Raw genomic sequence first — 53815 nt, 5'->3', positions numbered from 1 at the left:
CGTTCCAGGAGCCAGCGGTGGACGCCGGGCTCGTTCTCGTCGGGGTGGCGGATGACGAAGGCGTTCAGGGAGAGGGAGTGGCGGCCTACCCGTAGGGAGACCGTCGTGGAGAGCTTGCGGGTGCCCGGGAGCTTCACCACGTAGGCGCCGGGTGTGGGGCTCTCCCAGTCCAGGTCGGCGTCCTTCAGGGCCGACTCGATGACCTGCGCCGCCTTCTCTGCCTCAGCCATGGTGGGAGCGTACGCGACGCCGGTGCGCCTGCGTCGCGGCCGTGTAGACGTCCGCCGTGGCGGCGGCCGCGGTGTCCCAGCCGAAGGACTGGGCGTGTGCCGCTGCCGCCGCGCCCATACGGGCGGACCGGTGCGGTTCGTCTGCGAAGCCGGCCAGCACGCGCGCGTAGTCGGCGGGGTTGTGGCCCTGGACCAGGAAGCCGGTCCGTCCGTCACGGACCGCGACCGGGAGGCCGCCCACCGAGGCCGCCAGCACCGGCGTACCGGCCGCCTGCGCCTCTATGGCCACCAGGCCGAACGACTCGCTGTACGACGGCATGACCAGTACGGACGCGGCGCGGAACCAGTCCGCCAGCTTTTCCTGGCCGACGGGCGGGCGGAAGCGGACGACGTCCGCGATGCCGAGCCGGGCCGCCAGCTTCTGCAGGCCCTCCGGCTTGGCCAGGCCGCTGCCGCTCGGGCCGCCGACGACCGGGACGACCAAGCGGGAGCGCAGCTCGGGACGCTCGTCCAGCAGCACCGCCACCGCGCGGAGCAGGACGTCCGGGGCCTTCAGGGGCTGGATGCGGCCCGCGAAGACGGGGATCAGGGCGTCCTGCGGGAGGCCGAGGCGGGCGCGGGCCGCCGCGCGGCCGTCGGCGGGCGAGAAGCGGTCGAGGTTCACGCCGGGGTGGACGACGGCGACCTTGTCGGGCTCGGCCGAGTAGTGACGTACGAGTTCGTCGGCCTCCTCGGCCGTGTTGGCGATGAGGCGGTCCGCCGCCGCGACGATCTGGGTCTCGCCGATCACGCGCGCGGCCGGCTCGGGGGTGTCGCCGTCGGCCAGGTTGGCGTTCTTGACCTTGGCCATGGTGTGCATGGCGTGCACCAGGGGGGCGCCCCAGCGCTGGGCGGCGAGCCAGCCGACGTGGCCGGAGAGCCAGTAGTGGGAGTGGACCAGGTCGTAGTAGCCGGGGCGGTGGCCGGCCCAGGCCTGCATCACGCCGTGCGTGAACGCGCACAGCTGGGCCGGGAGCTCCTCCTTGGCGAGGCCCTCGTAGGGGCCCGCGTCCACGTGGCGGACCAGGACGCCCGGTGCCAGTTCGACCGTCGGGGCGACGGCGGCCGTTGTCGCGCGCGTGAAGATCTCGACCTCGATGTTGATCGCGGCAAGGCGCTGCGCGAGTTCCACGATGTAGACGTTCATGCCGCCGGCGTCGCCGGTGCCCGGCTGGTGGAGCGGTGAGGTGTGTACGGAGAGCATGGCGACACGGCGGGGCCTGCGGTGCAGTCGCAGTCGCGAAGGGGCCGCCGCAGAGCGACGCCCGAGCCTGCTGACGTACTGGCTCACGTGGCGGTCCTCCTTGCTGCGGGCATGCCGGACGGAGGGTGTGGGGCGCCCTCCACGGGAATGCAACGCGGAGGCAGGAGTTCCCATTCCGGGCGCGGCGATTTTTGCCGATCCATTGCCACGGGTCGCTCAACTGTTCGGGCGCCGAATGCGTCGCGCCTCACTGGATGCCGTGCAACCTCTGCCGCCGCCACGCGCTCTATATACGCATGCACAAGATCGCGCACGGCTCCGCGGTACTCGTCCGGCAGCTCGCCCACTTCGGGTGGCTGCAGGCGCGCTGCTGCGCGTTCGCGGTCGCGCTGCTGGGGGGTATGGCGGCCTCGACACTGCTACCGACGCTGCCCGTGGCGCGCTACGACCTGCTGCTGGCGTACGGGGTGCTGCTCACCGGCGTGGGCTTCCTGGTGGGGTGGGAGAGCCGGCGAGAGGTCGCGGTCGTGGCCGTCTGCCATCTCCTCGGGCTCGCCTTCGAGGTGGTGAAGGTGCAGGTGGGGTCGTGGAGCTATCCCGAGCCGGGGCTGGCCAAGATCGCCGGGGTGCCGCTGTACGGCGGCTTCATGTACGCCGCCGTCGGCAGCTACGTCTGCCGGTCCTGGCGGCTGCTCGGCCTGTCGGTCACCGGGTACCGCGCCCACGCCACCGCCCTGGTGGCCGTCGGCCTGTACGTCAACTTCCTCAGCCACCACTGGCTCCCGGACCTGCGCTGGCCGCTCGCCGGTCTGCTGCTCGCCGTGACAGTGGGCGCCTGGGTGCACTTCACGATCGGGGAGCACCGGCACCGGATGCCGCTGGCACTGGCCTTCGTCCTGATCGGGTTCTTCCTGTGGCTGGCCGAGAACATCGCCACCTATCTGGGAGCCTGGTCCTACCCGTACCAGCTGCACGGCTGGGAACCGGTCGCGCTGTCCAAGTGGGCGTCCTGGGCCCTGCTGATCAGCGTCACCTTCGTCATCTGCGGCACCCGCCGCGCCGAGCGGGAGCCCGCCGTCCCCCGACGGCTGTCACCATCGCAGGTCCGGGGCCGCCTGCCCTCGTAGGCACGATCGCCTACCCCGCAGGCGCGACCGCCTACCCTCGTAGCCATGACATCCCGCGCCACCCGCCCCGTGGGCACGGTCACGCGCGGGACGACCAACCCCAACCGGCTGCGCCGCATGGACCGCTGGATCGCGGCGACCCACGGTGCCGAACTGCGCCGCGCCGCCGATCCCGTCGCCGTCGACATCGGGTACGGGGCGGCGCCCTGGACAGCAGTGGAGCTGCTCCAGCGGCTGCGCACCGTCGCGCCACGCGCGCGTGTCGTCGGCGTGGAGATCGAACCGGCGCGGGTCGCGGCGGCCGGGCCGTACGAGCGGGACGGGCTGGTCTTCCGGCACGGCGGGTTCGAGATCCCGATCGACCGGCGCCCGCATCTCGTCCGGGCCGCCAACGTGCTGCGGCAGTACGACGAGGGTGAGGTCGCCGCCGTCTGGGCGCGGCTGTGCGCGCGGCTCGCGCCGGCGTCCGGCGCCTCCCGCGGCGGGCTGCTCGTGGAGGGGACCTGTGACGAGATCGGGCGCCGACACGTGTGGGTCGCACTCGGCCCGGAGGGACCGCGCACCGTCACCTTCGCTACCCGGCTGGGCGCCCTGGAGCGCCCCTCGGACCTCGCCGAGCGCCTCCCGAAGGCACTCATCCACCGCAACATCCCCGGCGAGCCCGTGCACGCCTTTCTCCGCGACTTCGACCGCGCCTGGGCGGCCGCCGCGCCCTACGCCTCGTACGGCGCCCGCCAGCGCTGGATCCGCGCGGTACGGGACCTGGCCGACGACTGGCCGGTTACGGACGGTCCGGCGCGGTGGCGGCAGGGTGAAGTGACGGTGGCGTGGGAGGCGTTGGCGCCGCGCGGTTGACCTCCGCGCGCCCCCTGTCTGCGGGGCACGATCGCCGTGAGTCGTTCGTCACAAAGGCGGGGAGATCGTCATGAGGCGTGGGGTGGAGGGGGAGGACTGGTTCGGTCGCCTCGTTCGCGCCTCTGTCGCTTTTTGTACGTCGGCATGGCACGATCCCCTGACGTCCGGAAGTTACTGACGGTTAATCAGTTTGGGGGAAGGGCTATGGGTACGGGCAAGCGCGGTCTGGTCACGGCGGCAATCACCGTGGTGTGCGCGGTCACCGTGCTGGCGGCACCCGGTACGGCGTTCGCGTCCCAGACGAGCCCGACACCTACGCCGACACCGACGCCGAGTGCTTCCCCGGCGCCCGTGTCCACCAAGGACCTCGAGGCCGTCCGCCAGAAGCTCGAGAAGCTCTACCACGCGGCGGCGGTCGCCACCGACGAGTACAACGCGGCCGAGGAGAAGGCGGAGCAGCAGTCCGCCGAGATCGTCGAACTGGCCAAGAAGATCGTCAAGGGCCAGGAGAAACTGGACGAGTTGAAGAAGCGCGCGGGCTCCGCGGCCGCCGCCCAGTACCGCACCGGCGGACTCCCGGACGAGGCCCAGCTGATGCTGAGCGACAACCCGGGGCAGTTCCTCGACGGCGCCGGCCGGGTACTGCAGGGCGAGCGCGCCACCAAGGCCCTGCTCGAGGAAATGACCCGCACCCAGCAGGACTTGAAGCTCTACACCAAGGACGCCTCCGCCCAGTGGAAGAAGCTGGAGGCCAACCGCAAGGCCAAGGCCACCGCGACGAAGGAGATCAAGAAGAAGATCGCGGCGGCCGAAGAGCTCGAGTCCCAGCTGGAGAAGGAGGAGAAGGAGCGCCTCGCCGAGCTGGAGGCCGAGGCCGCCCGCAAGGCGCAGACCGCGTGGCTCGACTCCGGGATACTCGAGGACATCAGCGGCCAGGCGTCCGAACAGGGCAAGAAGGCGGTCGAGTACGCCACGGCACAGATGGGCAAACCGTACGAATGGGGCGCCGAGGGCCCGGACACGTACGACTGCTCCGGACTGACCTCACAGGCCTGGATCTCCGCCGACCAGCCCATTCCACGCACCTCGCAGGAGCAGTGGAAGCAGCTCGAGCGCGTCGACGTCGAGGACATGCGCCCCGGCGACCTCATCATCTACTTCGACGACGCCAGCCATGTCGCGATGTACATCGGTGACGGCGCGATCGTGCACGCCCCACGCCCGAACCGGACGGTGACGATCGCGGGGGCCGGGTCGATGCCGATCCTCGGGGTGGTCCGGCCTGACGCGTAGGCAGGCCACCCTCAGTGGCCGCCGCGGTTCTCGACGCAGGGGCCTGTTCCCGGCTGGGGCTCGGCGTAGGCACCGTGCACCTCGCTGTCCAACTCGTCCTTCGTCACACGCCCTGACACACACGTGACTCCCGTGTGGACGCTGTAGAACCCGTTCCCGACGTAGACACCGTGCTCCTTGCCACAGCCAAGCCGCTTCAGTGCCACCTCGATCCGCTCGTCACTGAAGCGGCCGTACTCACCGGAGCCGCCCTCCTGCCGGACCTTCTCCAGCTCCCCCTTGATGAGCTCGGCCGACGCCTGCCCCTGGGCGAGCTGGGCCGCGGTGAGGGCCCTCTGCATCCGATAAGCATGATTTTCGGCGTAGTTGGGAGGAGTGTCCCCATTCCCCTTCTGGCGCTCAGCGGTCACGCTCGGCACGGGGGACGAGGGCGTCACCGTCGGCATCTCGGCCGGCTGCGCGCACTTGGGCCGGGGCGAGAAGGAGGGGCGGGGGCTCGCCGACTGCGGCCGTCCGGCCCCGGCCCCGGCCTGCTGGGTTCCGCATGCGGTCACAGCGGCCGCGGCGATCGCGGCCATCGCGACGACGACGGCTGCTGTGGCTGATCGTCTGAGGGGCATGGGCAGAGTTTCCTGCCTCGGGGCTCGAGAATCCATGGAGGCCTTTCGGGCGATACAGCCTCATATGCCGCCGCACGCACCGTTCGCGACCCGCGCCACGTGACCCACCCCACGCCCCACCACTCACAAACCTTGCGGGGACGTGATGTTCGTCATTCCCGCCCCTTCCCCACCCTGTCCAACTGCGTTACGGAACGCGGCATATGACAGCGGCCAGCGTCCACACGGCGTGCCGCACACCATTCCGTTGCGGCGCCGACTACCGCTATGGTCCCCGTCGGTGGGTCGAGGTCCCTCGTCCCCGCCATGCCCTCGGGGGGAGGGAAGGAACCCAAGACGATGCCCGTACCCGTACCGCGGCAGAGAGCGATCCCGGCCGTGGAGAGTGGTCAGGCGCAGGCCGCGTCCGCAGTCGGCGGCCCCTCCAGGGAGGCCTTGGAAGCCACCGCGGCCTTCAAGGCCCAGGAAGCCGCCCCGCCCAAGGGAGACCCGGTCGAGAAGAACAACGGCACCAATCTCACGCTGCTGCTGATCGAGGACGATCCCGGCGGCTCCGCGATCGTGCCCGAAATGCTCGACCCGACCGGCAAGCCGATCCGGGTCCGCACCGCGCGCAACCTCACCGAGGCCGAGCGGCTGCTCACCGACGACGTCCACTGCATCCTGCTGGACCTCGCGCTGTCGGCGCCCGGCCAGGCCGCCGACGACGAGCTGGCCGTACTCAAGCACGTGCTGAAGCTCGCGCCCCGGCACGCCGTCCTCGCGCTCACCGCGTCCGGTGACGCCGAGCGCGGCGCGGAGGCGGTGCGCGTGGGCGCCCAGGACTATCTCTTCCGGGACGAGCTGGACGGCCGGCTACTGAGCCGGGCGATCCGGTACGCCGTGGAGAGGAAACGTTCCGACACGGCCGAGCGACGGCTCGCCGAGGGCCGGGTGCGCGCGCAGGAGAACCGCCGCCTGGAGCGGGGGCTGCTGCCGACGCCGCTGCTGGAGGGTTCGTCGCTGCGGTTCGCCGCGCGTTATCGGCCGGGGCGTTCGCGCGCCCTGCTCGGCGGTGACTTCTACGACACCGTCCGCACCCCCGACGGCACCGTGCACGCCATGATCGGCGACGTCTGCGGGCACGGTCCCGACGAGGCGGCGCTCGGCGTGGAGCTGCGGATCGCCTGGCGGGCGCTGACGCTGGCCGGCCTGTGCGGTGACGAGCTGCTGGGTACGTTGCAGCAGGTGCTGGAGCATGAGCGGGCCGACGACGAGATCTTCGCGACGCTGTGCACGGTGGACATCGCGCCGGACGGGCGTAGCGCGGGGCTGTGCCTGGCCGGGCATCCGTCTCCGCTGCTCGCCCGTCCCGGGCGGCCGGCGCGGTTGTTGCCGTACGACAACAACGGGCCCGCGCTCGGGCTGCTGCCGGGGGCGCGGTGGCCGCGGATGCAGGTGGAGCTGGGGCGGGAGTGGAGCCTGATGCTCTACACCGACGGGCTGATCGAGGGGCACATCGGGGAGGGGCGGGAGCGGCTTGGGCAGGATGGGATGGTGGAGCTGGTGCGGCGGCAGCTTGACGCCGGCTTGAGTGGGGAGGCGTTGTTGCGGGCCGCTGTCAATGAGGTGCGGGACCTCAATGGGGGCGAGTTGACTGATGACGTGGCTGTGTTGCTGTTGGATCGGGCGGGGTGAGCGGGGGCTCGCCGTTCAGGCGTTCGCCGTAGCCGAGCGCTGGTTCGTTGTGGCTGGTCGCGCCCACGCGGCGGAGCGGCACATCAGACGCAGCCCCGCCCCTCACGGGGCGCTTGCGTTACCGTCCGCCGTTGTAGGGGCCGTAAGGGCCGTCGCTGCTGGAGCCACCGCCTCGCCTGGGGCGGCCACCGCCCGGGAGGGAGCGGATCGCCGGTCGGACGTCGACCATGTACACGATGGTCGCGATGAGGCCGATGATCGGCAGGAACGACAGGATGTTGAAGATCAGGTTCACCACGAAGGCGAGCCCGAGGACGATCAGCCAGAACGGCTTGGTCTTCTTGTCGGCCGCTCGATAGGCGTCCTCGCGGCGCATGGCGGCGTCAACCAGCGCGAAGCCGCTGAAAAGGATCAGGGCCACGCTCAGCAGCCACATCAACCCCGCGAAACCCTGCATCAGCACTACGTCCACCACCCGACTCGGCTCGTATCTACGCGGTCACCGTACCCGCAAGCACGTCCGCTCTACCCGGACAACGGGCCGGGCAACAGGTAAGTGCCCGGCCCGCTGTTCGACTGTCGCCGTGTGTGACCTGGTAGGTCCTACTGGGCGGGCGGGGTGGTCTTCTTGACGGTGGTCTTGCGCGTCGTCGCCTTCTTGGCCGTCGCCTTCTTGGCCGGGGCGGCGGGCCCGGCTGTGGCCTCGGCGGGCTTCTCCTCCTTGACCTCGACCGGCTCCGCCTTCGGCTCGACGGCCGCGGCGAGCTCCTCGATCTCGTCGGCGGCCTCGCCGCGCCAGGTCTTCACGGTCTGCTCGCCGTGCTCGGCGACCTTCTCGTAGGCCTCACGGGCCTTGACGGCGTACTCGGCGGCGACACCGACGCTGCGCAGCGCGATGTCCTGGGCGGACTCGCCGAGCTTCTTCAGGTCGGCGTCGAGGGTGCTGCCGAGCTTCTTGATGTCGCCGTCGAGGGTGCTGATGAACTCGCCGACCTTGGCCTGGATGGTCTCCTGCGCCTCCTTGGCCTTGGCGGAGGCCTCCTTGGCGCGGGCGGAGGCCTTCTCCTGAACGGCCTTCGGGTCGGTGTTGCGCACGGCCTCGATCCTCGCCGGCGCCTCGGCGCGCAGCTGCTCCACCAGGCCGGGGACCTTCTTGGCCTGCTGAAGGGCCAGGTCGGCGGTGCCGGCGGCGAAGTAGAGCGGGGTCGGGTCGCTGAGGGTCTTACGGAAGTCTTCAGTGATGGCCATGATGCTGGTCCTCCCGGATCACTTGCGGCTGAGGGTTTTGGGTCCCGCGGTCAGCCCGGCCGGCCCGGTCAGCCGGCCGACTGCTGCGGGTCGGCGTCGCTGCCGCCGGTCTTGCGGGTCGTACGGTTCGTGCGGGTACGGCGGGGGGCGGCGGCCTTGCGGCCACTCGCGGCGCCGGCGTCGGTGTCGGCTTCGGTGTTGCTCTTGCGGGTGCTGCGGGCCTTACGGGTACGGCGCTCGGCGGTACCGTCGCCGGTGTCGTCGGCCTGCTCCTGCCGCTCATGGACGTCCACCGGACCGTCGCCCCGTGAGTCGGCCTCAGGTATCTCCGGTCCGGCCACGAATCCGTTCTCCTTGCGGAAGGACTCGTAGATCTGGAGGAGCACCTGCTTCTGCCGCTCGTTCAGCGTGGGATCGGCGAGTATGACGGCACGCGTCTCCACCTCGTCCCGGTCTCGTTCCGCGTCGAGGATCCCGGCCCGCACGTACAGCGTCTCGGCGGAGATCCGCAGCGCCTTGGCGACCTGCTGCAACACCTCCGCGCTCGGCTTGCGCAGCCCACGCTCGATCTGACTCAGATACGGATTGGACACCCCGGCGGCATCGGCGAGCTGACGCAACGACAGCTGCGCGTTGCGCCGCTGTTCGCGCAGATACTCACCGAGATTGCCGACGTTGAGCGATGCCATGCCTCCACCTTGCACCACCCCCGCTAACTATTGCAAGCAGCCGCTTGCAAAAGTGCGCCACGCCACTCTGTCGGCCTTGGTTAACCTGCACGGGTGACCACCGACCTGACTCTGCTGCCGCGTGTCGCCTACCGCGGACAGGAGGTCACCGCGCCCCGGCTCCGCGGCCTACTCGCCCTGCTCGCGGGCGACTTACGCACGGGCTGCAGCACCGAGCGGCTGGTGCAAGGGCTGTGGCCGGACGAGCTGCCGGAGCGGCCGGCGAAGGCGGTGCAGGTCCTCGTGTCCAGGGCGCGGGCGCAGTTGGGCGCCGACGTCCTCGCCAGCACGCCGACCGGATACCGGCTCGCCCTCGCCGAGGATCAGGTCGACAGCTCCGCCCTGCTGCTGCGCGCCGCCGCGAGCGCGGACCGGGCCAGGGCCGGGGACCACGCGGGATCGCTGGCCGCGGCCGAGGCCGGGCTCGCGCTGTGGGAGGGCACCTCGGACGGGGCCGGCGGGCCCGACGAAACCGCAGACCCCGTGGCCGCGTTGCGCGCCGAGCGCGCCCCCGTCCGCGGCACGCTCGTACGCGCGCAGGCGCTCGCGCTCGCCCGCCTCGGACGGCATGCGGAGGCGGCCGGGCCGCTGGCCGTGGCCGCCGCGGAGCATCCGCGCGACGAGGAAGTGCTCGCCGAGCTGCTGCGCGGTGAGGCGGCGTCGGCGGGCCCGTCCGCCGCGCTGATGCGGTACGAGGCGTACCGCCGTGAGCTGCGCGACGAACTCGGCACGGATCCGGGCGCCGGGCTCAAGGCCGTACAGCGGGAGCTGTTGCGTGGCGAGGCGCCGGTGGTCAGGCACGGCGTGCCGCACGAACCGAACCCGCTGCTGGGACGGGACGAGGACATCGCGGCGGTGGAGCGGCTGCTGCGCGCCTCCCGCGCCGTCACCGTCGTCGGCCCCGGCGGCCTCGGCAAGACCCGGCTCGCGCACGCCGTCAGCCGCCGGGCCGAGCAGCGCGTGGTGTATTTCGTGCCGCTCGCCGGCGTCACAGCGGACGAGGACGTGACCGCGGAGGTGGCCTCCGCGCTCGGCGCGGGCGAGGGGCGGGCCGGCGCCATGAGCGGCCACGCCCCGGCCGACCCGGTGTCCGGCATACTCGGCGCGCTCGGCTCGGGGCCCGCGCTGCTGGTCCTCGACAACTGCGAGCAGGTCATCCGGGGGGCCGCCGGCCTCGTACAGGCCCTGGTCTCGTCATCGAAGGACCTGCGGGTGCTCGCCACCAGCCGGGCCCCGCTGGGCCTCACCTCGGAGGCGGTGTACGCGCTGCCGGAGCTCGGTCTCGGCACCTCGGTCGAGCTGTTCACACAGCGGGCCCGGGCCGCCCGGCCCGGCGTGGAGCTGCCGCCGGACGCGGTGGCCGAGCTGTGCCGCCACCTCGACGGGCTGCCGCTCGCCGTGGAGCTGGCCGCGGCGCGGGTGCGCGTGCTGTCGGTGCCGGACATCGCACGCCGCCTCGGCGATCGGTTCGCGCTGCTGCGCGGCGGGGCGCGGGACGTGCCGGAGCGTCATCGCACGCTGCACGCGGTCGTGGACTGGAGCTGGAACCTCCTCGACGAGGAGGCCAGGGCCGCGCTGCGCACGCTGTCCGTCTTCCCCGGCGGCTTCTCCGGAGAAGCCGCGGAGCACGTGCTGGGCGAGGACGCGCTGTTTCTCCTGGAGCAGTTGGCCGATCAGTCGCTGCTCACCGTCGCCGACACCCCGGCCGGCGTGCGGTTCCGGATGCTGGAGACCGTACGGGAGTTCAGCGCGGCCCGGCGCGCGGAGGCGGGCGAGGAAGAGGAGGCCGTCGGCCGGTTCCTCGCCTGGGCGCGGGACTTCGGGGTCACGTACCACGACTGGCTCCTCGGCTCGCAACCGGGGACCGCCTGGGAGCGGATCAGGGCTGAGCAGGACAACCTCGTGCTGGCCCTGCGGCACGCCCTGGTCCGTACGGACGGCCCCACCACCGCCGCCCTCACCGCCGTCCTCGCCGCCCTGTGGTCCACCGGCTCCAACTACCCCCGCCTCACCGCCCTCGCCGCGGACACCGGACCGCCGCTGTCGCACTACTACCCGGAGCCCGAATACGTCGAAGTCGCCCGCGCCGCTGCGGTGTTCTGCACGGCGAGCCTGTTCATGGGCTACGGCCCGCGCGCCGTACGCCATCTCGTCACCCTCCGGCGGCTGCCCCCGGCCCCGCTGGACACGCTGCTGCGGGCCATCGCGGCAGTGCTGAGCGCGGTCCCCGAGATGCTGCCTCCCGACTACGACGTGCTGCGGGGGCTCTGCGCCAGCGAGCAGCCGCTGCTCGCCGGCGTCGCCGAGGGCGTCGCCACCTACGTCTGGGAGTACGAGCACGACCTCGACCGCGCGCTCGCCTCGGCTCGCCGGATCATCGCCGCACTGGCGCCGGTCGACACCCCGTTCCTGCAGGTCATGGGCCACGCCCGGCTGAGCGAGCTGTACATGCAGACGGAGCAGGGCAATGCCGCGTACGGGCACCTCAAGGCCGCGCTGGAGGCGCTGCCGCGGCTCGGCGACGAGCACGACACCATCGGCGTCCGCTGGGGCCTCGTCCTCGCCTGTCTGCACCGGGGCGACCCCGACGAGGCCGAGTACTGGCTGCGGCAGGCGGAGGGCGACAACGCCCCGCAGAAGTACGACTTCTACAGCCCCGACTTCGGCGGGCGCGCCGAGATCGCGCTCGCCCGCGGGCTGACCGAGGTCGGGCTCGGCCTGTGGCGCAACGCCGTGGAGCGGATGCCCGCGGCAGGCTCGTTGGACGGCGACGACCCCTTCTTCGACAGGTGGTCGCTGCAGGTCCAGTCGGCGGCGGTGACGGCACACGCGCACGCCGGCCGTCTCGAACTCGTCGCGGGGCAGGTCGACCGGCTGCGGCAGGAGTTGCGGAGGCTGCTCTCCGGTCCGTCCCGCTCGCCCATGGAGCTCCCCTTGTTCGGGACGGTGCTGCACGCGCTCGGCATGGCTGGGCTGGCGTCCGGCGACGCCACCGCCGTACGGATGATCGCGCTGGCCGAACGCCTGCGGGTGCTGCGCGAGTTCCAGCCGACGATGTCGGCGGACCGCGCCCGGCAGGCGGCCGGGGCCGCCGGGAAAGCTGCCAGGGCGGCGTACGCCGACGCGGTGTCGGAGTACGCCGCCCTGGAGCGGGACGAGCTGCGGGAGGCGGCCCGCGCTGTCATGGCGGTTACTTCGGGTCGCGGTTGAACAACGCCGTCGACCAGCGGTAGCCGAGCGCGGTGAGGCCGACGCACCAGGCGATCGCGATCCACCCGTTGTTGCCGATCTCGGTGCCGAGCAGCAGGCCGCGCAGGGTCTCGATGGCCGGCGTGAACGGCTGGTACTCGGCGATCGGCTGGAACCAGCCCGGGATCGCGTCGATGGGGACGAAGGCGCTCGAGATGAGCGGGAGGAGGATCAGCGGCGTTGCCATGTTGCTGGCCGCCTCGGGGTTCGGGCTGGCCATGCCCATCCCGACCGCGATCCAGGTGAGCGCCAGGGTGAACAGCGCGATCAGTCCGAACGCCGCCAGCCACTCCAGGGCCGTGGCGTCCGTGGACCGGAAGCCGATGGCCACGGCGATGGCGCCGACGAGGACCAGGCTGGCGAGCACCTGCAGCACGCTGCCGACGACGTGCCCGACGAGCACAGAGCCGCGGTAGACCGCCATCGTGCGGAAGCGGGCGATGAGGCCCTCGGTCATGTCCATGGAGACGGAGATCGCGGCCCCGATCACGGTGCTGCCGATGGTCATCATCAGGAGGCCCGGGACGAGATAGGCGATGTAGTCGGAGCGGTCCGCGCCGCCGCCACCGATGCCCGCGCTCATCACACCTCCGAAGACGTAGACGAAGAGCAGCAGCAGCATGATCGGCGTGAGCAGCAGGTTCAGGGTCATGGACGGGTAGCGCCGCGCGTGCAGCAGGTTGCGGCGCAGCATCGTGTTCGAGTCGCGGACGGCGAGGGAGATCCGGGTCGGGCGGGTGGGAGCCAGAGGGGTGCTCATCGGACGGTCTCCTTGGGCTGGTTGGGGAGGTTGGTGGAGCCGGTCAGGGCGAAGAACACGTCGTCGAGGTCGGGCCTGTGCACAGTCAGCTCGTCCGCCTCGACGTCGGCCGAGTCCAGCCAGTCGAGGATGGAGCGCAGCTCGCGCTGGCTGCCGTCGCTGGGGATCTGCAGCGCCAGCGCCTCGTCGTCGCGGGTGGCCTCGCGCAGGGCGACGGCGGCGGACTGGTATGCGGCCGGGTCGGTGAAGCGGAGCCGGACGTGCCCGCCCGGGATGAGCCGCTTCAGCTCGTCGGCGCTCCCCTCGGCGGCGGTCTTGCCGTCGTTCAGCACCGCGATACGGTCGGCGAGCTCGTCGGCCTCCTCCAGGTACTGGGTGGTGAGGAAGACGGTGACGCCGCCGGAGACCAGCTCGCGGATGATCCCCCACATGTTGTGGCGGCTGCGCGGGTCGAGGCCGGTGGTCGGCTCGTCGAGGAAGATGATCCGCGGATCGCCGACCAGCGTCATGGCGATGTCGAGGCGGCGCTTCATGCCGCCGGAGTAGGTGGAGACGGGCTTCTTCGCGGCCTCCACCAGGTCGAAGCGCTCAAGGAGCGCGGCGGCGGTACGGCGGCCCTCGCCGCGGGTGAGGTGGTGCAGGTCCGCCATGAGGAGCATGTTCTCCTCGCCGGTGATCAGACCGTCGACGGCGGAGAACTGCCCGGTGACACCGATCGCGGCGCGCACGGCGTGCGGGTCGGTGGCCAGGTCGTGGCCGCCTACGTGCAGCTCGCCGGCGTCTGCGGTGATCAGGGTGGAGAGGATCTTGACGGCGGTGGTCTTGCCGGCGCCGTTCGGGCCCAGCAGGGCGAAGACGGTGCCGGCCGGCACCGCCAGGTCGATGCCGTCGAGGACCGCCTTGTCCCCGTAGGCCTTGCGCAGCCCCTTGGCCGCGATGGCGAGTGAGTGCGATGTCGTTGTCGTCATGCCGCAGAGGTTGCGGCAAGGCGCATTCAGCGCGGTTTCACGAGGGTTTCAGCGCCCTGGAACCGGGGCCGCCTCGGGTGGCGGCCCACCGCAGCCAGGGCTCCCGCCGCGGTGGGCCGACGAACGGATCCTCCGTCACACCCCCGACGCCACGCCGGACTCGGACTTCTCGGGACGCCCGGCCAGCGGGATCTCGCAGGTGTCGGAGAAGCCCTGCGAGCTGATGCCGTGGGCCGTGTTGTTCCTGGTGGCCATGTTGGAGAAGGCGATGAACGCGGTGAGTTCGACCATCGCCGCCGGGCCGAGCCGGTCGAGCAGACTCGCGTACAGCTCGTCGGTGACGGTCGGCGGCGTGTTCGTCATGGCCTCGGCGTACTCCATCACCTCCCGCTCCACCGGCGTGAACACCTCCGACTCCCGCCAGCGCGGCACCTGGCTCGCCTTGGCCAGGTCCAGGTCCTGGTTCTGCGCCTGGAAGTAGCCGAGGTCGAGGCACCAGCCGCAGCCGACCTGTGCCGCGACGGCCATGTGCGCGAACGACTTCAGGTTCTCGTCGGCCGCGTCCCAGGCGCCCAGCTTGGCCCCCGTCTCCAGGGACGTCTCGGCGACCTTGGGGTTGTGCCACGACACCTCGAGGGGTTCGGGCACGGCACCGAACTGCTTGGTCATGTTTTCGCTGAGTTCGGTGGGGAGCTCCGCCTTCGGAACGCGTAGCGGCATGGGGTCCTCCTTGTACGGCTGTGTACGGCTGCCCGTACGGCTACTGCCTGTTCGGCATGAGGACACCGCCTGGCCCGCGTCTGTGACAGCGAACTTCGGAGCCGCGGCCGTTGTCCGGCATCTGCTCTCCCTTCCGGGCCCTGCCGAGGGGCCCTGTCCTGTCACCCCTCTTCAGAGCGCTGCCGGCCGCCAAAGGTTGAAACCGAATTTCGAGTAGCCGCGCTGTGCTAATAGTCATGGCTTTTTACCTAAAAGTGTTAGGCTCACGCCTTAGCGATTGTCGCTTATCGCCGCTTACGCCTGGCGGGAGGACGAGCATGGCGCGCGCAGGGCTGACCGCGGAACGGCTGACCCGGGCCGGTGCGGAGCTGGCCGACGAGGTCGGGTTCGATCAGGTGACCGTGTCGGAGCTGGCCCGGCGGTTCGATGTCAAGGTCGCCAGTCTGTACTCGCACGTGCGGAACTCCGAGGACCTCAGGACACGGATCGCCCTGCTCGCGCTGGAGGAGCTCGCCGACCGGGGCGCCGCCGCGCTGGCCGGGCGGGCCGGCAAGGACGCGCTGGTCGCCTTCGCGAACGTCTACCGCGACTACGGCCGCGAGCACCCCGGCCGCGCCGCCGCCGCGCGGATGAGGCTCGACCCCGAGACGGCGGCCGCCAGTGCGGGCGTCCGGCACGCTCAGATGACGCGGGCGATCCTGCGCGGCTACGCCCTGACGGAGCCGGACGCGACACACGCCGTACGGCTGCTGGGCAGCGTTTTCCACGGCTACACCAGCCTGGAGTCGGCGGGCGGCTTCAGCCACAGCGCCCCCGACTCCGAGGAGACCTGGACCCGGATCCTGGACGCCCTGGACGCCCTGCTGTGCAACTGGCCCACCGGGCCCACCTCCTGATCGACAGGCTGAAGACGAAGAAAGGGACGCTGAGGACATGGACACCGAGCACGACTGGATCACCACGCCCGTCACCGCCGGGCTCCTGCGCGGTGCCCTCGACGTCGAGCACACCGAGCACGGCGTACTGCCGCACCGGCTGCCCGCCCGGGCGCGCGCCCAGAACACCGACGGGCAGCTGGCCATGGCCGAGTCACAGCCCTCCGGCGTACGGCTGGCCTTCCGCAGCCGGGCCACCGTCATCGAGCTGGACACGCTGCCCACCAAGCGCACCTATGCGGGCGCCCCACCCCGCCCGGACGGCGTGTACGACCTGATCGTCGACGGCCGCCCCGCCGGGCAGGGCAGCGTGACCGACGGCAACGTCGTGCTCATCGACATGGCCGCAGGGACCTCCGAACACCGGCCCGGCCGGGTCGGCACCCTTCGCTTCACCGGGCTGCCGGGCAGCGCCAAGGACGTCGAGATCTGGCTGCCGCACAACGAGACCACCGAACTGATCGCCCTGCGCACCGACGCCCCGGTCGAGCCCGCGCGGGATCCGGGCCGCAGGGTGTGGCTGCATCACGGCAGTTCGATCAGCCACGGCTCCGACGCGGCGAGCCCCACCGGTATCTGGCCCGTGCTCGCCGCCTCCCTCGGCGGCGTGGAGCTGATCAACCTGGGTCTGGCCGGGAGTGCCCTGCTCGATCCGTTCACCGCGCGCACCCTGCGCGACACCCCCGCCGACCTCATCAGCGTCAAGATCGGCATCAACCTGGTCAACCTCGACCTGATGCGGCTGCGCGCCTTCAGCCCCGCCGTCCACGGCTTCCTCGACACCATCCGGGAAGGGCACCCGACGACACCGCTGCTGGTCGTGTCGCCCATCCTGTGCCCGATGCACGAGGACACGCCCGGTCCCTGCGCCCCGGACTTCAGTGCCCTCAGCACCGGTCGACTGCGGTTCGTCGCCATGGGCGACCCGGCGGAACGCGCGAGCGGGAAACTGACGTTGGGCGTCATCCGGGACGAGCTGGCCCGCATCGTGAAGCAACGGTCGGCCGAGGACCCGAACCTCCACTACCTCGACGGCCGCGACCTCTACGGCGAGACCGACTCCGCCGAACTCCCCCTCCCCGACGACCTCCACCCGGATGCCGCGACCCACCACCGCATCGGCGAACGCTTCGCCGAGCTGGCCTTCACCGCCCGGGGGGCCTTCGCGGCCGGGGACGCCTGACACGGGTTCGACAGGAGGACGGAGACGGGGACCGAAAACCCGTCGTGGGGTGCGACGGCTCCTGCTTCGATGACCGGAGAGCCGAGACCGCGTACCACGGTGAGATGGGACGGCAGTTCGCCGCCCAGGCCACGGACAGCGCCTGCAACGCCCACACCGACCGGCCGGCCATGCTGCGTCTCGCCGGTGACGTGAGCGGGTTACGGGTGCTGGATCTCGGCTGCGGGGCCGGCCACTACGCCGCCGAGCTGCTGGAGTCGGGAGCCGCGCGGGTCGTCGGCGTCGAGGGCCACGAAGCCCTGCTGCACGCGGCGCGGGAGCGGCTCGGCGACCGTGCCGTACTGCACCGGCACGGCCTGGAGGAACCGCTGGCCTTTCTGCCGGACCAGTCCTTCGACCTGGCCGTGCCGGCCCTCGTCCACCACCACATCGACGCACGGGAGCAGTTGCTCGCCGAGACCCGGCGCGTCCTGCGGCCCGGCGGCACCCTGCTCGTCTCCACGACCCACCCCACCGGCGACTGGACCGGCTTCGGCGGCTCCTACTTCGCCGACGACCGGGTCGAGCTCCCCTTCGGCGACGGCTTCGCCCTCAGCTACCGGCGGATGACGCTGGAACAGTTCCTCGGCGAACTGCTCGGCACCGGGTTCGTACTGGAGAGGCTCCTGGAACCGCGGGCCGCGGAGGAAGCCCGCTACGACAAGACCCACCAGCAGCCGCTCTTCTTGGCGGTGCGGCTCCTGCGTCCCTGAGGGCTCGCGGAGCACGATGTGGCCCGCCGGGTCGTCGGGCTCGGACCCGGCACGGACAGACTCGGGCGGTCAGCTCGGTGCCGGTCCGCGCCGAGCGGTGATCCACTCCGCTACGGCGGTGAAGTCCCGGTCGGTGAGGCCGTAGCGGTGGTCCACGTGATGGAGGAGGGCCGGTGCGGGGTGGTGGGCGGTCACCCAGGCGCGGTCAGCGCCGGTGATCTCGTCGTCGACCCACACGAACGGGCGGCCCGCCGCCCAGGTGACGAGAGGGCGGGTCTTCCAGTGCAGGCCGGCGGCCCAGTCGTCGGCCCGGTCGTCGGTGGGCCAGGGCACCACGGGCAGGGGCGGCAGGCCGAGCCAGGGGGCGAGGACCGTGTTCGCGTCGTCCGTCCAGGTCGTCGCCCACACCAGCTCACAGCCCAGCGCCGCGAGCCGCGTCAGGCGGGCGCCGAGCGCCGGGTCGACCCGGGTCAGGAGCGGGTGGGCGGCTGCTTCCGGGAGGGCGGAGGGCGATTCGTACACCGGGTACGGCCCGTCCGCCCCGAAGGGGATCAGCGTGCCGTCCACGTCGAGGAGGAGGAGCATCGGCACCAGGATCAGCCCAAGTGGGCCGACGGGGAAAGACCGGCAGGGCAAGACCGGCAAGGAAAGGCCTGGAGGGGCGGACTGGCAGCCCCTGTGGCACCGGGCGTGACGCCGAACCCCCTCAGCCCTCGAAGCCCCTCTCCGCCAGGATCTTCTCAACACGCGCCCGGTGTGCCGCCTCCCACGTGTCCAGGGACTCCGCCGCCTCCTTGGCGATCTTGGCGCGGGCCCCGGCGAGCACCTCCTCGCGGCGGGCGGACGGGACGACCACGACGCCCTCCTCGTCGGCCACCACGATGTCACCGGCGTCGACCGCCGCGCCCCCGCACCGCACTCGCTGGTTGAACGGCCGTACGACCGACTTGACGCCCGGGATCGGGATTACCCCGCGCGCGAACACCGGGAACCCCATCTCCCGCACCTCGGCCAGGTCGCGGATCACCCCGTCGACGACGAACGCGGCGATGCCCCGGCGCCGGGCGATCGCGCAGACGTTGCCGCCGGCCAGCGCGTAGTCGAGGTCCCCGGACTCCACGACGACGACCGAGCCGGGCCCCGCCCGATAGATGGCCGCGTGCAGCGAGAGGTTGTCCCCGGGCGGGCACGACACGGTGAACGCCGGACCGGCGACGCGCGGCACCGGCCCCCACAACGGCCGTATCCCGATGTCCATGACCTGCTCACGGCCCAGCAGCTCGGCGAGAGTGGTGGTCGGGATGTCCTGGAATTCGCTCGCGTCGGTCATGCCGGGGACGCTACCTTCTCCCCCATGACTGCCGGGTCGGCCTTGTGCCGTGAGCGAGTTGGGTGCCCGGCCTCTGAGTGAGGCCGCGGCGGGCCAGGAGCCCGCCTCTTTCTCTGCGCCTTCCCCTCCGTGGAGCCCTCTGCACGGAGTCCAGCGACAGAGAAAGAAGAGGAAGAGAATTTGCCCAACGATTTCAATCAACAGGTCATCGACGAGTTCCGCGCCAACAACGGCCGCGTGGGCGGCTACTTCGAGGGCGCCCGTCTGCTCCTGCTGACCACCACCGGCGCCCGCACGGGCGGCCGGCACACCACTCCCGTCGGCTATCTCCCCGACGGCGGCGAACGCGTCCTGGTCATCGCGTCGGCGGCGGGCGCGCCCCGGCACCCGGCGTGGTTCCACAACCTCGTGGCCAACCCCCAAGTCACCGTCGAGAGCGGCGCGTTCACGTACGAGGCGCGGGCCGTCGTACTCACCGGCGAGGAGCGGGACCGGGCCTTCGCACGGGCCGTGGAGGCGGATCCGGGGTGGGCGGCGTATCAGGAGAAGACGGAGCGGGTGATTCCCGTGGTCGCCCTGCACGAGATCGCCCGGGGCGGTCCGCCGAACGTCAACGCGGCCTCCATGGGCGAGGCCCTCAAAGCCATCCACGACGCCTTCCGTCGCGAACTCGCCCTGATCCGCGAGGAGATGAGGAGCAGTGCGGCGACGGGGTCGATGCTGGGCGCCCAGCTCCGCGTCAACTGCCTGACCTTCTGCCAGGGCCTCCACAACCACCACACCGGCGAGGAACTGGGCATGTTCCCGGTCCTGGCCGACCGCCACCCCGAGGCCGGGCCCGCCCTGGCCCGGCTGCGGGAGGAGCACGAGCGCATCGCCGACCTGGTGGCGGAGTTGCGCCGGGTGGTGGGCGATGAGGGGGCGGATCCGGCCACCGCGCGGGCGGAGGTGGAGCGGCTCACGGCGGAGCTCGAGGCTCATCTGACGTACGAGGAAGAGCAGTTGATACCGCTGCTCGACGTGGGCTGAGGAGCGGGGCCGACGCCGGGGAGGGAAGGCCAGAACGGCAGCTCCCTCCCCGCGTCGCCTCCAACGCCTTCCGGGCCAGCGCGTCCCGTACGGCCCCCACGACGTCATTCCAGAGAGCGCACCAGATAACGTGACCGAGTTAGATTTTCTACTCAGCCTCATCGGAGGTGAGCCGCGGCAACCCGGCCTCCAGAGCCCCGAACGCCCGCTCCGCAGCCGTGACGGCGTCCCGCTTGACCTCCTCGACCGACTCCCCACCCGCGACCCGCCGCCAGTTCTCCAGCGCGAGGATCCGCTGCACGGCGACGATCTGCCCCGCGGCCAGCCGAGCGTCCAGGTCACCGCCGAGGGCCTTGGCGAGCGCGGCCTCCGAGCGCTCCTGGAAGGCGTACATGCGGGCGGCCAACGAAGGAGTCCCTAGGGGAGGGTGTGGAACGCGAGCACCTGGGGATGACCATTCAGCCCGGTGACCGGATCACACCGCTCCAGTCCGGCGAGGAAGTGCCGCCGCAACGCCCCGAGCGGCGACGGCCCCTCGGCCACCATCCGCGCGGCCTCCCCCTCGTGGTCGGCGATCCGGTGCAGGACCAGGTCCTCCTTGGCCGGGAAATACCGGGAAGAGCGTCGGCTTGGAGATCTCGGCAGCGGCGGCGACCTCCGCGACGGACACGGCGTCGAACCCCTTCTCCAGGAACAGCCGAATCGCGATCTCCGACACGTCCTGGTACATCTTCTGTTTCTTGCGCTCGCGCAGGCCGGTCTCACTCATGGGGCGAGCCTACGCACCCTGTCGCCACACCGGTCTCGTCGCGAGGGACCACAGGTCGTCGAAGTGCTTGTTCCACTGGGACAGGGCGTCCTCCGCCGCCGCGGTGCCGTCCCGGGACCAGACATTGAGGTCGGTCCGGTAGCCCTTCGGGTCGTAATACTCGGCGTCCTGCCACTGCATCCGCGCGGACACGTCGTACAGGCCGTGCAGGACGAGTTCCCGGTTGAAGATGCAGATCTTGTCGCGTGGGATGCCCTGGTAGACGCGGTACTCACACTCGACGGTCACCCGGCGGCCGGCCGCGAGCCGCCCGACGAACTGCGACAGTATGCCGTCGTACTCGCGGCATTGCCGCTCCATCCGCCCGCGGAACTCCGGGTCGTCCACCGGCTGGTCGTCGTCGCCGACCTTGGACGGTACGGCCATCTGCTGCTCGAAGTCCGGCACGAGCATGCGGATCTGGACATGGTGCACGGGTCCGGGGTCGACCAGGAGTCCTTCGAGACGGTCATAGAGGGCGTGGTAGAGGGTCTCGCCGGTGTAGCCGAGGAAGCTGACCTCCACCTTTCGGGCCCGGAAAGCGTCGCTGACGTAGTTGCCCAACTGGAAGGAGCTCACCGAAGCACTGGCCGGCGCCCTGACCGACGCCGACAGCTCCTTCAGCTGGTCGTACAGCACGTAGCCGACGAGGCTGAGCAGGGCGCCGCCGAGGTATGCCTTGCCCTCCAGGGCGTCCGCGACCGGTTTGACGAACTGGGCGGTCAGTCCGGTGGCGAAGATCCCTAGCAGGAGGACTCTGGTCACCAGGGACTCGATGCGCTCCTGATAGCGCCTGAGCCTCGCCGCCACCCCCGACTCGTCCGATCCGCTTCGCCGTACGGACATACGCGCCCCCATCCCCGCGATGGCACCCGACGGAGTGTCATACCCCCTTGGGAAGCCCGGTCTTCGCTATGTCATGGTCATGGTCCCCTCAGGTCAGGACGCGGACAAGAGAGGGACTGGCCGCCGGGCGGGCGGGGAGGCCGAGTGAAGCGGTGGCCGCGGCCAGCGTCATGGCGTACGAGTCGACGGCCCGGCGGACGTTGGGGGCGTCCAGGCTCGCCCCCGTCACCAGGCGGTCGAGGTCGATGTAGGCGGAGCGCACGATCTCGAGCCAGCGGTACACGCCCCAGTCCTTGCGCCAGTCCACGGTGCTGTCGTGCGGCAGCAGACGCTCCCAGCGGCGGAACATCCGGTCCCGGATCTCCGGCCGAGTGGGGGTGAGGTGCATGTGCCGGACCAGTTCGTACAGGGGGTCGCCGACCACCGCCATCTCCCAGTCGATGATGGTCAGCGCCAGACGGTCGTCGCGGCGTACGAGGTTCCACGGGTTCAGGTCGCCGTGCAGCAGGGACGGTTCCCGTTCACTGACCTCGTGACGGGCCAGGATCTCCCGCAGGCGTTCCGCGTCGGGCAGTCCGAGGAGGCGGGCCAGTTGCTGCGACTCCTTCGGCAACTCGCCGACGAGAGTGACCAGTTGCTCGCGCAGCCATCGGAAGAACTCGCCTTCTCCCGCCGCCGGGTCCACCTGCCTGTAGTTCACCTGGGTCATGGCACACAGCTGATCGACGAGCCGGTCCGCCTCGTGCGGCAGCAGACCGTTCACCGGGTGGCTCGGCGGCCGGTCGATGTCACGGTGACCGACGTACGTGTGGATCGTGAAAGGTTCCTTCCGGTAGCTCTTGCCGAGGGCGAGGACCCTGGGCGCGGCCACCTCGACGCGTGACTGCTCGATGGCCCGCAGCACCGCGTGCTCACTGAGGAAGCTGCGCTCGCGCCGGCAGAGCTGCGCCACCTTGCGCCGCACCACGACCGGGAAGTCGATGTCCGCCACCCAGACCACCGTGTTCAGGTGTGCGGTGCCCTTGAACACCCGGTTGGCCGGGGCGGCTCCCTCGGCGATCAGAGCCCGGTTGACGGCCTCGCGCGGGAAGTCGCGGCGCTCCTGAAGACGCCTGTCCGGCCGCCAGTAGATGTCGTACGGGGCTGAACCCATGCCGCGCTTCCGGCTGCCGTCGCGCGAGGCCCGCCGACGGAAGAGGATCCGCTCGATCTCGGCCGGGCCGGGCACGCTCCGGAGCCTGAGCGGTTCCGCCGCCGCCTCCAGAGCATGGTGAACGGCGACGGTCGCATCGTCCAGGCTCTTCTGGTCGGACGAGTCCTCCAGGGACTTGGCCGCCCGCATCACGTCGGGATACACCGACTGCGCCCGCTCGAAGTCCAGGTAGTGCCGCAGATCCTTGGCCAGACCGTTCACGGCCGCGGGGCGCGTCCGCTGCATGGCCACGGCCCACGCGTCGATCACCTCGTCCCACTGGTGGAGCGGGTACCGCATGCGCACCAGGTGCGTCGCCAGGTCGTGCAGCGGGTCACCGTAGGTCGCCAGTTCCCAGTCGACGCAGATGAGGGGCGGGTCGCCCCCGTACGACATGATCAGGTTGTCGCGGTGCAGATCCGCGTGCAGCAGGCTGTACGGCCGCCGGGTCATGGGGGGTACCCGTTCGGCGAACCGCACCAGGGCGTCCTCGGGAATGCCCAGCGCCGCGAAGAGCCCACCGAAGGCGCGCCAGTTGGGCTGCCGGATCTGCCGGTCCGCCAGGTGGGCCAGCGTCTGCAGGAAACCCTGGCTGTCCTTGTTCCGGGGCCACATGACCGGCAGCGGCGGCAGCGACTCCCGGCGCACCTGGGTCATCTGGGCGAACATCTGGGCCAGTGCCTTGATGAGCAGCGTGTCGACGGGTTTGCCGTTGGCGCAGACGCTCGAGAGCGGCACTCCTTCCACATAGCTGTGGATCGCGAAGTGCTCCCGCTTGACGAGGCACTCCGGAACATGCGGCAGGGCTCCCTTGATGGCGCCGAGGATCTCCGCCTCGTCGTCCCACGTCCTGATCACCACGGGCAGCGCCTCGCCGCGCCGGACCCGTACCGTCACCGACGTGCCGGGCTCACGGCCCAGCTTCCTCGCCACGCTCTGGGTGAGGGGAAGCACATAGTTCTGGTTGTGGTGCCCGCTGGTCGCCTGGCCCAGTTGTGCGGCCCGCTTCACGAATGCCTGGTAGATGCCGTCGGGCGTGGCGCGCTCCCCGAGGAGAGGGGGACGAGGGGATGCGCCCACTGGCCGCTCCGGATACGTGACGGGAAGGGTATGCCTGAAGTCTGCGTGAAGCGCTCGAGGTTGGCTTGTTGAGCCCTTCCATACGAGCGAAGGCGAGCGATTGCTCAGTCGGTGCGGGCATGCTACAGGACGTGCCGAAGCCTTCCTGCACGCCTCTCCGCCCCCCCCCGCCGAGGCGCTTCCGGGCTATTCGGAGAGCAGGTTCCAGACCGAGTCGTACCACTGCCGGTGCTTGTCCACGAAGACCGAACCAGCCCGCCCCGCTACCTCCGCAGCAGCGACAACAACGGCCTGAAGGACTCCACCACATCCCCCACTCCGGCCTCCCGGAGCAACCCCGCCTTCCGTGTATTACGCGCGTAGCCCAGGAACGGAACTCCGGCCTTCTGCGCGGCGAAAAAGTCGGTGGCGGAGTCGCCGATCATCAGGGCGGCGGAGGGGGCGGCGCCCATCGCGTTGAGGGCCCGGTTGAGGCAGTGCGGGTCGGGCTTCAGCAGGTGCAGGTTCTGGGTGCGGCCGTAGATGTGGGGGGCGAAGCAGGATATGAGGTCGCGGTCGGCAAGGTAAGTGCGAACCGTGCGCGGGGAGTTGTTCGTCGCCACGGCCAGCCTGGCACCCACCGCCGTCCAGGTGCGGATCAACGGATCGGCATACGCGGTCGGCATGGCCGTGGGAACGGCGCGCAGTTCCTCCTTGGTGAGACGTTCCTCCAGCTCCGCGACCAGGTCACTGCGCGGGTGTCTGCGATTGACGGCGCGCAGGACGACATGCGGGTCGGGGTGCTCGCGTTCGGCGACCGTCAGCAGTCCGCCCAGGCCACCCGCTGCCAGCCACTCCACGAGCTCACGGGCCACCCGCTCCGCCGAATGCCCCGCGAACAGCCGGCAGATCGGCCCGTCGAAATCCCAGAGCACCACGCGTGCGGAGGCGATCAGTTCCCGCAGGCGTTCCGTCTCGGCTGCCACCGGTTCGGTCTGTTCCGTTTCAGAGGTCACTAGGAGAGTGTCAGGTCCGTCGTGATGGTTTCCCAGAGGGCGTCGAACCACTTCTGGGATTCCGCGACGAACGCGCCGTCACGCTCGCCGGACTGCTTCAGGAACGAGAACAGGACGGAGCGGGAGCCGAGGACGTCGTACATCTCCAGGGTCTGGCTCTGCCACTCCTCCTCGCGCTTCTCCAGCATGTAGTAGCCGATCAGCGCCTCCTCGCCGTTGAGCAGGTACAGCTTCACCGGTGGTGTGAACGGCAGTGCGCGGAAGGTGACCCGGACGTCTACGCCGTGGGTGGCACGGATGGCCTGGAGGTTGTGGCGCAGTACCTGGGCCTGCGCGTTGCGCATCGCCAGCCAGCGGGTGTGCACCGAGTCGTCGTCGCCGCGGCCCTCGACCAGGACCGGGAAGGCGAGGTTGATGTCCCGGGAGGGCAGCAGGATGCGGAAGTCGATCGAGTCGGGGCGGACGCTGCCCTCGTGGATGCCGCGGAGCGGTTCGCTCAGGGCCAGCATCAGGGTCTCGGAGGTGTGACAGACGACGTCCACCCGGACCTGCGGCGCGGCGAACGCCTCCGTCAGCCGGGGCGCCAGGCTCACCATCGTCGGCTGGGGCGCGCCCCGCGTAGGGGCCGGCAGGGCGATGCGGGGCGGGCTGCCCTTGCTGACGTTGGTGAGAAGACCGTCCTCCTGGAGAGCGCGCAGGGCCTGGCGTACCGTGCCGCGCTCCACGCCGAACTCCTCGGCGAGCTCGGCCTGGGTGGGCAGGCGGTCCCCCGCCTTGAGGTCTCCGACACGGATGCGTTCCCGCAGGATGTCGGCGATCTCCTGGGGCGAGAGTCTCTTGCTGCCGTTCACTGCCACGTTCTCCTGGGTCACGACCAAACGCTACAACTCTGACCCATCTAAGGGGAGTTGCTTGAAAGTTGTTTATGAGTAGGTGCCAACTGGGGACAACTTAATCATAGTTGGTGCCAACTTGGTGAAGTTGGCGGAAGTTCACCTTCCGAAGGGGGAAACACCATGCCCGCCGCCCTCGCTCTCCTCTTCGCCGCCTTCGTCGTCGGCGTAGAACAGGCATTCGAATTGAAGTATGGCACCATCGGCCTCGTCGGGGTGCTGCTGCTCACCATAGGCATCAAGGCCAAGAGCCCGGCCGTCAGCTCGACCGGCGCCGTGGTGCTTGCCCTCCTGCTCGCCGGGCCCGCCCTATGAGTCCGTGAGCTGCAGCTCCGAACTGATCGTCTCCCACAGGGCGTTGAACCACAGGTGCGACTGCTCCACGAACGTCGTGTCCCGCAGGCCTGCCCCCTGCTCGAAGGCGAACAGCATCGACTGGATGCCCTGGGCGTCGTACATCTGGAGCTGCTCGTGGTCGATCTCCTCCTCGCGGCGCGTCAGTGTGTAGTACGCGAAGAGCGCCTCCGTGCTGTTGAGCAGGTACAGCTTCACGGGCGGCGTGAACGGCAGCGCGCGGAAGGAGACGTGTACGTCGATGCCGTGCGTGGCGCGCAGTGCCAGCAGGTTGTGCTTGAGGACCTGGCCCTGGGCGTTGCGCTGGGCGAGCCAGCGGCGCTGCAGCCGGCCGTCCACCGAGGAGTCCACCGGTGCCGGGAAGGCGAGGTCGATGTCCCGGCTCGGCAGCAGGACGCGGACGTCGACCTTGGCTGGTTTCAGTCGGCCGGCGTGGATCTGGCGAAGCGGTTCGCCGATGGCGAGCGTGAGGGAGACGGCCGTCAGACAGAGGGCGTCGATCTCCACGTGCGGTGCCGCGAAGGCGGCGGCGATCCGCGCGCCGAGGGCCACCGTGGTGGGCTGCGGCCAGGCATCGGAGCCGGTCGGGGGCCTGCCCAGGTCGGGGGCGACGGTCGCCGGGCTCCCTTTGGACACGTTGGTGAGCAGGTGCTCCGACTGCAGGATGCGCAGCGCCTGCCGTACGGCTCCGCGCTCGACGCCGAACTCGTCCGCCAGCCTGGCCTGGGTGGGCATGCGCTGACCCGGCCGCAGCTCACCCGACGCAATACGGGCGCGCAGCGCGTCGGCCACCTCTTGATGTGACTTCTGTGGCCGCTGTGACCTCGTCCGTCCATTGACGGAGGCGTGTTTCGGGTCCACGACCAAACAGTACAACTTCCCGCCATCTTTGGGCAGTTCATGGAAAGGTGGTTATGAGACGCTTCCAAGCGGTCATAAGTACAGTGAAGTTGGTCGCCAACTTAAGCAACATGGTCAAACTTCAAGAACGTTGGCCACCACATCGGCTGGTCGGGCTTCCTTCCGGAGGGGAGCCGGGAGCCCGGTCCAGTCCGCACAGCCACAACTGAACACCGACAACTGAACAACGGCAGAAGCACAGCCACAACTGAACAGCTCGCTACGGATGAGCAGATGAACAGACCTGTCACTCGACAGGAAGGAGCGGTCAGAACATGTCCGGGCACCAAGGCCGCCCGGACGTACGCAGCAGGGCGTCGGCCAGTCGGGCGGCGCCCGCTCGTTCTTCCCGCACCCGTCCCAGCGCCACGAGCCGCGCGACGGACTCGTCCCCGAGCCACAGGGCACCCAGCGCACCGACGTCGAGCGTGAGGTCGGCGTCCCGCTTCGTCGGCGTACAGGATCCGCCCGTCGCCGACGCCTCCAGCCGGAACCGCCCGCCGGCCAGTCCTCCCCCACTCTCGGCTTCGCTCGAGCGGGGGGACCCCCATCCGTCGGCGACCTCCAGCACCAGCGTCCCCTCCCCCGCGTACGTCCGCGCCTCCAGCGCCCGTACGACGTCCAGGATCCGCACCCACAGCCAGTCCGCCTGCGCGGTGACCCTGGCCGCCCGCGGGTCCGGCAGGAAGAGCGGGAGCAGGTCGTCCGGTCCGCGCCAGCCACTCTTGACCGTGGTGATCCAGTCGATCGAGCAGAGGTAGTGCCACAGGGCGCGCTCGGCCGCCGGATCCGTCGCGATCAGCCAGTTCACCGCGGCCGTGTTGTGCGGCTGCTTGTCCTGCCAGTTGTCGTCCGACTCGTAGGTCGCGGTCCGGGCCCGCACACGGAAGGCCGTTCTTCCCAGGGACCCCAGCCCTCGGACGAGCGGATCGTCGGCGGCTGCCACGCCCGCGGTGACGTGGTGACCCGGCGGATCTGCTCGACGCCGTGGTGGAGGGCAGACGCAGCGGCCTCGGCCGCTCCGAACCGGCGGTGATCCGCGCCCTGGCCGTACAGGTGGAGCACGCCACGGAGGCGCTCTCGACGCGGCGGACCCACCCCGGAACGTCCGCAGCCGCGTCCCACCCACAGGTGAACCCGCCGCCGGAGCCACGGTGGATTCGCCCCCGCTGGGGTGCCGCCGGGAATTCCCGCGCGCTCGCCACCCCGGCCCACACCCGAAAGGCCGTACCCCGGGCACCGTCGCCCTCGGACGAGCGGATCGTCGGCGGCTGCCACGCCCGCAGGTGACCGGGCCACCCACAGGTGAACCCACCGCATCAGGTCAGCAGATCGTCCACCTGGGCCTCGCCCTCCCGGTACCGGCGGGTGATCTCCGCGCTGCAGTCGTCTGCCGTGCGCTGCAGCCGCTGGCGGCGGCGGGACACCTGCTGCTCGTACCGTACGAGTCGTCCCATCGCGGTGTTCAGCTCCAGGTCCGTACGCGCCCCGAGGTCCGACAGTTCGACCTCGGCGAGCATCTCGGCGGCCAGCCGGCGGTACTCCTCGCTGTGCGGGGTGCCCAGCGTGACGTGCCGGGCCGAGGAGCGGTGGCGGGCCGGGGCGTCCGTGAGGATCTCCGGGAGCCGGTCCACGACGGACGGCTCCCCGCCGGCCACGACCGACGTCGGGCCCCGCCGGGCCAGCTCCGCGCGCAGGATGTCGATACGGCCCTGGAGCAGCCGCCGTACATAGCTCAGGTCGGCCTCGTCGCGCTGGGCGTCCCGGCGCAGGGCGCGCAGTTCGGGCAGGCTCCGTACGGTCAGGTCGGGCTCGGGCGGCTTGGGCGGCAGCCACGGGCCCGGATGGTCACCGGCGGTGCGCTGCGCGGGCGGCCGGAACTGCTCCAGGTCCCCCGCGGGCGTCAGCGAGACAGCCCCGGGCGGCTGCCCGGTACTCGGTGGTGTGCTCATGTGTCTCTACCGTTCCCTCGACCGGCGTGTGGAAGCATCGTGCCACCCCAAGTGGCCGCTATGTGACCGAGTGCCCCCGATCAGCCCCAGATGGGGGGTTAAGGAGCAAAAAGAAGGCCGCGGAAAGGTCACTTCCGGACGCCCGGCATGATGGTCCTATGCGAGCAGTGGTACAGAGGGTGGACGGCGCGAGCGTCGTCGTCGACGGGGAGCACGGTCCGGGGACAACCGGGGAGATCAACGGCGAAGGCCTGTGCGTCCTGGTCGGGGTCACCCACGAGGACACCAAGGAGAAAGCGGCCCAACTCGCCCGCAAACTCTGGTCGATCCGCATGCTGCACGACGAGAGGTCATGCAGCGACATCGACGCCCCGCTCCTCGTCATCAGCCAGTTCACCCTTTATGGCGACGCCCGCAAGGGCCGCCGCCCGACCTGGAACGCGGCCGCCCCCGGCGATGTCGCCGAGCCCCTCGTCGACGAGGTGGTGGCCCAGCTGCGCGCCCTCGGCGCGACGGTGGCGACGGGCCGCTTCGGCGCGCGGATGCGGGTGTCACTGACGAACGACGGCCCGTTCACGGTCCTGATCGAGGTGTAAGAGCCCTACGGGGCTGTAGGGGGCTGTACGGGGCTGTACGGGGCTGGTAGGGGGCTGTAGGGGGCCTTGCCGGAGCCCTACGGCTCGACCACGGCCTCCTGCGCCGCCGCCGTGTCCCCGGCCACCAGCCGAGCGTCCACCGGGACGTTCCGCTTCACCAGGGCGAGGGCGACCGGGCCCAGCTCGTGGTGGCGTACGGACGTCGTGACGAAGCCGATCTTCCGGCCGTCGGGACCCTCGTCGGCCAGCCGGAGCTCGGTGCCGACGACCGGCAGATGGACCTCGCTGCCGTCCAGGTGCAGGAAGACCAGCCGACGCGGCGGCTTGCCCAGGTTCTGGACCCGGGCGACCGTCTCCTGGCCCCGGTAGCAGCCCTTCTGCAGATGCACCGCCGTGCCGATCCAGCCCAGCTCGTGCGGGATGGTCCGGTGGTCGGTCTCGAAGCCGAGGCGCGGCCGGTGCTGCTCCACGCGCAGCGCCTCGTGGGCGAGGATCCCGACCGGCGGGCCCGCCTTCGCGGCGTACGACTCCAGGTCCGCGCGCGGCAGGAACAGATCACGGCCGTACGCCGTCTCGCGTACGACGACACCCTCCGGCACCTCGGCGATGGATCCGGCCGGCAGATACACGACCGCGAACTCGTCCGTCCGGTCGGCGACTTCGACCCTGTAGAAGAACTTCATCGACTCCAGGTACGCGATCAGCGCGTCCTGCGTGCCGGGCTCGACGTGGGCCCAGACCGTCGCACCGTCGTCCACCAGGTACAGCGCGTGCTCGATATGACCGTGCGCGGAGAGGATCAGCGCCTCGGTCGCCTCGCCGATGGGCAGGTCGCTGACGTGCTGGGTGAGCAGCAGGTGCAGCCAGCTCAGCCGGTCCTCGCCGGAGACGGCGACGACCCCGCGGTGCGAGAGGTCGACGAAACCGGTGCCGTCGGCGAGAGCGCGCTGTTCGCGGAACAGGTCGCCGTAGTGGGCGGCTACGCCTTCGTCCACGCCCTCAGCGGGGACGGCGCCGGGCAGAGACAGCAGAGGGCTCTTCATATGCCTAAGCCTACGACTCGGTAGTTGAACCCTTCAGGGCACAGTCCTTGCAGCGGCCGAAGATCGCGAAGTGCTTCATGTCGGTGTCGAAGCCGAACTCCTTGCGCAGCTTCGCGGTGAACTCGGCGGCCACCGACACGTCCGCCTCGATCACGTTCGTGCAGTCGCGGCAGACCAGGTGGATGTGGTGGTGCCGGTCCGCGAGGTGGTACGTCGGCGCGCCGTGACCGAGGTGGGCGTGCGAGACCAGCCCGAGCTCCTCCAGCAGTTCCAGGGTCCGGTAGACCGTGGAAATGTTGACCCCCGACGCCGTCTTCCTCACTTCCACGAGGATGTCGTCGGGGGTCGCATGCTCAAGGGTGTCCACGGCTTCCAGGACAAGCTGACGTTGCGGCGTCAGCCGGTAGCCGCGCTGCCTGAGGTCGCTCTTCCAGTCGGTGCTCACCACACCAAAGAGTCTAGGACCACGGAGTACGGTCCCGGACTACTTGAAGAAGGCGATCCCGTCGTCCGGCATGTCGTCGGGCAGGGCCCTGGCCCAGCGCTCGACCTCCTCCGGGGTGACGACCTTCTTCAGGTGCGCCGACAGGTACGGTCGCAGCTCGACCTCGGGGGTCTGCTTCTCGCCGACCCACATCAGGTCGCTCTTCACGTATCCGTAGAGCCGCTTGCCGCCGCTGTACGGCTGGGAGGCGGCCGTCCGCGCGACGGCGTCCGTCACGAGATCGATCTGCGGCTTCTTGTCGGCCAGCTCGCCGTACCAGATCTCGATGACACCGTCGTCGCGGGTCATCGTCACCTCGACCTTGCGTTCGGCGTCGACACGCCAGAAGCCGTGCTCGGACTCCAGCGGCCGGACCTTGTTGCCGTCGTTGTCCAGCACCCAGGTGTGGGAGTGGTACTCCAGGAAGTCCCGTCCGTCATGCGTGAAGGTGACCTCCTGCCCGAAGTTGCACTTCTCGGAGCCGGGGAAGTCGTGCACGCCCGCGCCGGCCCAGTTGCCGAGCAGGAAGGCGAGCGGGACAAGGTCCGTGTGGAGGTCGGACGGGATCTCGATCATGGGTGGCAGTTCCTAGACGGGGGTCAGCGCTGGCCCTGGTACAGCTTCTTCACGGTCAGACCGGCGAAGGCGAGAACGCCGACGGCGACCAGGACCAGCAGGACTTCGAAGAAGATCTCCACGGGGTGCTCCTCGATTGAGCGGTGCGGTACACGTACACAAGGCCGGGCCCCAGCTTACGCGGCCGGGGCCCGGGCTCATGTATGAGGTACGCCTGCGGACTCAGCTCAGCAGCTGGCCCTGCAACACGACCGTCTGCTGGAACGGCACGGCCGCCGCACTGCCCTTCCTCGACTGGACGACGAGGCCGAGCACGTCACCGGCGGACAGGTACGCGTGGCGGACCTGCTCGGCGCCGTACGGCTTGGGCTCGACGTAGGGCGTGCGGGGGACGTCCACGATGCGGCCCTCCTCCGGGAAGTGGCCGTCGGGGGTGGACTCCTCGGCGTCGCGGAGGCTGTAGCCCGGTTCGCTGTACGGGGCGAGGTCGCGGGCGAACAGGTTGTCCGCGACGGCGGCGGTGGCGAAGTGGAGCAGGTAGATCCGGGTGTGCGTGCCGTCCTCGGTGGTCCAGCCGCGTGCGGCGATGTGCCGCAGCCCGTTGTCGACGAGCTTCTGCCGGAACTCCGCGCGGTCCTCCTCGACGTACTCCGCGAGGAAGTCCTTGGTCGCCAGCCACCCGTCCTCACCGCGCAGCGCCGAATCCTCCTTCGCCCCCTTGGGCGCGGGCAGCAGGAGGGCACGCAGATCGGCGTAGTGCGCACCGGCGGCGTTCACCTCATCGAACGGCCCCGGGCTGCCGGAGGGCAACGGCGGCTTGGTGAGCGTCGGATACACCCACCGCCCGTCCGACTCGGTCGCCAGCCCCGGCACATCGGTCCGCTCCATGCCCACGATCCCGTACGCCGTCCCGGCCCCCACCGCCCCGAAGACGACGACGGCGGCGGTCCAGCGCAGGACGGCACGGAGGACGCGGCGGTCCTTCCTGGGCGGGGGTGCGGTTGCGAGGGGAGGGATGCCCGGGGGTGGGGGTGGGGTGGTGAGGTGGGCGTGCTGGGGGTACGCGGGAGCGACCGGGGCGGCGGCGGGCTGGTCGGCGGAGTCCGGCAGCCCCGACGCCACAGCCGCAGGCTCCGGGAGTACGGCTTCGGAGTCGGCCGCGACCTTCGGCTGCGTCGCGTCGGACAGTCCCGTCGGCTCAGGCAGCGCGGACTCGGACTCCGACGGCCCGGCGTCGGGCTGCGGCGCAGGCCCCGGCACCGTACTCGCCGGCTGCCCGGCCGGATCCGGCGTCACTTCGGTCAGGGGCTCGGGCAGCGGGGCCTTCGGGTGTGTGTCGTGGTCGGTCATACCGCTTCCCCCGGCTCGGCCATGCGGTCCAGCTGTTCCTTGAGGAGCATCGCGACTCCCCTGGTGTCGAATGGCTTGACGCCGTCCGCCGTGGCGGTGACCAGGATCTCCCCGACGTATGCGGAGCAGAACATGGAGTCGAGGTCCTCGTCGGCGACCTTGGGCGGCAGGAAGCACTTGGCGTTCTTGTGGCCCTTGATCTCGGGGCCGTCCCGGAAGATGTCCAGGGCGTCCAGCAACTCGCTCTGGAACGTCGATATGTCCCGTACCGCGGCCCGGCTCTCCATCTGGGACAGCACGATACTCACGGAGTACAGGCCGTCGGTGTTGTTGCCGACACTGGTCGCGTCGGCGTTGTAGTAGCTGCGCATCGCCATGCCGGTGACGCGCTGCTTGTCGATCTGCTTCTCCAGCTGCCTGCGCTGGGAACGCGGCAGATCGCTCAGCGACTCCTTGCGCAGGGCCGTCGCCTGGGCCCCGCTGAGCTGCGCGTCCGAACCGAACTCGCCGAGGTCCGGACCCCGGACCCAGCCGTCCGTGCCGTACGGCACGAGCATCCCGGCGAGCCCGGAGGCCTTCGCCGCCTTGGTCTTGCCCTTCTCGTCGTCCTTCGCGTCGTCGGGGAACTTCCAGACGGGCGCGCCCGCGTCCCGCTCTGCGTCCCGCACGGTGACGACGGTGTAGCCGACGCCGGCGACGACGGCCCCGGCGAGCAGCAAGGACCCGGCCACGGCGGCGATACGGCCACGGCGCACCGGCTTCTTCACCGGCGCCACGACCGGCTCGACTACGGGCTCGGCTACCGGCGCCACGACCGGCTCGGTCCCGGTCTCGTCCTCAGTCGTCACAGCCGCTCCATCTGCCGCTTGGCCAGGTCCATGATCGTCTTCTTGGTGACCGGCGCGCTGCTGTAGATCCAGATCTCCACGTCGATGTCACCGCGCCAGGCGTGCGCCTCCGCGCTGTACAGCGGCAGATAGCCGGGCTCACGCTCGGGCACGGTGTGGACGTACGCCATGCCGTCCACGGTGCCGGGGATGACCCAGCTGTCGGTGCCGTCCTCGTCCTCCGCCCAGTACTGGCTGCCGTCCGCCGCGTCCTTGGCGACGAGCCGCTCCTCCTGCCGGTACTGGACCAGCCGGATCTCCACGCTGTACGAGGTGCCGACCTCCCAGCCGGTGACGGCAGCGCGGCGGAACTCGTCCTCGACGAGGTCGTCGAACTTCTCGCCCGGCTCCTTGTAGCTGTCGGCGTAACGGGCCAGGTCCAGCCAGCCGTCGGAGCCCTCCAGCCACTCGGCGTCCTTCGCGCCGCGCGGCTTCTTCAGCAGCAGCTTGCGCAGATCGCCGTCGGTGCTCACCCGGCGGTCCTGCGCGGCGGACAGCGGCTCGGGCGCCGGGCCCTTGGCCTGCGCCAGCGTCGGCTGCGACAGCGGAGCCAGCTTGGTGGGCTCGCGGTCGGCCTGGACGAGGAAACCGGCGCAGGTCCCGGCGACGAGCCCGAGCACGGCGGCACCGGCGATCAGCAGCGTGGTACGCCCACGGCGCCGCGGCCGCCGGGCGACAGGCTCGGCACCGGGCTCCGCGAGCGGCGGCTCGGGCACAACCGGCGTAAACGGCCTGACCGGAACAGTCGGCGTGTCGGACGCCGCACCCACCTCTTCGGGTTCTTCCAAGACGTCCCCCACAGAACGTGAAGCCCGCATTCCATATGCGTGCGCACAGGAGACTCGTGACCGGTGCCCGGGGTTGCGGGCTCGTTGATTACGATTCGGCCATGGCGAAGAAGCTCGTGATCAAGGTGACGGCGGGGGCCGACGCCCCCGAACGGTGCTCGCAGGCGTTCACGGTCGCGGCGGTGGCCGTGGCCAGCGGCGTCGACGTCTCCCTGTGGCTGACCGGCGAGTCCGCCTGGTTCGCTCTGCCGGGCCGCGCCGCCGAGTTCGAACTGCCGCACGCGGCCCCGCTCCCCGACCTGCTCGACTCGATCCTGGCGGGCGGTCGGCTGACCCTGTGCACGCAGTGCGCGGCCCGCCGGGACATCACGGAGAAGGACGTCATCGAGGGCGTACGGATCGCCGGCGCGCAGGTGTTCGTACAGGAGGCGCTCGGAGACGAGACGCAGGCGCTCGTCTACTGAGATCTGGAGTCTGGAGAAGACCTGTAGAGGTTCTCTTCAGATCTACTGCGACCTCGGGCGCTTCTTGCCGTCCAGTTCGTCCCACCACTCGTCGGACTTCGGGTCGCCGGACGGGTCGTCCCACCAGCGGTCCTCCGGTCCCCGCCGGTTGGCGACCATCGCGGCGAGTGGCGGGATGACCATGGCCACGAGGCACATGCCGACGGCCACCGGGACCGACCAGATGCGCACGACTCCCCAGGCCAGGACGAAGAGCGTGAGGCACGTCCCCATCATGGCGAAGTAGATGTGCCGGCGCCGGGCGTACATACGTTCAGGGTAGGCCCGTACATGCCGAAGGGCCGCACCCCGGGAGTCCAACCCGTGGGGTGCGGCCCTGTCAGTCGCTGAGCTGCGTCAGACCGCGATCGCGACCTCCGCCAGGCCGCCCTTCTGGGCGACGACGGTGCGATCGGCGGTGCCGCCGGGCACGAGCGCGCGGACGGTCCAGGTTCCCTCGGCCGCGTAGAAGCGGAACTGTCCCGTCGCGGAGGTGGGGACCTCCGCCGTGAACTCGCCGGTCGAGTCCAGCAGACGGACGTAGCCCGTCACCGGCTCGCCGTCGCGGGTCACCTGACCCTGGATCGTGGTCTCACCGGGCTTGATCGTCGAGGCGTCGGGGCCGCCGGCCTTCGCTCCACACATGTCGTACTCCTGAAGGGGGTGATGAAAGGTCGGTCGGTTGCTTACTTGTTGGCGCCGAGCTCGATCGGCACGCCGACGAGGGAGCCGTACTCGGTCCACGAGCCGTCGTAGTTCTTGACGTTCTCGACGCCCAGCAGCTCGTGCAGCACGAACCAGGTCAGGGCCGAGCGCTCACCGATGCGGCAGTAGGCGATGGTGTCCGTGGCGAGGTCGACCTGCTCCTCGGCGTAGAGCTCCTTGAGCTCGTCGTCCGACTTGAAGGTGCCGTCGTCGTTGGCGTTCTTCGACCACGGGATGTTGCGGGCGGACGGGACGTGGCCCGGACGCTGCGACTGCTCCTGCGGGAGGTGGGCCGGGGCGAGCAGCTTGCCGCTGAACTCGTCGGGGGACCGGACGTCGACCAGGTTCTGCGAGCCGATGGCCGCCACGACGTCGTCGCGGAAGGCACGGATCGACGTGTCCTGGGCCTGGGCCTTGTACTCGGTCGCTGGGCGCTCGGGCACGTCGTTGCCGTCGACCAGCTCGCGGGCGTCCAGCTCCCACTTCTTGCGGCCGCCGTCGAGGAGCTTGACGTTCTCGTGGCCGTAGAGCTTGAAGTACCAGTAGGCGTACGACGCGAACCAGTTGTTGTTGCCGCCGTAGAGGACCACCAGCGTGTCGTTGGCGATGCCCTTCGCCGACAGGAGCTTCTCGAAGCCCTCCTGGTCGATGAAGTCCCGGCGGACCGGGTCCTGGAGGTCCTTGGTCCAGTCGATGCGGATCGCGTTCTTGATGTGGTTCTTCTCGTAGGCGGACGTGTCCTCGTCCACCTCGACGATGGCGATGCTCGGGTCGTCCAGGTGCTCCTGGAGCCAGTCGGCATCGACCAGTACGTCGGTGCGGCTCATGCTCTTTCTCCTCCGGGGCAGTTGCGGCGGGGCGTGCGAGTGAGAGGGGTGCGCGTTCGGACGCCGGGATCGGCGCACGCGCACGTGTGCCCTTGTGCAGGGCGGCGGGGCGGGCGCGGACGTCGGCCCTTCGGGGCTTCGACGGGTCGCTCAGAAAGTGCGACAGAGCATGGCGGCGACGCGGCACAGGTCTACTGCCCGCCGCTTCGTGAGATCCGCCTGTCGCTTCATACGGTCGATCGTAGGGATGGACAGGTGGGCGTGTCACCGCCGTGTCGTATCCTGAGACGCGATCGTCCGGGATGTGGGATGGAAAGATCGCCCAGGCCGTCGCCGCATGGCCTCCGGGCGCATGTACCGGTCATCACATCTACGGTACGGACGGCGCCGTCTCGCCTTTCGGACACCCGGTGTCCGTGCGCTGCCGCCTCCCTGCCGCCGTCGGCGTCCTACCCGGCGAGCCGGACGTTCGAACCCTTCACCGTGATCTCGACGCCGTTCGTCGCCGCCTGGACCTTGTCGAGCTGGATGCCGCCGGGGAGGCCGTCGATCTTCTGCTCGAAGTCGGTGATCGCGCGGGCCCGGTTCTCGGCGAGGTCGACGCCGGCGAAGTTGGGCAGGTTGTCGGCGTGCACCTTGACGGTGTCGCCGTCGGTGGTGACGGAGCTCAGGACGTAGACCGGGTTGGGCAGTTCGGTGCCGAGGACGGTGGCGTCCACGGCGACCTTGATCTTGCCGTTGCCGCCGTCGGAGAGGCCTACGACGTTGGCGGTGACGCCCGGGGCGACCTCGGTGGGCTCGGACTTGGCGGTCTTGAGCAGCTCGTCGTAGGTGATGGACGCGGTGCCCGTGGCGTTGGTCGCGACGGCGGAGCTGTAGTCGCCGGAGAACTCGACGCCCCTCATGTTCGCCGTGAGGTCGTCGATACGGATCGTCTGGTCGCCGGTGCCCGCGGAGGCCTCGTAGTCCTTGATGCCGACCTCGATGTCGTCGAGCCGGCCGCTCGCGACCTGGGTGAGGAACGGGAAGCCCTTGATGGACACGTCCGGGGTCGCGGCGAGGTTCTCCGTGGTCCTGAGCTTGTCGGCGGCCTCGCCCTCGGCGAAGTTCACGGCGAGCCGGTCGGCGAGCACGAAGAGGCCGCCCAGGATCACGGCGACGGTCAGAAGTATCCGTAGGGCGCGCATGGTTGTGGTGTTCCCCCACCTCGGCGGTCAGTGACGGCCGGGTGGCCGTCAAGCGCGAGAGTAACCCTGTGCCAAGGGAGGACCGGGATTTTGTCGACCAGCTGTGACAGGGGGTTGCCGTACCTGAAGGCTCCGCCCCCAGACCCCCGGCCTATGCCCACCCACCACCCGTTTACTGTCGGGAGACGGGTGGACGACCCGGCTTGGAGCCGCGCGTCTCTCGACGCCGGCCCGCATCATCCAGCCCGTCCGGCATTTGCGGACAAGGCCCCTTCAGGGCCGGAGCGGGGTCGAAGGGGCGGAGCCCCTGGGGATGGGACGGGTAGGGGCGGCGGGGGCGAAAAACCCTCCGGCCCGGCGTCAGGCCAACGCCCGCCCCAGCACGTACACCGCCGGTGCCGCCGCCGCGAGCGGCAGGGCCACGCCCGCCGTGAAGTGCACGAAACGGGACGGATAGTCGTAGCTCGCGACCCGGTGGCCGATCAGCGCGCACACCGCCGCTCCCGCGCCAAGCAGCGCCCCCGACGCCCCCAGCCCCGTCATCCCCCCGACCGCGACCCCCGCCCCCGCCGCGGCAAGCAGTGACACAACCACGGAAGCCACCGTCGGCAACGGCACCGCACGGGCCAGGACCGCGACCGCCACCGCCGCCGCGCCGACGGTCACCGCGTCCGCCTCGGCGGCCAGGTAACCCGCCGCCACGATGGCCAGCGCCGCCGAGGCGACCGTCGCCATCAGCCCGTACATCCGCTCGTCCGGCTCGGCGTGCGAACGCAGCTGCAGGACCAGCGACAACAGCACCCACACCCCCAGCGTGCCGAGGATCGCCGCCGGTGAACGGTCCGCCGCCAGCAGCGCAACGTCCGCCGTCAGCCCACCGAGGAACGCCAGCGCGATGCCCTGCCGGGCCGGCCACATGCCGTTCAGCCGGAACCAGCCCGCAGCCGTCACCGCCTGCAACACGACCAGCGGCACGACCAGGGCGTACGAGCCGATCGCCGCCGTCGCCGAGAGCAGCAGGCCCAGGAGTGCGGTGAGCACGGCCGGCTGCATGCCCGGCTCGATGATCGGTGAACGGCCCTCAAGGCGGGCCCGCTGCGCGTCCGTGATGCGGGCGTTGCCCGCGACGGTGGCGGGGCCGTAGGTCGGGGCACCGTCGTCCCCCGCGGAGGGCGCGGACACGACGGGCTCAGGCTGCGCCTGGGCAGCCTGGTGGCTCTCGTACGCCGGAGCCGGATACCCCGGCGTCTGCGGCGGCAGATACGCCGTCTCCGCCGCCGAAGCCTGCGCGACCGGCGGCACCGGCGACTGCATCTGCGTCTCCCAGGTCTGCCCCTGCCACTGCTGCGTGTACTGCTGCGCGGCCTGCGGATCCTCGTACGCCTGCTGCTGCCCGGGCCAAGTCTGCGGCTGCTGCTGGTACGGGTCGTACCCCTCGTAGCCCTGCTGCCCTTGGTACCGCGCGTCATACGGCTGGTCGGTCATCGCTCACCCTCCTGCGAACGGCGGGAGCACCTCGACCGTGCCGCCGTCGGCCAGCCGTACCGTCTCATGCTCGCGGGTGCCCACGGGGTCACCGTCGATGAGGAACGAGCATCGCCGCAGTACGCGCGTCAGTTCCCCAGGGTGTCGCTCGCGCACCGCGTCGAGCGCCTCGGCGAGCGTGGCCGCGTCGTACGGCTCCTCGGCGACCCCGGCGGCGGCCTTCGCGGCGGCCCAGTAGCGCACCGTGACCTTTGCCATCTCGTTCCTCTGTCATCCGGCATCCGGTTGTGAACACCGCCAGGCTAGCCCGCCGCTCCGACAGCCCAGTCCCCGATCCGGGCCAGCAGCCCGTCGGCCGCCGCGTGCTCCGCGTGGCCCATGCCGGGCTCCAGCCAGAGTTCGCCGTGGTCACCGGCCGCCTCGGCCAGCATCAGGGGGTGGTCGACGGGAAAGTAGCCGTCGCGGTCGCCGTGCACGATGAGGAGGGGGGTCGGAGCGATCCGCGGGACCGCCTCCACCGGAGAGAGCGGGACCGGGTCCCACTCTCGATGGTGGATCCGCGTACCGAATCCGTAGCGGCCCACCAGGCGGCCCTCGGGGCGGGTCACCAGCCAGTGCAGCCGCCGCATGGGGGCCGTACCCCGGTAGTACCAGCGGGCCGGCGCACTCACCGAGACCACCGCATCGGTGCGCGCCTCCGTGCGCCCGTCGTGCTCCTGCCCGCGCCCCGCCCTTTCCATCTCCCCCGCCCCGTACAGCGCCGCATGCCGGAGGACCACCGAGCCGCCCATGGAGAAGCCGACGGTCGCCACGCGCGCGTGGCCCAGCTGCCGCGCCCAGGCCACCGCCGCCGCCAGGTCGAGCACCTCGCGGTCACCGACGGTGGACCGGCCGCCGGAGCGGCCGTGGCCCCGGAACGAGAACGTGACCACGGCCCCGTACTGCACGAACGCCTCCGCGATCCGCCGTACGTGCGGGCGGTCCACGTCGCCGGTGAAACCGTGGGCGATCACGAAAGCCAGGTCAACGGAAGGTGGCCGGGAGGCGTTGTATACGGCCGCACCCGGGTTGTATACGGAATCGATCGTCACGCCGTCGTCCGTGTACAGAAACGTCCGCAATGGCGTACGTCTGGTCGTCTCAGAGTTCGGACCAACGGTGGATCGGGCCACATGACCTGCCGGACCAGTGCTCATGTGGGCTATTCTGCTGGGCAGAGGACTCGGGCAGCGTAGCCCCCGGGTCCTTTTGTGCTTTCGGAAGCGTTGTATACGAAGCGGGAAACTCCAGGTGACCGCTGGTGTACGGGCCCCCGGGACCGCAGCGCAGTGCCGCAGTGCCGCAAACGTCCTCGCAGGGACCGAGGAGGAACCAGACGTATGAGTTCTCTGCTGCTCCTGACCAATGCCCTCCAGCCGTCGACGGAGGTGCTCCCCGCTCTCGGCCTGCTACTGCACAACGTGCGAGTGGCCCCGGCGGAAGGCCCCGCCCTCGTCGACACCCCGGGCGCCGACGTCATCCTCATCGACGGGCGCCGTGACCTCCCCCAGGTGCGCAGCCTGTGCCAGCTGCTGCGTTCCACGGGCCCCGGCTGCCCGCTCATCCTCGTCGTCACCGAGGGCGGCCTCGCGGCCGTCACCGCCGACTGGGGCATCGACGACGTGCTCCTCGACACCGCCGGTCCGGCGGAGGTCGAGGCGCGGCTGCGGCTCGCCATGGGCCGGCAGCAGATCGTCAACGACGACTCCCCCATGGAGATCCGCAACGGCGACCTGTCGGTCGACGAGGCGACCTACTCCGCCAAGCTCAAGGGGCGGGTCCTCGACCTCACCTTCAAGGAGTTCGAGCTCCTCAAGTACCTCGCGCAGCACCCGGGCCGCGTCTTCACGCGCGCGCAGCTGCTGCAGGAGGTCTGGGGCTACGACTACTTCGGCGGCACCCGGACCGTGGACGTGCACGTCCGGCGCCTGCGCGCCAAGCTCGGCCCGGAGCACGAGTCGCTGATCGGAACCGTCCGGAACGTCGGTTATCGATTCGTTACGCCCGAGAAGGGCGACCGCGCGACCGACGAGGCCAAGGTCAAGGCAGACCGGGCAAAGCCGGAGGAGACGGACGAGACGGCCGCTCTGGACGCCACCGAGATCAGCGCGGACGCATAGGGGCGCTCGGGCAGGGCACCGTTCGAGCACAGCCGAGCTCCTTCACGCCCTGCCCAGAGCCGGTCCATCCGCGTAGACTCCGCGAGTGGCCAAGGTGACTCGGGACGACGTAGCGCGGCTGGCAGGGACATCCACTGCCGTGGTCAGCTATGTCATCAACAACGGACCCCGGCCGGTCGCCCCGGCCACGCGCGAGCGTGTCCTCGCCGCGATCAAGGAGCTGGGTTACCGGCCCGACCGGGTCGCCCAGGCGATGGCGTCCCGGCGTACGGATCTCATAGGCCTGATCGTGCCGGACGCGCGCCAGCCCTTCTTCGGGGAGATGGCGCACGCGGTCGAACAGGCCGCGTCCGAGCGCGGAAAGATGGTCCTCGTCGGCAACTCCGACTACATCGCCGAGCGTGAGGTCCACTACCTGCGGGCGTTCCTCGGGATGCGCGTCTCGGGGCTCATCCTGGTCTCCCACGCGCTGAACGACCTGGCCGCCGCCGAGATCGACGCCTGGGACGCCCGGATCGTCCTGCTGCACGAGCGGCCCGAGGCCATAGACGACGTCGCCGTCGTCACCGACGACCTGGGCGGCGCCCAGCTCGCCGTCCGCCACCTCCTCGAGCACGGCTACGAGTACGTCGCCTGTATGGGCGGCACCGCCGAGACCCCCGCCGTCGGCGACCCGGTCTCCGACCACGTCGAGGGCTGGCGGCGCGCGATGGCCGAGGCCGGCGTCCCGACCGAGGGCCGGCTCTTCGAGGCGCCGTACAACCGCTACGACGCCTATCGCATAGCGCTCGGCATCCTCTCCGGCCCGCACCGGCCGCCCGCGATCTTCTGCTCCACCGACGACCAGGCCATCGGCGTGCTGCGCGCGGCGCGCGAGCTGCGCCTCGATGTGCCGGGCCAGCTGGCCGTGACCGGCTTCGACGACATCAAGGAGGCGGCGCTCGCCGACCCGCCTCTGACAACGATCGCGTCGGACCGTCCGGCGATGGCGCGGGCCGCCGTGGACCTCGTACTCGACGACGGGCTGCGGGTCGCGGGCTCGCGGCGGGAGCGGCTGAAGGTGTTTCCGTCGCGGCTGGTCAAGCGGAAGTCCTGCGGCTGCGAGTAGCTCCGCTGGTTGGGCAGTTCCATGAGGCTTCTCTGAGAGAGTTCGCCGAGCTGCGAGAACCGTCTTTACAACGGGCATACGAGGTTCTGCCGGGCTTCTCAGGGAGCACTCAGGGAGCTCTCATGGTCGGGCGACAAGCTCATGTTCATGACCGAGAGCCTCCGCCGCAGCGGCGAGTACGAGAACCCGTACCAGGGCGACCAGCAGCACGCGCAGCACGCCTCTTCGCCCGTGAACCCCGAGTGGCCGCCCCCGCCGGCGTACCAGCCGCAGCAGTCGGAGCAGCCGGAGCCGGTCACCGTGCCGGTCACCGTGGCCGCGCCGCCCGCTCCCCCGAAGAAGCGCACCCGCGGCCCGCTCGCCCTCCTCGCCGCCGTGGCGATCGTCGCCGCGGCCGTGGGCGGCGGCACCGCGTACGGCATCCAGGAGCTGACCGGCAGCGACACGGTCACCTCCAGCAGCACCAGCACCAGCGTGGTGCCGTCGAGCAAGAAGGGCGACATCGCCGCGATCGCCTCGGCGGTCAGCCCGAGCATCGTCGAGATCAGCGCCGCCTCGAACGCCGGTGAGTCCACCGGTTCCGGCGTGATCATCACCGGTGACGGCGAGATCGTCACCAACAACCACGTCGTGTCCGGCGCCTCGTCAATCAAGGTGACGACCAGCGACGGCAAGGAGTACACCGCGCGAGTCGTCGGCACCGACAGCGCCAAGGACCTCGCCCTGATCAAGCTGGAGAACGCCTCCGGCCTCAAGACCGCCACCCTCGGCAACTCCGCCGACGTGAACGTCGGCGACACCGTCGTGGCGATCGGCTCCCCCGAGGGTCTGACCGGCACGGTCACCAGCGGCATCGTCTCGGCCCTGGACCGGGACGTGACCGTCTCGACGGACGAGAGCCAGGGGCAGCGGCAACAGCAGCAGGGCGGCGGCTGGCCCTTCGAGTTCGGTGGTCAGCAGTTCAACGGCGACACCGGGTTGTCCACGACGACGTACAAGGCGCTCCAGACCGACGCCTCCCTGAACCCCGGCAACTCCGGCGGCGCGCTGATCGACATGAACGGCAACATCATCGGCATCAACTCCGCGATGTACTCGGCCGCTTCGTCCTCGTCCGACGCCGGCAGTGTCGGCCTCGGCTTCGCCATCCCCGTCGACACCGTCAAGTCCGACCTCGCGAAGCTGCGGGCGGGCTCGCAGAGCTGAAGGAGTACGTGATGATCAAGCAGATCAAGCAGATCGAGCGGGTTGAGCACACCACGACCGGCACCGGTCCGGCCGACTTCACCCTGGCCCTGGAGATCGCCGGCACCCTGCACGCCCCGGCACCGCGGGCACCGGAAGTGGCGGGCGCCGCCCGCCTGACCGCGGGCCGACGTACCACCGCCGCCCGTACTCGCCGCCGTACCGTACGGGGCTGAGAACATGCGAGGCTGAGGCTGAATGCGTTCAGCACCCTCAGCACCCTCAGCCCGCATTGCCCTCAGCCCCCCGTTCGTCCCACCGCACCGAGGAACCCGAAGCCCATGAGCCCCGCCGATGGCGACCGTGACCCCCAGCGCATCCTGATCGTCGACGACGAGCCGGCCGTGCGCGAAGCACTCCAGCGCAGCCTCGCCTTCGAGGGGTACGACACGGAGGTCGCGGTCGACGGCGCCGACGCGCTGGAGAAGGCGACGGCGTACCAGCCCGACCTGGTCGTCCTCGACATCCAGATGCCGCGCATGGACGGCCTGACCGCCGCGCGCCGGATGCGTGGGGCGGGCACGACGACGCCGATCCTGATGCTGACGGCCCGGGACACGGTCGGGGACCGGGTGACGGGGCTGGATGCCGGGGCCGACGACTATCTGGTCAAGCCGTTCGAGCTGGACGAGCTGTTCGCCCGGGTGCGCGCCCTGCTGCGGCGCAGCTCCTACGCGGCGGCGGCCGTCGCCGGCACGGACCAGGAGGACGAGGCGCTGACCTTCGCCGACCTGCGCATGGATCTGGCGACGCGGGAGGTCACGCGGGGCGGGCGGCCGGTGGAGCTGACCCGTACGGAGTTCACGCTGCTGGAGATGTTCATGGCGCATCCGCGCCAGGTCCTCACGCGTGAGCAGATCCTGAAGGCGGTGTGGGGCTTCGACTTCGAGCCGTCGTCGAACTCACTGGACGTGTACGTCATGTACCTGCGGCGCAAGACCGAGGCCGGGGGCGAGCCGCGGCTCGTGCACACGGTTCGGGGCGTGGGGTATGCGCTGCGGCAAGGCGGGGCGGAGTGAACAGGGTCGTACGGCGGGTCCGGACGCTGCCGATCCGGTCGCGGTTGGCGTTGTTGGTGGCGGCGGCTGTGGCGTTTGCGGTGGCGGCGGTTTCCGTTACGTGCTGGTTCATCGTGCAGGGGAAGCTGTATGACCAGGTCAACGAAGACCTGCGCAAGACTGCGTTCAAGACACGGGAGTCCCCCTGGGTCGAGCAAGCGGTCAACTCCTGCACTCAGACTCCGCAGAACACGGGCCTTCGGACCACGTACGCCGAGGTGCTCAAGGAGGACGGCACAACCTGCGTCCTCCCGAACTCCCTGAGCACGATCAAGGTGACCCAGGCCGACAAGGACGTGGTCGAGAAGGCCGGCGAGGCCGATGCCACGGGCATCGTCCGCAACGGCACCGACGAGGACGGCAACGCCATGCGCGTGATGACTGTGCCGCTGCCTCTCGTCAAGAACGACGGCACGACCGCTCAGCCTGTCAACGCCGCCCTCATCGTCGCCCTCCCGCTCGATGGCACCCAGAACACCCTCAACGACCTCGCCCTGATCCTCCTCCTCGTCTCCGGCATCGGAGTCGTCGGCGCCGGAGCCGCCGGCCTCGCAGTCGCCCGCGCGGGCCTACGCCCCGTCGACAAGCTCACCGAGGCCGTCGAACACGTCGCCCGTACCGAAGACCTGAGCGTCCGCATCCCGGTCGAGGACGACGCCGAGGACGAGGTCGCCCGGCTCTCCCGTTCCTTCAACTCCATGACCTCGGCACTGACCAGCTCCCGCGAGCTGCAACAGCAGCTCATCGCGGACGCCGGCCACGAACTCCGCACCCCCCTCACCTCCCTCCGCACCAACATCGAACTCCTCACCCGCAGCGAGGAAACCGGCCGCCCGATCCCCGCCGCCGACCGCAAGGCACTCCTCGCCTCGGTGAAGGCGCAGATGACCGAACTGGCGTCGCTGATAGGCGACTTGCAGGAGTTGTCCCGGTCGGAAGGCCAGCGTGGTGAGCGCGTCCAGGTGATCTCGCTGGAGGAGACGGTCGAGTCGGCCCTGCGGCGGGCACGCCTCCGTGGCCCGGAGCTGACCATCAGCGCCGACCTGCATCCCTGGTACGTCAGGGCGGAACCGTCGGCCCTGGAGCGCGCGCTCGTCAACATCCTCGACAACGCGGTGAAGTTCAGCTCCGAGGGCGGCTCCATCGAGGTCCAGCTGGCCGCCGGCGTCCTCACTGTCCGCGACCACGGTCCCGGCATCCCCGCCGACGAACTCCCGCACGTCTTCGACCGCTTCTGGCGGTCCCCGAGCGCACGTGCACTCCCCGGCTCGGGCCTAGGCCTGTCCATCGTGGCGCGTACGGTGCAGCAGGCGGGCGGCGAGGTGACGCTGGCCCGAGCGGAGGGGGGCGGGACGGTGGTTACGGTGCGGCTGCCGGGGGCGGCTACTCCGCCGCCGGAGGGAATGTAAGCGGGTCCGCTGCCTGCCAGAAGACCTCATACACCAGGATCTGCGGATCCTCGATGCGCCGATCGAAGCTGTAGACCAGCCAGCCGTAGCCCTTGTCGAAGTACAGGATGCGCGGCCCCTTGGGGTCGCTGGACCGCACTGGCTCGACGCGCATGCCCTCTGGGAGATCACCATCGGCGTCGATCCCCCGGAAATACGGGTCCTTCGCAGTGACCAGCTCGGCGCGAGCCTCGTCAACCATATTCCGCGCATGCTCGGGCAGCACATCACGGCCGACGAGGGCATCGAGCCGCCAGTCCATCTGCCAAGGCGGCCCCATGAACTCATCGGTCACTCGCCGGGCCCCAGCTTCCGCGTGCCGTAGCGAATCTTCGCCACCTCGTCGATCAGAGCTTTGGCCTCAGCAATGTCGGTTGCCTCTGCAGCACGGTGCTGGAGCTCGGTCACATGAGCGTCGAGCTGCGGATCACGGGCGATCGCGTACTCGCACCACCAGCGGGCCATGAACGCAGGCACAGGACCAGGGTCGTACGCGTCAGCGATCGCCCACTTCCAGTGGGCGTCGAAATCAGAGAGGAGCGCGGGAGCGTGCTGGGCGATGGCCCTGCGCAGCGCCTTCGGGGTCCGCTCGGGCATGGGGGGGACGACGTGACCGGTTTCCGCAACGTGGGCAGCCATGCTCGATGTCCTCCTTCGACGCGCCGTGTCTACGACCATAACCGCCTCGTACCTTTCACATCAGTCGTTCGTGTCCTGGTCATTTATTCGACCGGAAGACCAACGATGGAGGCGGCTCAGTCCCGAAAACCGGACATCCCGACAGGCGTCACCCGAAGGTGTGCGAACCCGCCCTTCCCTTGACGGCCTCCACGAACGACCCCCACGACGACGTCTCGAAGATCAGCGGACGTACCGCCGGGGTCTTGCTGTCGCGGACGGGGACTATGCCCGTGTAGCCGTCGGCGACCTCGACGCAGTTCGTGCCGCCCCCGTCGCTGTAGGACGACTTGCGCCACACAGCGGTGGTCAGGTCGGGGGTTCGGTTCATGATCTGCACTCCTCCAGAAGGCGTTTGATGAACGCCGTCGACTCCACCGGAGTCAGAGCCGCGTCCCTGACCAGATCGTAGGACAACCGGAAGGACAGAACCTTGTCCGGATCCTCGATCAACTCGCCGAAGCCGTTGCCCTCCACGTAGGCAACAGGGTCGCCGACTCGCTGCCAGAACAGCCAGAGGTGGCTGTCCATGAGGTCGTGTACACCGGCCGTGAAGGGCAGCACCTGGAGCGCGACATTCGGGAGTTCCGCCGCGTCCACCAGATGCGACAGCTGGTCCGCCCACACCTTCGCGTCGGGAACCGGGCGCCGCAACGCACCCTCGTCCAGGATCACGCGCACGCTCGGCGCCGGATCCCGGTACAGCAGCTCCTGCCGTCCCATGCGCAAGGCCACCTGCTCCTCGACTTCCTCGCCGTTGCCAGCCGTTGTCTGAGCTCCGGACAACCCTGACAACACCGCACGGGCATAGTCCTCGGTCTGTAGAAGTCCCGGCACCCGTAGCTGGAACATCCACATGACCCGCGCCGTCGCCTCCAGCTCCATGAACGCCTTGTACTTGTCCTTGATCACCTCCTTACGCGCATCCCGCCACAGGCGAACCAGCAGGTCACCGGAGCCGTGATACCGGTCCAGGTCCTCCATGACCGCCCGTTTGGAGAGCCGTTCGCCCGTCTCCAGGCGGTACAGATAGCTCTTGTCGTACGACGTCTCGTCGGCCAGCTGGGCCAGCGACTTGCCGGCCTTCTCCCGCAGGAACCGCAGCGTTCGCCCGAGGGCCACACGCCTCGACTCCCCTTCTGTGACCGGGTGTTCGGCCATGTCGCCCCTCCCCGTTGTCTGGCGCCCAGACAACGCCAGCACTCTTCCGCAGCGTACGCCCGGACAGTGACGGTCAGGGCACGAACGGTAATCATCGCTCGTCACGGCACTGCGAAAGGAGCCCTTGCGGTTACGCATCACGAGACGCTGCGGCTCACTCCTGCTGACCCTCGTACGACCAGTGCGGCCGGCACATGGGCGTCACCGAGCCCCCGCTCCGCCCGAGCACCCCCATCACTGAGCGGCGGCACGGCTCGAGGCGCTCACGCCTGGACGCACGGTCCATCCCGCTGGAAAACAGCCCGGCGTGGGATCTGCTCCTCGACTACCCTCCAACGGACCGCGGACGTGGATCAGTTGGCAGCCGCAGCGGCAGTCACCACGGAGGGAGAAGCAGATGCTGGGAGTGTCGAACCTTTCCACCTACGCCCTGGGGACGCTTCTCATCATTCTTCTCCCGGGGCCCAGTTCGCTCTACACCCTCTCCGTGGCGGCACGGCGCGGGGTGCGGAGCGGATACCGCGCCGCGTCAGGCGTGTTCATCGGTGAGGGCCTGCTGATGGTGCTCACCGCGGCGGGGCTCTCCTCGCTGCTGACCGCCAACGATTTCGTCTTCTCGGTCATCAAGTACGCGGGCGCCGGCTATCTGGCCTGGATCGCCGTCGGAATGATCCGCTCGGCCTGGGCTATGTGGCGTAACCGGCGCATGGCGGCATCCCCGGCCGAGGCCCCGGAGGCCGCCCACGGCGCCGCGGACGCCGAGCGGCCGTTCCGGCGGTCGTTGCTGATCACGCTGCTCAACCCGAAGGCGATCCTGTTCTTCATCTCCTTCTTCGTGCAGTTCGTCGACCCGTCCTATCCGCACCCGGCACTGTCCTTCGGGCTGCTCGCGCTGATCTACCAGGTGATCAGCGTCAGTTACGTGACCCTGCTGATCCTCGGCGGCACCTACCTCTCGGCCCAGTTCCGCCGCCGGCGGCGCCTGTCGGCCGGGCTGACCAGCGGCGCCGGCGCCCTGTTCCTCGGGTTCGCGGCGAAGCTGGCCACCACGGGCGGCTGAGGCAGCACGGCGGGCCTGGGCGCGCGGCAACCTTTTCCCCCTCGGCTGCAACCACCAAGTGACGGAACCCACCCCGCACTTGATCGGAATCAGCCGTGACTGAAACCCCCCGCAGCAGGGCCCGCCACCGCAGAAGGAAGACGGCCGTGGCGATCGGCGTCCCCCTCGCACTGACCGCCGCCGGGACCATGGCCTACGGCACGGACACCGGCCTCTTCGGCGCAGGCGCACAGCGCACCGCCTCCGCCGCCGCACCCGCCTGGGCGACCGCCACCGCCGACGGCTTCGCCTCCGTCAACTCCCTCGGCCAGAACGGCACTTACGGCGGCCGGGACGGCAAGACCGTCACCGTGAAGACGCTCGCCGACCTGGAGAAGTACGCGACCGCCGCCGAGCCGTACGTCATCGTCGTCGCCGCCACGATCAACATGAACCCGGTCGGCAAGGAGATCAAGGTCAAGTCGGACAAGACCATCGTCGGCGCCGGGACCTCCGGGCAGATCGTCGGCGGCGGGTTCTTCCTCGGCACCGGCGTCCACAACGTGATCATCCGGAACCTGACCATCCGGGACTCGTACCAGGGCATCTGGAACGACAAGGACCACGACTTCGACGCGATCCAGATGGACGGCGCGCACCACGTCTGGATCGACCACAACGACCTGCGGCACATGGCCGACGGGCTCATCGACATCCGCAAGGACAGCACCAATGTGACGGTGTCCTGGAACAAGCTGAGCGACAACAACAAAACGTTCGGCATCGGCTGGACCGAGAACCTCGTCACGGACATCACGATCCACCACAACTGGTTCCGCGAGACCGAGCAGCGCAACCCGTCGACGGACAACGCGGCCCACGCGCACCTCTACAACAACTTCCTGGAGGACGCCGCCGGGACCACGATCAAGTCGTCCTACGGCAACTACTCGCGCGGCAGGACCAGGATGGTCCTGGAGAACTCCTACTTCCAGGGCATGAGGAACCCCGTCACCAAGGACAGCACGGCGAGCATCGTCCAGAAGGGGAACACGTTCGTCGGCACCAGCGGGCGTAACGAGAGCGGCGGTACGGCCTTCGATCCGAAGAGCTACTACAGCTACAGCCTCGACAAGACAGCCGACGTGCCGTCGCTCCTCAAGTCCGGTGTGGGGCCGCGCACTTCCATCGGTACGACTGCCACCACCAGCGCCGCCGCCGCCACGACCCTCACCGTCGCCAAGGACGGCAGCGGCCAGTACCGGACCGTGCAGGCCGCGGTGAACGCCGTACCGGCGAACAACCCCTCCCGCGTCGTGATCTCCGTCAAGCCGGGCACGTACCGCGAGCTGGTGAAGGTCCCCTCCAACAAGCCGCACGTCACCATCCAGGGCACGGGCGGCAGCCGGAAGGACACGGTGATCGTCTACAACAACGCGGCGGGCACCCCCAAGCCCGACGGCTCCGGCAACTACGGCACGGGCGGCAGCGCCACCGTCGCCGTCCAGGCCGACGACTTCCAGGCCCGCAACCTGACCATCTCCAACGACTTCGACGAGGCCGCCAACCAGTCGCTCTCCGGCCACCAGGCCGTCGCCCTGCGCACCGCCGCCGACAAGGTCTTCCTGGACGGCGTCATCGTCACGGGCGACCAGGACACCCTGCTCCTGGACACGGCCGCCAAGGACAAGCTCGGCCGGGTCTACATGACCAACTCCTACGTCGTCGGCAACGTCGACTTCATCTTCGGCCGCGCGACGGCGGTCATCGACCGCTCGATCATCACCCTCAAGAAGCGCTGGAACGGCACCTCCGCCGGCTACATCACCGCCCCGAGCACGGTCGCGAACCGCAAGGGCTTCCTGATCGCCAACTCCACGGTGAACGGCGACGTGTCGGCCGGCAGCTTCTACCTCGGCCGCCCCTGGCACGCCGGCGGCGACGCCGCCCTCGACCCGCAGACCACGGTCCGCAACACCAACCTCAGCGCCGCGATCAAGTCCACGCCCTGGACCGACATGAGCGGCTTCTCCTGGAAGGACGACCGGTTCGCCGAGTACAAGAACACCGGCCCGGGAGCGGGCAGCGCGAGCAGCGACCGCCCGCATCTGACCGACGCCCAGGCCACCGGCCAGGAGGTCGCGGACTGGCTGGGCGGCTGGACGCCTACGGCTTCCTGAGGTCGTCCGTGGTCGGAACCGGCGACGGCACTGCGGAGGGCGACGTCGGTGCCTGTGTGGAGGCGGCCGGGGTGTCGGTCCCGGTCGCCTCGGCGGGGTTGGAGGTGACGGGGGGTACCGGGGACGCCGACGGGGTGGGCGTGGCCGGCGGGCTGCTCGCGGGAGCCGGGGCGAGCGGCACCGTCGGGGACGCGGGTCCCTCGGCTGTCCCCGGGTGGAGCGGCAGCGCGACGAGGACGGCGACGGCGACGGCGCCCGCCACCCCGACCCCGGCGGCGGCACGGAGCAGTCGACGGCGTGCCGCGGCACGGCGGATCGCCTCGTAGCGGCCGGGCGGCGGGCCGAGGTGGGTGGCGGGCGGTCGCAGGATGACGGCGAGGGGGTCGTCCGGCTCGAAGTCCGGACCCTCGTCAGAGTGTGTGATCAAGGCTTCTCCCCAGATGGGCGCGGAGCAGTTCGCGGGCCGCGTGGAGGTCGGCCTTGATGGTTCCTTCCTTGCGCCCGGTCAGCACGGACACCTCCCGGATCGGCATGTCAGCGTAGTAGTGCAGCAGGATCGGGACGCGCAGTCGTTCCGGCAACGACTGCACGAGCAGACGGACCGAGGGGTCCGCCTGCTCGGCCGGCGGGCGTACGGCGGCTTCGACGGTGGCCCGGCGGACGGCTCTGCGCTCGCGCTCCAGCTTGCGCCAGTGGTCCCGGACGAGGTTGGCCGCGGTGACGTACAGGAAGCCCTGGGGCTCCGCGACGGACGTCCAGCGGGCCCACAGCCGGGTGAACGCCTCCGAGGCGATCTCGTGGGCCGTCTGGTCGTCGTCGACCAGCCGACGGCACCAGCCGGCGAGGCGCGGGTAGAGGGCGGCGAACAACTCGGACGCCGCCCTCTCGCGGGACGTGTCGCGGAACTTGTCGCGGGGCCGTTTCAACGCTCTCCAGGGCTTGTGGAGTTCAGGGCGGCGAAGACGATCACGTTGTCGCGGTAACCGTCGTCGTCGGTTCGGGGGCCGCCGCAGGTGATGAGCCGCAGCTCGGGGCGGTCCACGTTCCCGTAGACCGCGTCCACCGGGAAGTCGGCCTTGGCGACCGTCCGTACGGCGGTCACGGCGAACACCGCCGCCGTGCCGTTCTCCAGGCTCGCCACGATCCGCTCGCCCCGCCGCAACCGCGCGAGGTGCCGGAAGACGCCGTCCCCGTAGGCACCGACCGTGGCATGACCGAGGATCACCGACGGCCCGGTCTGACCCGGCGTCGGCGAGTGCCGGTACCAGCCTGCCCGGTCGTGCTTCGTGATCGGGGGCACCTGCACGCTGCCGTCCGGGGCCAATCCCAGCCGCATGACCGGGGTGTCGACCCCGACGGCGGGGATCCGCAGCCGGACCGGGACCGAACGGCCGACAGCGCGCGCCGAGTTCGCGGAGGCCCGCGGAGACGGTGGCGTGCTGCTGGGGGTGCCGCCGCCGGTCGTGGCCCGTGGTCCACCTCCCTGACCGCCGCCGCAACTCACGAGCAGCGAGGCCGTCGCCGCGGTGACGAAGGCGCGCCTGGAGAGCGGCGACGCCGACGTCGTACCCGGCTCGCCCGCCGACGCCGTACGCGTCATACCCGGCTCGCCCGCCGACGCCGTACGACATAGACCGCCGCGCCACCCCCGACCAGCACCGCGGCGGCAGCGCCCCCGCCGATCAGCCCGCCGTCGGCCCCGGAACGCGCCGACTCCGGCGCCACACCGGTGTCCGGGGCACCGCTGGGCACGACGGAGACCTGGCCCTCGTCCTCCGCCGAGGGCACGGGGGACGGGGCCTCGGACGGGGCCGCGGTGGCGGGGACCGAAGGGACAGGGGACGGGGCCTCGGACGGGGCCACGGTGGCGGGGACCGAGGGAACCGGGGTCGCGTCGTCGGCGAAGGCGGGCGCGGTGCTCGCCAGTACGGCGGTGCAGGCAAGTGCTATGGCGCTGAGGACAGTTCGGCGCATGAATCGCTCTCTCTCGTCGGTCCGCCGGCCCGGTTACATGGTGGGCGGGCGGGCGTGTTGTGCCAGGGATCGAGCGGAGAGACGAGAGAGCGGGGGTACGGGTTGTAAAGAGACGGCAAAGTCGGGATGCCGTCGGGTGACGCCCCGAGCAACTCAGGGGCGGGGCGCCTTCTCGCCGTGCACGGCTGTGTATTCGGCTGCGAGCCAGGGTCCCAGGTGGTCGATGAGCATGCTGAGTACCGCCGGGTCTGCCGAGGGCGTGCGGCCGGTGGCCGCAGCGATGCGCATCTGCTCGACGCGCTCGGGGTAGTAGCGGCCGAACAGCTCGGCGGACTCGCTGAGGTCGCTCGTCCAGCCGCCCCAGCGA

General features: G+C 70.4%; 61 protein-coding genes and 2 pseudogenes (2 of these 63 only partly in view). 21 read left to right on the top strand and 42 right to left on the bottom strand.

Annotation, left to right across the window (positions count from 1 at the left end; translation table 11 throughout):
- A protein-coding gene (locus tag AQJ91_RS13885; protein WP_067020541.1) for a type III secretion system chaperone family protein crosses the window boundary here: on the bottom strand, nt 1-230 show its 5' portion. 271 nt of this gene lie to the left of the window's left edge; the window shows 230 of its 501 coding nt (coding positions 1-230); the start codon lies at nt 228-230; its stop codon lies beyond the left edge, outside the window.
- The gene (mshA, locus tag AQJ91_RS13880) at nt 223-1560 is read right to left on the bottom strand and encodes a D-inositol-3-phosphate glycosyltransferase (RefSeq protein ID WP_199847927.1); all 1338 of its coding nucleotides are present in this window, start codon (nt 1558-1560) and stop codon (nt 223-225) included. The genes AQJ91_RS13885 and mshA overlap by 8 nt, the downstream gene beginning before the upstream one ends.
- Nucleotides 1561-1769: 209 nt before the next feature.
- Here mshA and AQJ91_RS13875 point away from each other — a divergent pair, with 209 nt between their 5' ends.
- From AQJ91_RS13875 to AQJ91_RS13865, 3 genes are all read left to right on the top strand, one after another.
- Nucleotides 1770-2600: a DUF817 domain-containing protein gene (locus tag AQJ91_RS13875; RefSeq protein WP_067020536.1), complete on the top strand. Its 831-nt coding sequence runs from the start codon at nt 1770-1772 to the stop codon at nt 2598-2600.
- Nucleotides 2601-2645: 45 nt separating this feature from the next.
- The gene (locus AQJ91_RS13870) at nt 2646-3455 is read left to right on the top strand and encodes a class I SAM-dependent methyltransferase (RefSeq protein ID WP_107122433.1); all 810 of its coding nucleotides are present in this window, start codon (nt 2646-2648) and stop codon (nt 3453-3455) included.
- 204 nt (nt 3456-3659) lie between these two features.
- Nucleotides 3660-4748 (top strand): C40 family peptidase, encoded by a 1089-nt coding sequence (locus AQJ91_RS13865; RefSeq protein WP_067020531.1) that lies wholly within the window; start codon nt 3660-3662, stop codon nt 4746-4748.
- An 11-nt stretch (nt 4749-4759) separates the two neighbouring features.
- Here AQJ91_RS13865 and AQJ91_RS55560 read toward each other — a convergent pair whose 3' ends face one another.
- Nucleotides 4760-5368 (bottom strand): hypothetical protein, encoded by a 609-nt coding sequence (locus AQJ91_RS55560; RefSeq protein WP_234382224.1) that lies wholly within the window; start codon nt 5366-5368, stop codon nt 4760-4762.
- Between the two features lie 339 nt (nt 5369-5707).
- Here AQJ91_RS55560 and AQJ91_RS13855 point away from each other — a divergent pair, with 339 nt between their 5' ends.
- Entirely contained in the window at nt 5708-7045 is a 1338-nt protein-coding gene (locus tag AQJ91_RS13855) for a PP2C family protein-serine/threonine phosphatase (protein WP_067020528.1), read from the top strand.
- A gap of 118 nt (nt 7046-7163) precedes the next feature.
- Here the strand turns inward: AQJ91_RS13855 and AQJ91_RS13850 are convergent, their stop codons facing one another.
- The 3 genes from AQJ91_RS13850 to AQJ91_RS13840 all read right to left on the bottom strand — a co-directional run bounded on the left by AQJ91_RS13850 (nt 7164) and on the right by AQJ91_RS13840 (nt 8982).
- Nucleotides 7164-7502, bottom strand: a complete 339-nt coding sequence (locus AQJ91_RS13850; protein WP_079084916.1) for a DUF2516 family protein — start codon at nt 7500-7502, stop codon at nt 7164-7166.
- A gap of 146 nt (nt 7503-7648) precedes the next feature.
- Entirely contained in the window at nt 7649-8293 is a 645-nt protein-coding gene (locus AQJ91_RS13845; protein WP_067020525.1) for a hypothetical protein, read from the bottom strand.
- Between the two features lie 68 nt (nt 8294-8361).
- On the bottom strand, nt 8362-8982 hold the full coding sequence (locus AQJ91_RS13840; RefSeq protein WP_067020522.1) for a helix-turn-helix domain-containing protein: 621 nt from the start codon (nt 8980-8982) through the stop codon (nt 8362-8364).
- Between the two features lie 93 nt (nt 8983-9075).
- Here AQJ91_RS13840 and AQJ91_RS13835 point away from each other — a divergent pair, with 93 nt between their 5' ends.
- Complete coding sequence (locus AQJ91_RS13835; protein ID WP_067020519.1) at nt 9076-12231, top strand: ATP-binding protein; 3156 nt, start codon at nt 9076-9078, stop codon at nt 12229-12231.
- On the opposite strand, the gene AQJ91_RS13830 is transcribed toward AQJ91_RS13835, so the two are convergent.
- From AQJ91_RS13830 to AQJ91_RS13820, 3 genes are all read right to left on the bottom strand, one after another.
- Nucleotides 12212-13030 (bottom strand): ABC transporter permease, encoded by an 819-nt coding sequence (locus AQJ91_RS13830; RefSeq protein WP_067020516.1) that lies wholly within the window; start codon nt 13028-13030, stop codon nt 12212-12214. The genes AQJ91_RS13835 and AQJ91_RS13830 overlap by 20 nt on opposite strands.
- The gene (locus tag AQJ91_RS13825) at nt 13027-13998 is read right to left on the bottom strand and encodes an ATP-binding cassette domain-containing protein (protein WP_067020513.1); all 972 of its coding nucleotides are present in this window, start codon (nt 13996-13998) and stop codon (nt 13027-13029) included. The genes AQJ91_RS13830 and AQJ91_RS13825 overlap by 4 nt, the downstream gene beginning before the upstream one ends.
- A 135-nt stretch (nt 13999-14133) precedes the next feature.
- A complete protein-coding gene (locus AQJ91_RS13820; RefSeq protein ID WP_067020510.1) occupies nt 14134-14718 on the bottom strand; it encodes a carboxymuconolactone decarboxylase family protein in 585 nt (194 codons plus the stop codon).
- 317 nt (nt 14719-15035) lie between these two features.
- Here AQJ91_RS13820 and AQJ91_RS13815 point away from each other — a divergent pair, with 317 nt between their 5' ends.
- From AQJ91_RS13815 to AQJ91_RS13805, 3 genes are all read left to right on the top strand, one after another.
- Nucleotides 15036-15614, top strand: coding sequence for a TetR/AcrR family transcriptional regulator (locus tag AQJ91_RS13815; RefSeq protein ID WP_067020507.1), 579 nt, complete (start codon nt 15036-15038; stop codon nt 15612-15614).
- A gap of 37 nt (nt 15615-15651) precedes the next feature.
- On the top strand, nt 15652-16836 hold the full coding sequence (locus AQJ91_RS13810; RefSeq protein ID WP_067020504.1) for a GDSL-type esterase/lipase family protein: 1185 nt from the start codon (nt 15652-15654) through the stop codon (nt 16834-16836).
- Nucleotides 16837-16940: 104 nt separating this feature from the next.
- Nucleotides 16941-17588: a class I SAM-dependent methyltransferase gene (locus AQJ91_RS13805; protein WP_067021061.1), complete on the top strand. Its 648-nt coding sequence runs from the start codon at nt 16941-16943 to the stop codon at nt 17586-17588.
- Between the two features lie 69 nt (nt 17589-17657).
- On the opposite strand, the gene AQJ91_RS13800 is transcribed toward AQJ91_RS13805, so the two are convergent.
- Together AQJ91_RS13800 and AQJ91_RS13795 are read right to left on the bottom strand one after the other, a co-directional pair.
- Nucleotides 17658-18173, bottom strand: coding sequence for an HAD domain-containing protein (locus tag AQJ91_RS13800; protein ID WP_067020501.1), 516 nt, complete (start codon nt 18171-18173; stop codon nt 17658-17660).
- 121 nt (nt 18174-18294) lie between these two features.
- Entirely contained in the window at nt 18295-18918 is a 624-nt protein-coding gene (locus AQJ91_RS13795) for an RraA family protein (RefSeq protein ID WP_067020498.1), read from the bottom strand.
- A gap of 180 nt (nt 18919-19098) precedes the next feature.
- Here AQJ91_RS13795 and AQJ91_RS13790 point away from each other — a divergent pair, with 180 nt between their 5' ends.
- Nucleotides 19099-19947 carry a nitroreductase/quinone reductase family protein gene (locus AQJ91_RS13790; protein WP_067020495.1) on the top strand — a complete coding sequence of 283 codons (849 nt, stop codon included), beginning with the start codon at nt 19099-19101 and terminating at the stop codon, nt 19945-19947.
- A gap of 148 nt (nt 19948-20095) precedes the next feature.
- On the opposite strand, the pseudogene AQJ91_RS13785 reads toward AQJ91_RS13790, so the two are convergent.
- From AQJ91_RS13785 to AQJ91_RS13765, 5 genes and pseudogenes are all read right to left on the bottom strand, one after another.
- Nucleotides 20096-20716, bottom strand: a pseudogene (locus tag AQJ91_RS13785) (TetR family transcriptional regulator).
- A gap of 9 nt (nt 20717-20725) precedes the next feature.
- Nucleotides 20726-21601 carry a hypothetical protein gene (locus AQJ91_RS13780; protein WP_067020492.1) on the bottom strand — a complete coding sequence of 292 codons (876 nt, stop codon included), beginning with the start codon at nt 21599-21601 and terminating at the stop codon, nt 20726-20728.
- A gap of 88 nt (nt 21602-21689) precedes the next feature.
- Nucleotides 21690-23873, bottom strand: a complete 2184-nt coding sequence (locus AQJ91_RS13775) for an aminoglycoside phosphotransferase family protein (RefSeq protein ID WP_067020489.1) — start codon at nt 23871-23873, stop codon at nt 21690-21692.
- A 263-nt stretch (nt 23874-24136) separates the two neighbouring features.
- Entirely contained in the window at nt 24137-24868 is a 732-nt protein-coding gene (locus AQJ91_RS13770; protein WP_234382221.1) for an HAD family hydrolase, read from the bottom strand.
- Nucleotides 24868-25746, bottom strand: a complete 879-nt coding sequence (locus AQJ91_RS13765) for a winged helix-turn-helix domain-containing protein (RefSeq protein ID WP_079084888.1) — start codon at nt 25744-25746, stop codon at nt 24868-24870. Before AQJ91_RS13765 ends, AQJ91_RS13770 begins: the two co-directional genes overlap by 1 nt.
- A gap of 138 nt (nt 25747-25884) precedes the next feature.
- Here AQJ91_RS13765 and AQJ91_RS13760 point away from each other — a divergent pair, with 138 nt between their 5' ends.
- On the top strand, nt 25885-26076 hold the full coding sequence (locus AQJ91_RS13760; RefSeq protein ID WP_067020480.1) for a hypothetical protein: 192 nt from the start codon (nt 25885-25887) through the stop codon (nt 26074-26076).
- Here the strand turns inward: AQJ91_RS13760 and AQJ91_RS13755 are convergent.
- Together AQJ91_RS13755 and AQJ91_RS13750 are read right to left on the bottom strand one after the other, a co-directional pair.
- A complete protein-coding gene (locus AQJ91_RS13755; RefSeq protein WP_079084887.1) occupies nt 26071-26982 on the bottom strand; it encodes a winged helix-turn-helix domain-containing protein in 912 nt (303 codons plus the stop codon). The genes AQJ91_RS13760 and AQJ91_RS13755 overlap by 6 nt on opposite strands.
- Nucleotides 26983-27283: 301 nt before the next feature.
- A pseudogene (locus tag AQJ91_RS13750) lies at nt 27284-27880 on the bottom strand (sterol carrier protein domain-containing protein); the annotation flags it as partial.
- 122 nt (nt 27881-28002) lie between these two features.
- Between AQJ91_RS13750 and AQJ91_RS54420 the strand changes: the two are divergent.
- The gene (locus AQJ91_RS54420; RefSeq protein WP_067020474.1) at nt 28003-28305 is read left to right on the top strand and encodes a hypothetical protein; all 303 of its coding nucleotides are present in this window, start codon (nt 28003-28005) and stop codon (nt 28303-28305) included.
- Nucleotides 28306-28334: 29 nt separating this feature from the next.
- Here AQJ91_RS54420 and AQJ91_RS13740 read toward each other — a convergent pair whose 3' ends face one another.
- The gene (locus tag AQJ91_RS13740; RefSeq protein ID WP_067020471.1) at nt 28335-28967 is read right to left on the bottom strand and encodes an RsiG family protein; all 633 of its coding nucleotides are present in this window, start codon (nt 28965-28967) and stop codon (nt 28335-28337) included.
- A 158-nt stretch (nt 28968-29125) separates the two neighbouring features.
- On the opposite strand from AQJ91_RS13740, the gene dtd reads away from it, so the two are divergent.
- Entirely contained in the window at nt 29126-29563 is a 438-nt protein-coding gene (gene dtd, locus AQJ91_RS13735; protein WP_067020468.1) for a D-aminoacyl-tRNA deacylase, read from the top strand.
- A gap of 77 nt (nt 29564-29640) precedes the next feature.
- On the opposite strand, the gene ygfZ is transcribed toward dtd, so the two are convergent.
- From ygfZ to AQJ91_RS13705, 6 genes are all read right to left on the bottom strand, one after another.
- Nucleotides 29641-30606 (bottom strand): CAF17-like 4Fe-4S cluster assembly/insertion protein YgfZ, encoded by a 966-nt coding sequence (gene ygfZ / locus AQJ91_RS13730; protein WP_067020465.1) that lies wholly within the window; start codon nt 30604-30606, stop codon nt 29641-29643.
- 10 nt (nt 30607-30616) lie between these two features.
- Nucleotides 30617-31054, bottom strand: a complete 438-nt coding sequence (locus AQJ91_RS13725; protein WP_067020462.1) for a Fur family transcriptional regulator — start codon at nt 31052-31054, stop codon at nt 30617-30619.
- Between the two features lie 36 nt (nt 31055-31090).
- Entirely contained in the window at nt 31091-31666 is a 576-nt protein-coding gene (locus tag AQJ91_RS13720; RefSeq protein WP_067020459.1) for a heme-binding beta-barrel domain-containing protein, read from the bottom strand.
- 222 nt (nt 31667-31888) lie between these two features.
- Nucleotides 31889-32788 (bottom strand): hypothetical protein, encoded by a 900-nt coding sequence (locus AQJ91_RS13715; protein WP_407696856.1) that lies wholly within the window; start codon nt 32786-32788, stop codon nt 31889-31891.
- A gap of 224 nt (nt 32789-33012) precedes the next feature.
- A complete protein-coding gene (locus AQJ91_RS13710; RefSeq protein ID WP_324617999.1) occupies nt 33013-33864 on the bottom strand; it encodes a hypothetical protein in 852 nt (283 codons plus the stop codon).
- Nucleotides 33861-34619, bottom strand: coding sequence for a hypothetical protein (locus tag AQJ91_RS13705; RefSeq protein ID WP_107122432.1), 759 nt, complete (start codon nt 34617-34619; stop codon nt 33861-33863). Before AQJ91_RS13705 ends, AQJ91_RS13710 begins: the two co-directional genes overlap by 4 nt.
- A 173-nt stretch (nt 34620-34792) precedes the next feature.
- Here AQJ91_RS13705 and AQJ91_RS13700 point away from each other — a divergent pair, with 173 nt between their 5' ends.
- The gene (locus tag AQJ91_RS13700) at nt 34793-35155 is read left to right on the top strand and encodes a DsrE family protein (RefSeq protein ID WP_067020456.1); all 363 of its coding nucleotides are present in this window, start codon (nt 34793-34795) and stop codon (nt 35153-35155) included.
- Nucleotides 35156-35197: 42 nt separating this feature from the next.
- Here AQJ91_RS13700 and AQJ91_RS13695 read toward each other — a convergent pair whose 3' ends face one another.
- From AQJ91_RS13695 to AQJ91_RS13665, 8 genes are all read right to left on the bottom strand, one after another.
- Entirely contained in the window at nt 35198-35464 is a 267-nt protein-coding gene (locus AQJ91_RS13695) for a DUF3099 domain-containing protein (RefSeq protein ID WP_067020453.1), read from the bottom strand.
- A gap of 87 nt (nt 35465-35551) precedes the next feature.
- Complete coding sequence (locus tag AQJ91_RS13690; RefSeq protein WP_009189358.1) at nt 35552-35839, bottom strand: DUF1416 domain-containing protein; 288 nt, start codon at nt 35837-35839, stop codon at nt 35552-35554.
- Nucleotides 35840-35880: 41 nt separating this feature from the next.
- The gene (locus AQJ91_RS13685; RefSeq protein ID WP_067020450.1) at nt 35881-36726 is read right to left on the bottom strand and encodes a sulfurtransferase; all 846 of its coding nucleotides are present in this window, start codon (nt 36724-36726) and stop codon (nt 35881-35883) included.
- A gap of 150 nt (nt 36727-36876) precedes the next feature.
- A complete protein-coding gene (locus tag AQJ91_RS58220; protein WP_350310325.1) occupies nt 36877-36957 on the bottom strand; it encodes a putative leader peptide in 81 nt (26 codons plus the stop codon).
- Between the two features lie 218 nt (nt 36958-37175).
- Complete coding sequence (locus AQJ91_RS13680; RefSeq protein WP_067020447.1) at nt 37176-37913, bottom strand: LmeA family phospholipid-binding protein; 738 nt, start codon at nt 37911-37913, stop codon at nt 37176-37178.
- Nucleotides 37914-38273: 360 nt separating this feature from the next.
- Nucleotides 38274-39398 carry a hypothetical protein gene (locus tag AQJ91_RS13675; RefSeq protein WP_067020444.1) on the bottom strand — a complete coding sequence of 375 codons (1125 nt, stop codon included), beginning with the start codon at nt 39396-39398 and terminating at the stop codon, nt 38274-38276.
- Between the two features lie 3 nt (nt 39399-39401).
- The gene (locus AQJ91_RS13670; protein WP_067020441.1) at nt 39402-39656 is read right to left on the bottom strand and encodes a MoaD/ThiS family protein; all 255 of its coding nucleotides are present in this window, start codon (nt 39654-39656) and stop codon (nt 39402-39404) included.
- A 44-nt stretch (nt 39657-39700) separates the two neighbouring features.
- Complete coding sequence (locus AQJ91_RS13665) at nt 39701-40594, bottom strand: alpha/beta hydrolase (RefSeq protein ID WP_199847926.1); 894 nt, start codon at nt 40592-40594, stop codon at nt 39701-39703.
- 183 nt (nt 40595-40777) lie between these two features.
- Between AQJ91_RS13665 and AQJ91_RS13660 the strand changes: the two genes are divergently transcribed.
- The 6 genes from AQJ91_RS13660 to AQJ91_RS13635 all read left to right on the top strand — a co-directional run bounded on the left by AQJ91_RS13660 (nt 40778) and on the right by AQJ91_RS13635 (nt 46377).
- Nucleotides 40778-41557: a winged helix-turn-helix transcriptional regulator gene (locus tag AQJ91_RS13660; protein ID WP_067020435.1), complete on the top strand. Its 780-nt coding sequence runs from the start codon at nt 40778-40780 to the stop codon at nt 41555-41557.
- Nucleotides 41558-41642: 85 nt separating this feature from the next.
- Nucleotides 41643-42665, top strand: a complete 1023-nt coding sequence (locus AQJ91_RS13655) for a LacI family DNA-binding transcriptional regulator (RefSeq protein ID WP_067020433.1) — start codon at nt 41643-41645, stop codon at nt 42663-42665.
- A 147-nt stretch (nt 42666-42812) separates the two neighbouring features.
- A complete protein-coding gene (locus AQJ91_RS13650; protein WP_067021050.1) occupies nt 42813-43871 on the top strand; it encodes a S1C family serine protease in 1059 nt (352 codons plus the stop codon).
- Between the two features lie 11 nt (nt 43872-43882).
- A complete protein-coding gene (locus AQJ91_RS13645) occupies nt 43883-44086 on the top strand; it encodes a hypothetical protein (protein WP_067020430.1) in 204 nt (67 codons plus the stop codon).
- 105 nt (nt 44087-44191) lie between these two features.
- Nucleotides 44192-44929, top strand: a complete 738-nt coding sequence (locus AQJ91_RS13640; protein ID WP_067020427.1) for a response regulator transcription factor — start codon at nt 44192-44194, stop codon at nt 44927-44929.
- A complete protein-coding gene (locus AQJ91_RS13635) occupies nt 44926-46377 on the top strand; it encodes a sensor histidine kinase (protein ID WP_067020424.1) in 1452 nt (483 codons plus the stop codon). The genes AQJ91_RS13640 and AQJ91_RS13635 overlap by 4 nt, the downstream gene beginning before the upstream one ends.
- Here the strand turns inward: AQJ91_RS13635 and AQJ91_RS13630 are convergent.
- The 4 genes from AQJ91_RS13630 to AQJ91_RS13615 form a co-directional block, all read right to left on the bottom strand.
- On the bottom strand, nt 46352-46711 hold the full coding sequence (locus AQJ91_RS13630) for a hypothetical protein (RefSeq protein WP_067020421.1): 360 nt from the start codon (nt 46709-46711) through the stop codon (nt 46352-46354). The two genes, AQJ91_RS13635 and AQJ91_RS13630, sit on opposite strands and share 26 nt — an antisense overlap.
- Nucleotides 46708-47055: a hypothetical protein gene (locus AQJ91_RS13625; protein WP_067020418.1), complete on the bottom strand. Its 348-nt coding sequence runs from the start codon at nt 47053-47055 to the stop codon at nt 46708-46710. The genes AQJ91_RS13630 and AQJ91_RS13625 overlap by 4 nt, the downstream gene beginning before the upstream one ends.
- 148 nt (nt 47056-47203) lie before the next feature.
- Nucleotides 47204-47425 carry a DUF397 domain-containing protein gene (locus AQJ91_RS13620; protein ID WP_067020415.1) on the bottom strand — a complete coding sequence of 74 codons (222 nt, stop codon included), beginning with the start codon at nt 47423-47425 and terminating at the stop codon, nt 47204-47206.
- The gene (locus AQJ91_RS13615; protein WP_067020412.1) at nt 47422-48255 is read right to left on the bottom strand and encodes a helix-turn-helix domain-containing protein; all 834 of its coding nucleotides are present in this window, start codon (nt 48253-48255) and stop codon (nt 47422-47424) included. The genes AQJ91_RS13620 and AQJ91_RS13615 overlap by 4 nt, the downstream gene beginning before the upstream one ends.
- A 397-nt stretch (nt 48256-48652) precedes the next feature.
- On the opposite strand from AQJ91_RS13615, the gene leuE reads away from it, so the two are divergent.
- Together leuE and AQJ91_RS13605 are read left to right on the top strand one after the other, a co-directional pair.
- Nucleotides 48653-49315, top strand: a complete 663-nt coding sequence (gene leuE, locus AQJ91_RS13610; protein ID WP_067020409.1) for a leucine efflux protein LeuE — start codon at nt 48653-48655, stop codon at nt 49313-49315.
- A gap of 95 nt (nt 49316-49410) precedes the next feature.
- Nucleotides 49411-51474 (top strand): pectinesterase family protein, encoded by a 2064-nt coding sequence (locus AQJ91_RS13605; RefSeq protein ID WP_067020405.1) that lies wholly within the window; start codon nt 49411-49413, stop codon nt 51472-51474.
- Here AQJ91_RS13605 and AQJ91_RS13600 read toward each other — a convergent pair.
- The 5 genes from AQJ91_RS13600 to AQJ91_RS13580 all read right to left on the bottom strand — a co-directional run.
- Entirely contained in the window at nt 51461-51901 is a 441-nt protein-coding gene (locus tag AQJ91_RS13600) for a hypothetical protein (RefSeq protein ID WP_067020401.1), read from the bottom strand. The two genes, AQJ91_RS13605 and AQJ91_RS13600, sit on opposite strands and share 14 nt — an antisense overlap.
- Complete coding sequence (locus AQJ91_RS13595; protein ID WP_067020398.1) at nt 51885-52400, bottom strand: RNA polymerase sigma factor; 516 nt, start codon at nt 52398-52400, stop codon at nt 51885-51887. Before AQJ91_RS13595 ends, AQJ91_RS13600 begins: the two co-directional genes overlap by 17 nt.
- Nucleotides 52397-53074: a class F sortase gene (locus AQJ91_RS13590; RefSeq protein WP_067020395.1), complete on the bottom strand. Its 678-nt coding sequence runs from the start codon at nt 53072-53074 to the stop codon at nt 52397-52399. The genes AQJ91_RS13595 and AQJ91_RS13590 overlap by 4 nt, the downstream gene beginning before the upstream one ends.
- A complete protein-coding gene (locus tag AQJ91_RS13585) occupies nt 53071-53448 on the bottom strand; it encodes a Tat pathway signal sequence domain protein (protein WP_067020392.1) in 378 nt (125 codons plus the stop codon). Before AQJ91_RS13585 ends, AQJ91_RS13590 begins: the two co-directional genes overlap by 4 nt.
- Before the next feature lie 153 nt (nt 53449-53601).
- Nucleotides 53602-53815, bottom strand: partial view of a nucleotidyltransferase gene (locus tag AQJ91_RS13580; RefSeq protein ID WP_407696850.1) — the end only. The gene runs 533 nt beyond the window's last position; the window shows 214 of its 747 coding nt (coding positions 534-747); the start codon falls outside the window, past its right edge; its stop codon occupies nt 53602-53604.

Origin of the sequence: Streptomyces dysideae (genome assembly GCF_001514305.1) — a bacterium.
In the GTDB taxonomy this organism is placed as follows: domain Bacteria; phylum Actinomycetota; class Actinomycetes; order Streptomycetales; family Streptomycetaceae; genus Streptomyces; species Streptomyces dysideae.
The sequence above is the reverse complement of the archived record's forward strand: the minus strand, read 5'-3'. Positions and strand labels throughout refer to the sequence as shown.

Excerpts from the sequence above, each read along its gene's own strand:
- ygfZ (WP_067020465.1), bottom strand. The coding sequence starts at position 30,606 with ATGAAGAGCCCTCTGCTGTCTCTGCCCGGCGCCGTCCCCGCTGAGGGC.
- AQJ91_RS13780 (WP_067020492.1), bottom strand. The coding sequence starts at position 21,601 with ATGTCCGTACGGCGAAGCGGATCGGACGAGTCGGGGGTGGCGGCGAGG.
- dtd (WP_067020468.1), top strand. The coding sequence starts at position 29,126 with ATGCGAGCAGTGGTACAGAGGGTGGACGGCGCGAGCGTCGTCGTCGAC.
- AQJ91_RS13825 (WP_067020513.1), bottom strand. The coding sequence starts at position 13,998 with ATGACGACAACGACATCGCACTCACTCGCCATCGCGGCCAAGGGGCTG.
- AQJ91_RS13855 (WP_067020528.1), top strand. The coding sequence starts at position 5,708 with ATGCCCGTACCCGTACCGCGGCAGAGAGCGATCCCGGCCGTGGAGAGT.
- leuE (WP_067020409.1), top strand. The coding sequence starts at position 48,653 with ATGCTGGGAGTGTCGAACCTTTCCACCTACGCCCTGGGGACGCTTCTC.
- AQJ91_RS13810 (WP_067020504.1), top strand. The coding sequence starts at position 15,652 with ATGGACACCGAGCACGACTGGATCACCACGCCCGTCACCGCCGGGCTC.
- AQJ91_RS13870 (WP_107122433.1), top strand. The coding sequence starts at position 2,646 with ATGACATCCCGCGCCACCCGCCCCGTGGGCACGGTCACGCGCGGGACG.
- AQJ91_RS13820 (WP_067020510.1), bottom strand. The coding sequence starts at position 14,718 with ATGCCGCTACGCGTTCCGAAGGCGGAGCTCCCCACCGAACTCAGCGAA.
- AQJ91_RS13645 (WP_067020430.1), top strand. The coding sequence starts at position 43,883 with ATGATCAAGCAGATCAAGCAGATCGAGCGGGTTGAGCACACCACGACC.
- AQJ91_RS13620 (WP_067020415.1), bottom strand. The coding sequence starts at position 47,425 with ATGAACCGAACCCCCGACCTGACCACCGCTGTGTGGCGCAAGTCGTCC.
- AQJ91_RS13830 (WP_067020516.1), bottom strand. The coding sequence starts at position 13,030 with ATGAGCACCCCTCTGGCTCCCACCCGCCCGACCCGGATCTCCCTCGCC.
- AQJ91_RS13840 (WP_067020522.1), bottom strand. The coding sequence starts at position 8,982 with ATGGCATCGCTCAACGTCGGCAATCTCGGTGAGTATCTGCGCGAACAG.
- AQJ91_RS13675 (WP_067020444.1), bottom strand. The coding sequence starts at position 39,398 with ATGACCGACCAGCCGTATGACGCGCGGTACCAAGGGCAGCAGGGCTAC.
- AQJ91_RS13670 (WP_067020441.1), bottom strand. The coding sequence starts at position 39,656 with ATGGCAAAGGTCACGGTGCGCTACTGGGCCGCCGCGAAGGCCGCCGCC.
- AQJ91_RS55560 (WP_234382224.1), bottom strand. The coding sequence starts at position 5,368 with ATGCCCCTCAGACGATCAGCCACAGCAGCCGTCGTCGTCGCGATGGCC.
- AQJ91_RS13680 (WP_067020447.1), bottom strand. The coding sequence starts at position 37,913 with ATGCGCGCCCTACGGATACTTCTGACCGTCGCCGTGATCCTGGGCGGC.
- AQJ91_RS13625 (WP_067020418.1), bottom strand. The coding sequence starts at position 47,055 with ATGGCTGCCCACGTTGCGGAAACCGGTCACGTCGTCCCCCCCATGCCC.
- AQJ91_RS13695 (WP_067020453.1), bottom strand. The coding sequence starts at position 35,464 with ATGTACGCCCGGCGCCGGCACATCTACTTCGCCATGATGGGGACGTGC.
- AQJ91_RS13815 (WP_067020507.1), top strand. The coding sequence starts at position 15,036 with ATGGCGCGCGCAGGGCTGACCGCGGAACGGCTGACCCGGGCCGGTGCG.
- AQJ91_RS13585 (WP_067020392.1), bottom strand. The coding sequence starts at position 53,448 with ATGCGCCGAACTGTCCTCAGCGCCATAGCACTTGCCTGCACCGCCGTA.
- AQJ91_RS13805 (WP_067021061.1), top strand. The coding sequence starts at position 16,941 with ATGGGACGGCAGTTCGCCGCCCAGGCCACGGACAGCGCCTGCAACGCC.
- AQJ91_RS13700 (WP_067020456.1), top strand. The coding sequence starts at position 34,793 with ATGGCGAAGAAGCTCGTGATCAAGGTGACGGCGGGGGCCGACGCCCCC.
- AQJ91_RS13640 (WP_067020427.1), top strand. The coding sequence starts at position 44,192 with ATGAGCCCCGCCGATGGCGACCGTGACCCCCAGCGCATCCTGATCGTC.
- AQJ91_RS13850 (WP_079084916.1), bottom strand. The coding sequence starts at position 7,502 with ATGCAGGGTTTCGCGGGGTTGATGTGGCTGCTGAGCGTGGCCCTGATC.
- AQJ91_RS13660 (WP_067020435.1), top strand. The coding sequence starts at position 40,778 with ATGAGTTCTCTGCTGCTCCTGACCAATGCCCTCCAGCCGTCGACGGAG.
- AQJ91_RS13875 (WP_067020536.1), top strand. The coding sequence starts at position 1,770 with ATGCACAAGATCGCGCACGGCTCCGCGGTACTCGTCCGGCAGCTCGCC.
- AQJ91_RS13650 (WP_067021050.1), top strand. The coding sequence starts at position 42,813 with ATGACCGAGAGCCTCCGCCGCAGCGGCGAGTACGAGAACCCGTACCAG.
- AQJ91_RS13590 (WP_067020395.1), bottom strand. The coding sequence starts at position 53,074 with ATGACGCGTACGGCGTCGGCGGGCGAGCCGGGTACGACGTCGGCGTCG.
- AQJ91_RS13845 (WP_067020525.1), bottom strand. The coding sequence starts at position 8,293 with ATGGCCATCACTGAAGACTTCCGTAAGACCCTCAGCGACCCGACCCCG.
- AQJ91_RS13865 (WP_067020531.1), top strand. The coding sequence starts at position 3,660 with ATGGGTACGGGCAAGCGCGGTCTGGTCACGGCGGCAATCACCGTGGTG.
- AQJ91_RS13665 (WP_199847926.1), bottom strand. The coding sequence starts at position 40,594 with ATGAGCACTGGTCCGGCAGGTCATGTGGCCCGATCCACCGTTGGTCCG.
- AQJ91_RS13720 (WP_067020459.1), bottom strand. The coding sequence starts at position 31,666 with ATGATCGAGATCCCGTCCGACCTCCACACGGACCTTGTCCCGCTCGCC.
- AQJ91_RS13795 (WP_067020498.1), bottom strand. The coding sequence starts at position 18,918 with ATGACCGACGCGAGCGAATTCCAGGACATCCCGACCACCACTCTCGCC.
- AQJ91_RS13615 (WP_067020412.1), bottom strand. The coding sequence starts at position 48,255 with ATGGCCGAACACCCGGTCACAGAAGGGGAGTCGAGGCGTGTGGCCCTC.
- AQJ91_RS58220 (WP_350310325.1), bottom strand. The coding sequence starts at position 36,957 with ATGAAGCGACAGGCGGATCTCACGAAGCGGCGGGCAGTAGACCTGTGC.
- AQJ91_RS13685 (WP_067020450.1), bottom strand. The coding sequence starts at position 36,726 with ATGAGCCGCACCGACGTACTGGTCGATGCCGACTGGCTCCAGGAGCAC.
- AQJ91_RS13800 (WP_067020501.1), bottom strand. The coding sequence starts at position 18,173 with ATGCTCCTCCTCCTCGACGTGGACGGCACGCTGATCCCCTTCGGGGCG.
- AQJ91_RS13690 (WP_009189358.1), bottom strand. The coding sequence starts at position 35,839 with ATGTGTGGAGCGAAGGCCGGCGGCCCCGACGCCTCGACGATCAAGCCC.
- AQJ91_RS13740 (WP_067020471.1), bottom strand. The coding sequence starts at position 28,967 with ATGAGCACACCACCGAGTACCGGGCAGCCGCCCGGGGCTGTCTCGCTG.
- AQJ91_RS13760 (WP_067020480.1), top strand. The coding sequence starts at position 25,885 with ATGCCCGCCGCCCTCGCTCTCCTCTTCGCCGCCTTCGTCGTCGGCGTA.